The sequence below is a fragment of the Oceanobacillus sp. M60 genome, assembly GCF_053839645.1.
In genome coordinates this window covers 346,029-392,193 of sequence record NZ_JBSSNH010000007.1, presented here as the reverse complement: position 1 = coordinate 392,193, position 46,165 = coordinate 346,029, and the positions used below count along the sequence as shown (strand labels likewise).

Genomic DNA, 46,165 nt, shown 5'->3' with positions numbered 1-46,165 from the left:
GCCATAGCCAAGCGGTAAGGCATCGGGTTTTGATCCCGTGTACCCCAGGTTCGAATCCTGGTGGCCCAGCCATTTTTGCGGAAGTAGTTCAGTGGTAGAACACCACCTTGCCAAGGTGGGGGTCGCGGGTTCGAATCCCGTCTTCCGCTCTAGAATAAATGGCGGTATAGCCAAGTGGTAAGGCAGAGGTCTGCAAAACCTTTATCACCGGTTCAAATCCGGTTACCGCCTCCAAACACATGCCGGTGTGGCGGAATTGGCAGACGCGCACGACTCAAAATCGTGTTCCGTAAGGAGTGTCGGTTCGACCCCGACCACCGGTATTCATTAATCCCCGTTAAAGCTGTTGAGATGCAGCTTTAACGGGGATTTTTTCGTAGAGAACCAACTGACATACTCAATATTGAGCGACTAGATTAGCTTAATTAAACGCACGGGGAGAGTAGTGGGCGATGTATAAAATGTACATTTATCTGAACGACTTGAGTTACTCTGGTTATAGTGGCACTTTCCATCGAAGATACTACTTATAGAGAACTTAAGTATGAGCATTTATCAATGTAAATATGCTGGGAATTTATGCTGAATAAAAACGTCAATCCGTTAATATTAGCGCTCTGGTAGGTTCTATGTAGATTTAATTGACTGACCATCCTTTGTCGAAATGGCCAGTTTCCGCAAGGTGATTACCGTGGCTGTCAACGAAGTATACGTATAGGAAATCGCTCGCTGGCGTTGCAAACAGTGTTGCTCTTGTAAAGTTTTCTATTTTATTACCTAACTCGTCTACAATAATTTGTTGATCAGTTTCCTCTAGATACTTGAATTCGTCAGTCAGCATAACGTAAATTTGGTCGTAATTATCTTCTTGAGAAATCTCTAATATAAGCCCGTCTGTTTCCACAATAAGTTCGTTGTAATAGTCAATAACTCGTTGTTCAGTTTCTTCTGAATACTTTCTTCTTTCATTAGATGATACATTTTCTTCTTCGTTTTCATCTTCCGCAGTATCTGTAGGATCGACGGATTCCTCTGCGCTCGCTGCTTGTTCCTCGGAAGCTGCTTCGCCCGAACTCACGGAATCATTAGCTACGTCCTCGTCATTGTCGTTCGGGTTAGTTACGTTAATTATGATAAATGCAATTGCGATAACCCATATTGCTGTTCCGATAATGGCACGGGAAGGGGTTATCTTCTTTTTCTCTTTCGCCATGTAAACGAACTCCTTTTCCATTAATGGTAAATTTCACGTTGGAGTTAGCGTAACATATCGGTGGATAATTTTACAGGGGATTTACATTGACGTTTCAAAGAACGCGAGAATGTGTCGTGGAGGTGGAAATCTTGCGAAGTGGTTAGGAGTTTGGCGAAGTTTAATCGACTTCTATCCGCATAAAATATAGGTTTAAGCATTTCGAGATACCTTGGCACGACTCAAAACCGTGTTCCATAAGGAGTGTCAGTTCGATCTCGGCCATCAGTAGTCATTAATCCCCGTTAAATCTGTTATGGCGCAATTTTAACGTATTTGTGGAAGCATTCATTAAGTGTAATATTCTAGATTTCGAATCACACGACTAAAATCGTGCGTGTAGATATGTAAAGCACATAAAAGAATTAGTGCGATAAAATATTTTAAATAGACTTTAATAAACATCTTTTCATTCTATTGGAAATAATGTAGTATGTTAGGGGTGAGCATATTGAGCTTAGAAAAATAGGGGGGAATTAGTAAATGAAGAAGATTTTATTAACGGTATTATTCTTATTACTATCATTGGTTCTTTTTGCGTGTGGAAGTGAAGCAGAAGGCGAAGAGGACGCGCAAAATTCTGAAGAAAGCACGGAAGAAGAAAACAAAGGTAACACAGAGGAGCAAACGGAAGATTCGGAATCGCCACAACCGGGCGAAACAGAAGAAACAGAGGACGGTACTCGCACACTACATAGAATGTGGGAAGAAGGCGAAACTTTCGAAACTGGTCCAATTGTTCTAACGATTGATAAGATTGCTACTGCTGAGGCTAGCTTTGAAGGAGAAACAGCGGATATGCTGGAGACGGATCATATCGAGTATATTCAAGTAGATGTTTCCGTAGAGAACACGTCGGATAATGATGTTACTTTCTACGCTGGACAAGGTAGAATGGCTACAAGTACGGGAGAGCAGATTGAGCCTGATTTGTGGTTAAGCGGACATATTGACGGAGAAATGATGGCTGGAACGAAAGCGAACGATACTTTCTATTACATGCTTGAAAATTCTGAAGCAGAAGACGTAGAGTCTGTTCGATTAGTATTTTCTGCTCCATATGATTCGGAAAGTTACGATGATTTAGGCGAAGAACTCGATTTCGAAATTGAGCTTCCAAAAGAATAAAAGAGATTAGTAACGACAAAGACTATGCAGTGGGACGCTCTTTGTTGGATTTATATAAAATATGAATTTGATGTAGATTTTTTCGAGAGATAATTTAAATATTTAACACGCTCTAACGTAGAATAATGTTACTTTAGAGCGTGTTTTTGTTTGTAAAAGTTTCCGTCGCTAACAATAGCAATATAACCAATGAAATGGCTTCTACAACAGAATTAGAAAAACTGCCTTCCGCCAAATTCAGCGGCTATCCACAATACTTGAATGGTTATCTTAACCTTTAAAATGGTAAACTTAAAATAACTACCCTAATTAAGAAAGAGGCAAAACAATGGAACTAAAACACATGATTTATTTTATAGAAATCGTCAAAACTGGCAGCATGACTAAGGCATCAGAAAAGCTGTATATTTCACAGCCTACGATTAGTAAGCTTTTACGGGATCTAGAAGCAGAATTAGGAATGGAATTATTTGACCGTCATAAACGGCAAATGGTGCTTACTGATGCGGGAAAAGCGTTTTTGCAGCAGGCAAAAGAAATTGTCCGGTTATATGAAAATCTTCCGACAGAAATGAATAATTTGTTAGGAATGAAGCAGGGGCATATTAAAATAGGGCTGCCTCCGATTATGAATGTAAAGCTGTTTATTCACACGCTTGGAGAGTTTCATGAGAGCTATCCGGATATCAGCTTTGAATTATTAGAAAGTGGCAGTAAGCGGATTGAAGAGAGCATCATTAATGATGAGGTCGATGTCGGTATTACGGTGCTGCCGACAGATACGGATACCTTTCATCAATTTTTTCTGCTTGAGGAACAGTTGAAATTGGTGGTTCCGCGCTCTCATAAATTTGCCGAGAGAGAGAAAGTAAGTCTTATTGAATTAAAGGATGATGACTTTATTTTATTTAGTGAAGATTTCATCTTAAATGATCGTATAACCGAGGCGTGTAAGACTGCTGGTTTTATTCCTAAGGTGATTGCGGAGAGCTCACAGTGGTACTTTATCGAACAGATGATTACGGCAAGCCTTGGGGTAAGTATTCTCCCGGCAAGTATTATTGACACGCTAAAGGAAGACGTTGTCAGTATTGAAATTGCGGATCCTTCGATTTTATGGCAATTAGCAATTATTTGGAAGAAGAATAGCTATACCTCCTTTGTTACCAAAGAGTGGCTGAAGTTTATGCAGGAACAATTGATGTTTAAAGATGGCAAAAATAATTAAATATGGCGCTTCCATAGATTTCATCTATAGTTCAAATAAAGAATAACTATTTTTATTATAGAACGATAGGATTTAAGATAAGTATAGAGTAAAAATAAAGCAATTTTATTAAGGAAGGGAACACTTGAAATATGAACAGTTATAAGCATCCAAACGAAAGCAGAGTAGTTAGTACGGATCAAGTGCTAATCAATGATTTAAATAATTACAATACCCTCTTTGGAGGTGTATTGATGAAGAAGTTAGATAATAATGCCACGCTTTCTGCAAGAAGGCATGCCAGAGTGAAGGAATGTGTCACAGCCTCTACGGACTCAATTGATTTTCTTCATCCGATTCGTCAGTCTGATTCGGTATGTATTGAATCCTTTGTTTCCTATACAGGCAATACATCGATGGAGATTTTTTGTAAGGTGATTGCCGAGGATATGATTACAGGGGAGAGAAAAATTGCTGCCACTGCTTTTCTTACCTTTGTTGCCCTGGACAGCAACAAAAAGGCTGTGAAAGTAGCACCCATTGTACCGGAATCAACAGAAGAAAAATTCTTATATGAATCTGGCGAAAAACGGGCAGCGATGCGCCGGAAGCGAAGAGAACACAGTAAAGAGCTGACACAAATTATTGGTTTGGAAAAACCATGGGAAAGAGGAGATATCTATGTTTGTTAATATAAATAGTTTATATCATATAGAGGAAGAGCTTGACCAGCTTCAAAGGGATTACAGAGAATTGTATGAGCATTTACAGCATATCGTGAGTCTGACTAGACAGTTGCAGATTCCTTACAAATATTTAGGGGAACTATTAGTAAGAAATGAAGAAGCAACCAAACCTCCTTTTATTCGGGAGTCTGTTATACACCTTTATCAGAAAGAAGTGAATTTATTAAAAGAGCAAAAGGATTTTGAAAAATTGCTGTCTATCCTGCAGCGTTTAGAACAAGTTTCCTATTCACAAGTATTTCTGTTAGTGCTGGGGGCAAAGCCGGAGCTTATTCAGGTCAATACAATCATTAAATAGCAGCCAGGGCTTATCACCATGTTGTTTGGAGTGATAAGCCCTGTTTTTGCGATTGTGGGCACGTAAATAAAATAGTCATGATTATATCAGCAGCTTTGTGTTAAAATAATTTGAATAATATTACTTTAATTAAATTAGCTGTTCTGTGAAATATCTATCAGGCTTTACGAAGAATGGAGGCTTTCTTGATGAAAAAGTATTCTTGGATCAGTTATCTATCACTCGGGCTGCCTATACTATTATTTCTATTATTGTTTGCCATGGCTGATATAGAACCATTAGTATTAGCTCAAACTATACTTATTGCTCAATTAATTGGCGCTCCGTTATCAATCATCTTAAGTGTAGCTGCTCTTTTTAAAAAGAATGAAAAAAAGGTTGTTGCCGTATTTGGATTGATAATTTCTCTCAACTTAACGGGAGCACTTGTTTATTTGCTTTTACTAGGTTTTGGTATGGGGGAGGCGTGAGAAGGAGTATAAGCAGGGGGGAATAAGATGAATAGAAAACCTTAAGTAGCTTTGTTAGTTTAATCTGGCGGATGGGATTAACGTCAGGGCAGGCATTCAGACGAAATGAAATCACGCTGACTACCCAGCACGCTTTTCTACACAATCCAATTATTTAACATCTCATTCTGAAACCTTTACAATAAACAGGGAGAAGTCAAAAAGAAAGGGTGAGTGTGTTGAATATCTTAGTAGTTGGAGCAAATGGACAAATAGGGAAGCATCTGGTCAAGCTGATTCAAGACAATGGGGATCAGGCACGTGCGATGATTCGCAAGGAAGCGAATTATTTTAAAGATTTAGGTGCGGAAACGGCCGTTGTTAACTTAGAGGATGAAGTCGATACAATTTCTGATGCAGCAGAGGGTGTGGACGCGGTCGTATTCACAGCTGGTTCCGGTCCGAAAACTGGAAAGGATAAAACCCTGATGATTGATTTGGATGGAGCGGTGAAAACCATTCAAGCGGCAGAACAGGCGAATGTTAAACGTTTTGTCATGATCAGTTCGTTTGATACCAGCCGTGAAGCTATTCAATCAGCCCCTGAATCGTTTGCACCTTATGTCGTAGCGAAACACTATGCAGATGAGTGGCTGTTAAACTCCGATTTAGACTATACCATTATTCATCCAGGACTATTAACGAATGAACCTGGCACCAATCAAGTAAATCTTGGAGCCAATGTGGAACGTGGAGAAGTCCCTCGGGAAGATATTGCGAAAGTAATTTATACCAGCTTGAAAAATGATACAACCATCGGCAAGAGATTCCGCGCAGTAGCTGGACAGACAGCTGTTGAAGAAGCGATACAGTCGGTGTAATAAATAAAAACGTCAGATTTTCTAATCTGTCTAGAAAGACCTGTGCTATGTAAAAGATGGGCACAGGTCTTTCTTTGTTAAATAGCCTTTTAATATGGGAGCAATTAATATCAGCTTGAGGTAATAAAAAAATAAAGAGGGCATAATGGTATCATTTCATTTCAATTTAAATAATTAGAATTATAAAAATCAATATTGTATAAGAAGAGAGGAATTTATAATGAATGCTTTAATCAAAAAAGTCTTTGAACAAGTAAAAACAGAAAATCTAATTCTTCGAAAGCCATCAGAAGCAGATGCTTATGCTGTCCTTGAGATTGAAGGAGATCCTAAAACAAATACATACCGGCCTTCCGGACCAATGAAAAACATGGATGAAGCTCTGGAAAAGATAGAGCTTTGGAATAAGGACTGGATAACACATGGCTGTGGTTATTGGATGATTTCTGAGCATAAGGGCTCGGATGTAGTAGGAATTGGAGGCGTAAGAAATATAAATTGGCAAGGGCGCGAAGTGTTAAACTTGTACTATAGATTTTCACCAAAGGTTTGGGGAAGAGGATATGCTGCGGAGGTAGCCAGATATTCTGTGTATTTAGCTCGTGAACACCTTTCTGAATTACCAATCATATCGAGAGTTCGTCCATCTAATATACCTTCGTTAAGGGCTGCGGAAAAAAGTGGGCTGCTGCGTCACCCAAGTTTAGATAGTGCGGAGCATATTGTATTTACTTCAGGATGGGATTGAATGTTGAAAAATATATTCAAATAAACTGGGAGGTTTTAAGGATATTGAGATTTCTTAGAATGTATTTTCCCAGCTAATTACAACAACATCTAGGAATATGTTAACATGAAAGAACAGAATATATAAAATTCTCACAATTAAATCGTATTGAAATAGAGAAGGGGATTAATAAATGATGGGAAATATCGGAATACCAGGGATGATTATTACGGTGATAGCTGTTGTCCTTGTTATTTATCTGATTAGAAGACTGTTAAAAAGATAGAGGGGAACGCTTTATTAAATAAGCTTTCCTCTTGATGTTATCAGATAAATGCGCGAAATAATAATTAATCTGCAAATCGATATATTGAATAATTATTCTTGTTAATTAAGCTAATAAAAAAATAATAGAATAGCAGGAGGAATGAAAGTGATAGAATCCAGAAATCCAAAGGATATACATAAACCGTTAGCTCCGTATAGTCATCAAATCGAAGTCTCCGGAGACATACGGTGGTTAAATTTGTCGGGCCAGTTAGGGATGGATGTGGAAGGCAATGTATCAGAGGATTCCGTGGAGCAATTAAAAATGGCCTTTGAAAACATTCGCATCAATTTACAGGAAGCGGATATGGACGTAGAAAACCTGACGAAGCTTGTTTTTTATATTGTCGGGGAAATGGATGCGGATAGAAGAAGAGAAGCAATTGGCGAATTTTTAGGGGATCACCTTCCTTGTACAACGATGGTCTTTGTTGCCGGGCTGGCCGGTCCGCAATTTAAAGTAGAGATAGATGCATGGGCATGTAAAGAAAATAAATAAGGAGCTATATAAAATGGATTGTCCAATTTAACAATCTCTCTTCATACATGCAACGGAATGATGAAACAGGGAGATACCTACAAAACAGAACAAGCACTATGGCGGGTAGGAATATCAGTTATACGCAGATAGGAATTTTTTCAGGCATTTCCTGGAAGCAGTGTATCTCCCTTAAAGAGGAGAGAATTAAATTGAAATCGATACTCATTAACCAAGATTTTAGACGGATGTGGGGTTCAGAGTTTCTTTCTATTTTAAATGGAAGGTTTAGAGAGCTGTTGATTCCTTTAGTTGTATTAGGTCTAACCAGTTCGCCGCTAGTTACAGCCCTTGTCGCTTTGTCCCAGCAATTGGGTACGGTTCTATTTGCCATCCCAATCGGAACATGGGTAGAAACGAAGAATAAGGTCAGAATTGCATCTTCTTGTCATTTTTTATATGGAATAGGCATTTTTATGCTCGCCTTTCTTCTGGCAACACAGAATGTCAATGCAGTAATTATTGCTTCCTTGCTGTTCGTAATGGGGTTACTTGCCTTAATCAGCAGAACGGCGTTTACTTCAATGATTCCTGCCATTGCCGGCAGAGAAAATCTGTTAAAAGCACATACCAATATTGAAGCTGCTGATGCTATTGCTACTGTTATCGGCCCTGCGTTGGGTGGAATATTATTAGCAAAAACAGACTCGGTATTAACGCTGCTTATTTGCGGGATTTTATCTCTTCTTTCTGCTCTGTTGATTGGTTTTATTCGTAATAAAGAAGGCTTTATCAAAAAAAGGAGAGAAAACTCCCTCTTCAAGCGCGTAGAGGTAAGGGGGGAGATGAATCTCCAATACACAAAAGATTGCTTTGGAGTGTCTCGACTGTCCAACACTAAATCGAACAAACGTTCCAAAATCATCCTTCTTCTGATATAATGGACAGGAGGAGGTAAGAAGCTATGAAAGTAAAAAAAGCATTTCGTTTTCGTATCTATCCGAACAAAAAACAAATCATCTTCATCCATAAGACAATCGGCTGCTCCCGCTTTGTCTACAACTATTTTACAGGAAAACAAAAAGAAAAAGACCACTATTGGCATACGGTGAATGAAATGGTACAAAACGGACAGCTTCTTCAAAATAATTGGAAGGGAGAATTTTTCAATAAAAATAAGGCGATTAAAGCAGTTCGGGAATTAAAGAAAAACTATCCCTTCCTCAAAGAAGTCGATAGCATTGCCCTTCAAAAAGCGGTGGAAAATGTGAATGATTCCTATACGCGCTATTATAAGAAGCAGAATAAGGCACCTCGTTTTAAATCAAAAAAGAATCCTGTTCAATCGTATACCACGAAACATGTCAATGGAAATATTGCTGTATTGGATAAACATATCAAACTGCCTAAGCTCGGATTGGTTCGTTTTGCCAAAAGTCGGGAAGTGGAAGGACGTATTATCAATGCAACGATTCGGCGCAATCCTTCAGGCAAGTACTTTGTTTCGATTGTAGCGGAAACGGAAGTTGCATACGATGAAAAGACAGGTTCCTCTGTAGGCATCGATGTCGGATTAACTGATTTTGCAACCCTTTCTGATGGAACTGTGTATGAAAATCCAAGGTTCTTCCGGATATTAGAAGAAAAATTGGCAAAAGCGCAGGTGATTCTGTCTAGGAGGCAGGTAGGCTCAGCAAATTGGCAGAAACAAAAACGAAAAGTAGCCCGGATTCACGAAAAAATTGCGAATAAAAGAAAAGACATGTTGGATAAAATCTCCACCGAGATAGTCAAAAACCACGATATCATCGGGATAGAAGATTTGTCTGTAAAAAACATGTTAAAGAATCGAAATCTTGCGAAAGCGATTAGCGATGTATCCTGGTCAGCTTTCCAAACGATGCTGGAATATAAAGCGGCCTGGTATGGAAAGCAGGTTGTTACAGTCGCTAAAAATTATCCATCCAGCCAGCTGTGTTCCCATTGTGGACACCAAAACCCAGACGTTAAAAATCTTGCTTTGCGTGCATGGACGTGTGGTATCTGTCAATGCCATCACCAAAGAGATAGGAACGCAAGCAGGAATCTTCGTAAGGAAGCATTACGAATAACCGCAGGGACTGCGGGGCTAGCCTAATCCATAACTGACCAATGGGTTGGTGTTCTTAGGAATCTCCCACTTCAAGCAACCTTGAAGGTTGGTAAGAGGGGGTAGTTCAAAGAAACAGAGACGGAAGAGCTGCAAAAAAGTAAATGGAATGTGTTTTTAAGAAGGTCCATCGCTGGATTGAAGATTTTAATCGCTAACCCACAACAGCTGATTAGCACAATAGCCATGGCAATATTAGCTTTCACAACGGTGTTTATTACATTAACTATAATCTTTTACGCTCGGATTACATTAGAGTTGTCTGAAGGGTTTATTGGTATTTTGCTATCGAGTGCTGGCGTAGGTAATATTGTTGGCATCTTTTTGATCAATAAATTCAAAAATCTAAATTGGGTGTTGCTGATGAGTTTCTTGCTGATTATCTCTGGGATAGGAATATTAATGATTACAGCAACAAACGTTTTTATTATGATGTGTTTTGGGATGGCCGTTTTTGATTGTGCGCTATCTATGGCTTTTATCGTACAAGGCGCTGTTCATCAAGGGATCACGCCAGATGAATTCTTAACAAGAGTCAGGAGCTCCACCTATGTTATTGGCGGACTATTCTCCATACTGGGAACTTTTTTAGCGGGAGCTATTCCGGAATTATTTACGGAAAAAATTGCTTTAATGATCGGGGCTTTTATTCTTTTGATGCCAGCTTGCATCTTCCTTCGTTTTGGAAAGGCTGGCGTTGCATTGAGCAAAGTAGAGCCAGTTTATAACAAATAGGAAAGTATAAACGAAGCAGCATATTAAAATTCTCGATAAGTATTTCGTTTTTCCGTCGAGAATTTTAATATGATTACGGGAGGGACATAGCATGAAATCGGTCAAAGTATATCATTATGATGCATTTAGTAAGGTGCCGAATAAAGGAAACCCTGCTGGAGTTGTTTTAAATGGGGATGAGCTGACAGATGAGCAAATGCAGGAAGTCGCATTTAAAGTAGGATTCAATGAAACGGCATTTCCAGTTAAATCAGAAACAGCAGACTTAGGGATACGTTTTTTTACACCTGGACATGAAATGAATTTATGCGGTCATGCGACCATGGCAACGGTGTATGCGTTAAAAACAAAAGGACTGTTCGGAGATAAAACAGAATTAACGATTGAAACTAAAGCAGGGATTTTACCAGTAAGGCTTGATTCTGCTCCTGAAAAGGAAATAACGATAACAATGAACCAGGCTGCACCGGAATTTGTAGCGTTCCATGGCTCTAAAATGGATTTAGCTCATTCGATTGGGATAGAAGAATCGGATATACATGATAACTTACCAATTCTTTATGGAAGCACAGGTGCTTGGACACTGCTGATTCCAATAAATAATTTAGAAGCTTTTCGTAAAATGAAACCAGAGAATAAAGATTTTCCTGCAATTTTAAAGGAGATGCCTAAATCGTCTGTACATCCAATTTGTATCGAAACGTATGATACAGATGCGGATATGCATGCAAGGCACTTCTCTTCTCCATTTTCAGGTACTGTAGAGGATGCAGTAACAGGAACAGCGTCGGGAGTAATGGGTGCTTATTATACTGACTATATAAGAGAAGATAGGAAAGATGTGATGAAGCTTGTGGTGGAGCAGGGACATGAAATTGGTAAAGATGGCAGGGTAGGTGTTCAGGTATCTAAGAATGGGGAGTCATATGATATTCAAATTACCGGGAATGCTGTTTTTGTGAAAGACTTTGAGATTATGTTGGAAAATTAGAAGAATACAAGTAATGTATATTGATGAAAATATCTTACTGTGAAAGTCAAAATCAAGGAGTGATTATTCTAATGAAGGTTATAGATAACAGAGGAGAAACGCATGAGTGGACGCTAATCGCTGTTGCATTGTTATCTCTGATTACTTTCAAGAAAATAAAGAAGGTAGAAAGATATAAAAATAAATTAAAAGGGACTTTTATTCCGTATTAAAGAGGTGAGGAAGTATGAAATCGGTAATTTTTGATATGGACGGAACATTATTTCAAACAGATAAAATTTTAGAATTGTCATTAGAAGATACGTTTACCTATTTAGCTTCTTTAGGGAAATGGGGAGACTCCATCCCAATTGATAAGTTCCGGGAAATTATGGGAGTTCCATTGCCGGTAGTATGGGAAACTTTACTGCCGAATCATTCTGTGAAGGAAAGAGAGCAAGTCAATGATTATTTTCAAGATAGATTAATTGAAAATATAAAAAACGGAAAAGGTGCATTATATCCGAATGTACAGGATATTTTTGAGTTTTTATTAAAGGATGGTTATACCATATTCATCGCCAGTAATGGAGTACCAGCCTATTTAAAAGCGATTGTGGATTATTATCATTTAGATGACTGGGTTTCAGAGACTTATAGTATTGAACAAATCGAATCATTTAGTAAATCTGATTTAGTCAAAACTATTTTAACGAAATATGGAATAGAGGAAGCGGCGGTGGTTGGAGACCGGATATCAGACATTAAAGCAGCAAAAGATAATGGATTGACAGCTGTAGGATGCAGCTTTGATTTTGCGAAAGAAGAAGAGCTTTCGCAAGCAGATGTTGTGATTAATGATTTAATTGAATTAAGAAGAATGCAATTCACCTAAAAAATAACGGATATTCAACAGACAGGGGGATATAATGTTTCTTAGCTCAAAAAAGAATAAAGATTTTGTTCCTATAACAGAACATGTCCTAAATACAGCGGAAAAGGTAACCTGCTCCGGAGCTGCTGCTTTTGTAATTCACAACGATAAAGTAGTATTAGAAGACTATTTTGGAAGCCAATCAAACAAATCAGGTTCAAGAAAAGTTCAGGAAGATACCCAATTTCATGTAGCCTCTGTCAGGAAAAGCTATATCGGATTTGCTGTGGCATGCGCAGTCTATTATGGGAAAATTAAAACCATAGATGATTTGATACTGCATTATTTGCCTGGACTTAATGAAGATATATGGAAGGATACAACAATAAGGCATGTATTAACCCATACACATGGTTTACATAAAAAAGAAGATACGGTATTTCGAGAATTTCCTGCAGGAGAAAATTGGTCATATAGACAGGTTGGAATAGATGTATTAACGGAGCTCATAAAACAAACAACTGGTAAAACGGTATCTGAAATTGTTCATGAACAGGTTTTTAATCCTTTCGAATTTAATGAATCAGATTGGTACGCACAAAAACATGAGAAGCTTGTGGATGTTATCCTTGGAGATGAATCTGATAAAAATTGGAATGTTAGTGAAAGCACGGAAGGCAACAAAATGAATATGTATGTATCTGCACGTGAATTGGCATATTGGGGCTATGTCCATCTTAAGGAAGGCTATCTAAACGGAAAACAAATGATACCGAAAGAAATAATACAGATGGCTGCAACGGTACAAAGCCCATCAACGGTAGATAAAAACCTTCCGCAAAATGGCTTTTTATGGTTTGTGAAAGACTTACCGGCTGAAAAAACAGAAATTGGACAAAGCGTTCCTAAAGAATCGTATCAGATACTGGGATATACAGGAGTAACGTTATTAGTGATTCCACAGGAAAATATAGTAGCTGTACGGATGTTTAACAGCTTCGGGTCACCTGAAGGGTATGATTATTTATCGGATGTCCGATCATTTGGAGATACGGTGATGCGTTGTTTATCATGAAGAAGAACAAAAACTCCCGCTGCGTGAAGTTTCGTTATATTGGTTCCACTCCTTTTTACAACTAGACTAGAGGTTTTGACCCCCCTATATAAAATAATAGTTCTTAGTCAGGAGGAAATCGTGTTGAGAAATGCTATTGAACTGCCAAAACAATTCAATTTTAAAGCTGCTGTTACCGATCACGGATGGTATTTACTGCCGCCTTTTCAAGCTAACGATGACAGAAGTGTTTTAAAAAGGGTAGAAGCGCTTTCAACTGGTAAAATCGTTCTGCTGCATATAACACAGAATCAAAATACATTGATGATAGAAACAGGGGGTAAGCAAACGTTAACGAGAGAAGAAAGTGAAGAGGTTGTTCGCAAGGTTAACTGGATGCTTCGTTTAGATGAGGATTTTCGTGCTTTTTATCAAATGTGCAGCGCTGACCAGAATATGCAGGAAATCGTAGCGGAAAATAAAGGAAGACTTTTACGCTCCCCAAGCATCTTTGAAGATATTGTAAAGACGATTTTCACAACCAATACGACCTGGAGCCGGACCATTGCCATGACAACGAATTTTGTGAGTCATTTAGGAGAAAGATACTCGAATGAGTCGGAATTATTTACTTTTCCTGCACCAGAAGCAGTTTTAAAAAAAGATAAAACCTTTTTAAATAAAAGCATCAAATTAGGCTATCGAAGTGATTATATTTATGATCTTGCATTAAACATATGTAATGGTGTATATGACTTAGAGGAACTTACCAATCCAGAAATGCCGACTGAAGATGTCGTTCACAAGCTGAAAGAAATTAGAGGCGTCGGACCTTATGCACTCAGCATTATTTTAATGTTATTAGGAAGATACGACTTTTTGCCAGTAGACAGCGAATTTAAAAAGCATGTAAAAAATAAATATTTCGCTGGTGAACTTCCACCTAAATCACAATTGCAGCAGCTATATAAAGAATGGGGAGAGTTTAAGTTTTTGGCTTATTGGTTTGATAAGTGATATGAAAATGCCGGGAATAATGGAATGGGGAGTATAATCGATTATGTTCACTTCACGCCCGGTCTTATTTCAAAGTATAATTTTATCTTAGAAAACTGTCTGTAAAACTCCCGTCAAAATCAAACGTAAAAATAAATTTATTCAGGCGTGGAATCAGATGAGCTAACTTCCTGAATCACTTAGGCTAACGCAGTGAGAGAAAAACAGCAGACTAAGTTCGCAATCTCCTGGGGCTGCGATTACTCACCCCATCGAAAACATTTGTGCGTTGAAAACTCCCACTGAATGAAGTTGCGTTTTATATGCTTCATCATAAATTTTTTCATAACGATTTAATAAATAAACCAGATTCTATTGCGAAATAAGCAATATAGAATCTGGTTTATTTTTGTAGATATATCAGTGTGTTTGTACCTTCCGTAGAAATTATTCAAAACCAATTTAGTTAAAAGACTTGCATTTTTATAAAATAACTCTTATGATAATTAACATAACTTTATATGTTAGGTAATATAACATATAAAGTTGTTCGAAAAATTAATATAAATTGTTGAAGCTGGCTATGTAATCTATTCTTCAATGCTGGATTAGAAATACCAGTTTGCATCCCAATAATTATCGAACTATTGGGAATAACGAGATGATTTTTTAAATGATGTATCATCATGTAAATCAAGGAGGGAAGCTGATGAATCTGTTGCCAAGAGAAACGGATAAGCTGATGGTTGTTGTTGCTGCTGACCTTGCAAGGAGAAGAAAGGACAGAGGTTTAAAATTAAACCATCCGGAAAGTGTTGCACTGATTACTTATGAATTAATGGAAGGCGCAAGAGATGGCAAAAGTGTTGCTGAATTAATGCGCTTTGGCACAACCATACTTACGGAGGAAGACGTCATGGAAGGGGTACCTGAAATGATTAAGGATGTTCAGGTAGAAGCAACGTTTCCAGATGGAACAAAGTTGATAACTGTGCATCAGCCAATTAAATAGGAGGGATTTTGATGGTACCTGGAGAAGTGCTGCCGAAAGAAGGAACGATAGAAATTAACCAAGGAAGAGATACAACGAAAGTAACCGTCATTAATTTAGGAGACCGTCCAGTACAGGTTGGATCACATTTTCACTTCTATGAAATCAACACACAGATACAGTTTGACAGGGATATCGCTTTTGGAAAAAGGTTGAACATTCCAGCAGGAACTGCCGTCCGTCTGGAGCCAGGGGATGAAAAGACGGTGGAGCTGGTGGACTTTGCCGGAGAGAAAAAGATATATGGGTTTAATAATATGACAGATGGAAGTGTCGGGAAGGAGAAAGTAAATGGCTTATAATATTCCCAGAAAACAGTATGAGGAAATGTACGGACCTACAACGGGTGATCGAGTGAGGTTAGCTGACACGAATCTCATCATTGAAATTGAAAGGGATTATACCTCGTATGGGGATGAAGTTGTTTTTGGCGGAGGAAAAGTCATACGGGATGGCATGGGTCAAAATCCGCTTGCTTTAAATGATGAAGCTGCAGATACGGTATTGACAAATGCAATTATATTGGACTACACAGGGATTTATAAAGCGGATATCGGCATTAAAGACGGTAAAATATGCGGAATCGGCAAGAGTGGTAATGCGCTGGTGATGGATGACGTCGATATTACCATCGGTGCAGCGACTGATATTATCGGAGCGGAAGGTAAAATTGTGACTGCTGGCGGGATTGATGCCCATGTTCATTTTATTTCACCGCAGCAGATTGAAACGGCGCTTGCATCTGGTTTAACAACATTGATTGGCGGCGGTACAGGACCATCTTCCGGTTCAAAAGCAACAACCGTTACGCCGGGGAAATGGAATATTCATAAGATGCTGGAGGCTGCAGAAGACTATCCGGTGAACATTGGATATACAGGGAAAGGACAGGCTGCTTCGATGGATCCGTTGGCAGAGCAAATCGAAGCCGGAGCAATCGGTTTAAAAGTACATGAGGATTGGGGAGCGACTGCTTCTGCGATTGACCATGCGTTGACAGTTGCGGATAAATACGATGTACAGGTGGCGCTGCATGCAGATACCTTAAACGAAGGCGGATTTGTTGAAAATACAATGGCAGCACTGAAAGACCGCGTCATTCATATGTATCATACAGAGGGTGCAGGCGGCGGACATGCTCCGGATATCATTAAGTCAGCACAATATCCAAACGTGATTCCTTCTTCTACCAATCCGACCATGCCTTATACGGTCAACACGATTGAAGAGCATGTCGATATGCTGATGGTTTGCCATCACTTAAGTCCGTCGATACCGGAGGATGTAGCGTTTGCTGACTCTCGTATCCGCAAAGAAACAATTGCTGCTGAGGATGTTCTGCATGATATGGGTGTACTCAGCATTATCAGTTCCGACTCACAGGCAATGGGGCGGATTGGCGAGGTTATTTTAAGAACTTGGCAGACAGCGGATAAAATGAAAAAACAGCTCGGTATACTTGAGGGAGATACAGAAACTGCAGATAATAATAGAGTAAAACGTTATGTTGCAAAATATACGATTAACCCGGCGATTACCCATGGTATTTCCGAGTATGTCGGGTCGGTAGAGGCTGGGAAATATGCTGATTTAGTTGTTTGGCCAACGGAATTTTTCGGTGTGAAACCAGAATTGATTGTAAAAGGCGGCTCGATTATTGAAAGTGTGATGGGAGATGCCAATGCATCGATTCCAACACCACAGCCGGTTATTTATCGCCCGATGTTTGCAGCGCATGGGAAAGCAGTGCAACGAACATCCTTAACATTTGTATCCACTGCAGCCTATGAAAAGGGGATAAAGGAAGAGCTGGGTTTAGAGAAAACGGTATTGCCTGTAAAGAACATTCGTAATCTGACGAAGAAAGATATGAAGCTGAATGATAAGACACCAACCATTGACGTGGATCCGGAAACATATGAAGTAAAAGTGGACGGTGAAGCCATAACCTGTGAACCGCTGAAAGAGGTGGCGATGGGGCAACGATACTTTTTATTTTGAGGTGATGACCAATGCTGGTTGAAAAAATTGAGATGAATATAAATGATATAGAAGAAGCAGAGCTTGCAAAGCTGCATAAAGAAAAGGTTTACCTGGATAGTGCCGATTTGCTGAAGCGTATTTTACGGGTGAAAACAGACCATGGAAAAGATATTGGTATTTCCTTAAAAGAAAGACAGGCCCTGACAAAGGGTGACGTTTTATATAAAGATACATCCAATATTATTTTTATTGATGTCTATCAGGACGACGTGATTGTTATCCGCCCTAAAGATATTCATGAAATGGGCGTCATTGCGCACCAATTAGGAAACCGTCATCTTCCTGCACAATTTGAAGCGGATAATATGATTGTCCAATATGATTATCTTGTAGAAGAATTGCTGAAACAGCTAGACATTTCTTATCAGCGGGAAGAGCGCAAATTAAAAGAAGCGTTTAAACATATAGGGCATAGCCATGACTAATTCATTGCTCACCTTTGTTCAGTTATGCGATTCAAACTTTCCGGTTGGCGGTTTCAGCCATTCATTTGGACTGGAAACCTATATTCAAGAAGATGTTGTGAAGGACAGGATCTCATTTCAAGAATGGCTGGATACGTATTTCAGGGAACAGGTGAAATATACAGAAGGGCTTGCTTTTCAACTTGTGTGCGAGGCGCTTTGTGAAAATGATTTGGAGCGGATTTGGCATATGGACCGGCTGCTTTATGTGCAGAACCTTCCAAAGGAAACAAGGGAAGGAAATACCCAAATGGGAGTCCGGATGCTGAAGCTGGCAGAAAGTCTGTTTGAATACGGAATACTTGCAAATTATCTAAAACGAATAAAGCAAGGGAAATCATTCGGGCACAACGCCATTGTCTTTGCAGTTATTGCGCATTATCACAGGATACAACCTCAGGAGGGACTTGAGTTTTATTTATATTCTCTTGTGTCCAACCTGGTACAGAATGCAGTAAGAGCTATTCCGCTGGGGCAGACAGACGGGCAGAAGATATTGCTGGAGAGTCAGCAATTAATAAACAGTGTCGCGGAAGAAATAGCTGCTTTAACGATAGCGGATTTTGGGATTGTTTCGCCCGGTCTGGAAATTTCACAAATGAAGCATGAGCATGTAAAAGTAAGGATATTTATGTCTTAGAAGGGAGATTTGGAGATGGAACCGATTCGAGTAGGTATTGGCGGTCCAGTAGGGGCTGGAAAAACAGAGTTAGTAGAGAAAATAACAAGACAGTTAAATAATGAAATGGACATGGCGGTTATTACGAATGATATTTATACCAAAGAAGACGCCAAAATTTTAATGAAAAATGGTGTGCTGGAGGATGACCGGATTATTGGCGTGGAAACGGGCGGGTGCCCGCATACCGCTATCAGAGAAGATGCCTCCATGAATTTTGCTGCTATCGAGAAATTAACCGAACGTTTTCCTGACGTGGAATTAATATTCATTGAAAGCGGCGGGGATAATCTGGCGGCGACATTCAGTCCGGAGCTTGTTGACTTTTCTATTTATATCATTGATGTAGCCCAGGGAGAGAAAATCCCCCGTAAAGGCGGGCAGGGCATGATTAAATCGGATTTATTTATTATTAATAAAACGGATTTGGCGCCGTATGTTGGAGCGGATTTAGATATCATGGCAAGAGATACGAAAGAATTTCGAGGAGATAAACCCTTTATTTTTACGAATTTGAAAAATAATGAAGGTTTGAACGAAGTAATTGATTGGCTGAAAGATAATGTGCTGCTTCGAGGGATTGTCTAAGATGCAGAAAGAATGGACCGGAGAGCTTCAGCTTGAATTAACGGAGAAGAAAAATAAAACGGTCCCTGCGGATGTATATTTCCGAGGTGCCTTCAAAGTAATGCGTCCAATCTATTTAGACAATTCCGGGCAATTAACCTATTATCTATTAAATCCTGGAGGCGGCTATTTATCCGGAGATACATATGCCATGGATATTAGGGTGAATGAAAATGCCCGGGCAATTTTGACAACGCAATCTGCAACCAAAGTATATAAAACCCCGGGAGAGCCTGCGTATCAGTTTGGGAAGTTTACCTTGAAATCGAACAGTCTGCTGGAATATATCCCGGATCCGCTAATCGTTTATCGGGAAGGGGCGTATAAGCAGCTTAATCAATTTTATGTAGATAATACCTCGACATTGATTTGCTCCGATATTATTACACCTGGATGGTCACCAACCGGAAAGCAGTTCAGTTATGACAAGGTAGATTTGCAAAATGAAGTGTTTATCCATAATGAATTAGGCGTTTTTGACCGTATTGTAACGGAACCAGCTAAAAATAATCCTTCTGTGTTTGGAAGAATGGAAGGGTATAGTCATTTAGGCTCCATGATGGTTATTAGTCCTTTTGTGACAGATGAAGTAATTGAAAATATCTATGATATGATGGAGCAGAAGGACGTGAACTTCGGTATCTCGAGGTGCCCGGTCCCGGGGTTTTCTTTGAGAATATTGGCCAATCAGACGCAAATCATCGAAGAGATACTGCAAACGTGTCATGGGTATTTACGAGAAACATGGTTTGGCATGTTTCCTGTATTTTTACGGAAATATTAAAAGGGTTTAAAAACGGTGGGGAAGACAAGCAGGATATCTGAAAGAGCATTTAGAAATATTCGATAGCTAGCTTTCCCGGCCTTTGGAAAGGTAGATAAGATGGAACGACAAATTTCTGGAAAATATTATTTGATCAGTACACTGCACAGTTTTTCCCAAGTAATCCTGCTGGCGAATTGGAAAACAGGGCTTTTCATTTTTTTGGGCATTCTTGTTGTTTCCTGGCAATTTGCCGTAGTATCCTTATTAAGTGTAATAATAGCAAATATCATAGGCTATGTGCTGACGAAGAATAGAAGTTTTATAGAGGATGGATTAATGGGCTATAACGCCGTATTAACCTGTTTAGCTATTCTTATTTTTTTGGATGGGCCGTATCTGTGGCTGCTTGCCTTTGCAGGAACTGGATTATCCGCAATAGCAACCGTAGCTTTAAATAATTATTTTATGCGTATTCCGGTTCTCACTTTTCCATTCATTATTACATCATGGCTGATATTTTTATTTCCTTATAAATTAGATTTATTCACAATGAGTGATCAGCTTATACCGCAGAATCTAATGCATTGGGAGTATATTGAAGGAAGCGGAATGGACTGGATTACCGCATTTTTTAAAAGCATCAGTGAAATCTTTCTATTGGATTCTGTATGGGCGGGAGCGCTGATCCTGGCAGGAATTCTGATTGCCGGGATCAGAGTGAGCGTGAGCACCATTCTATCCGCTGTCGCTGCCTTAGCTTTTGCTTACATATTAGGGGCAGAAAATGATCAGATGCAGCTTGGGCTGTATGGATACAATGCGATTTTGACGGCCATAGCAGTGGGCCATACATTCAATGCCAAGGGGTCGAAAGGTATGTTTGTGTACGGTCTGATAGGAGCACTATTGACGGTTCCGATTTCTGCGAGCTTATCTATTCTGCTTATCCCATACGGCCTGCCTGTATTAACCATTCCATTTGTAATCATTACATGGCTGCTGTTGAGCGCATCAAATTCTATCTTAAAACCGGGAAATAGAGTATAATAGAAAATGAATTTTTATGATGAAGCGTTGTTGCATGGTGACATCAATAGAGAAACGAGTTGATGTTGCCTGCAGCTATGAAGAGAGAACAACATGAAGGAATCAATCAGAGCAAGGAGACGCTGATAGGAAATGTCTATACAAACACCTGTAAAATATCGTGTGAAACAGGTTGAACAAAAGGACGCTGCGCAGGTAGTGGATTTTATGACAACGATTCGAAAAGAAGTATTTCCGATGTTGGATCATCAGCAATTACCGCCGGATATGCTTCATTTTTATGCACATTATATAAATAGGAAAGAAGCGGCGTTATTTGCAGCTGTAAGTGAAGAGGGCAATGTGCTTGGTACAATTGGTTATCTGCCCTATGACAATCGTTTTGACGAGCTGCAGCAATTTTACGGGCAAATGAAGACCACGGAATTGGTAAGATGCTATATAGATTCGGCATATAGACGTTTAGGAATTGGCACTGCCCTCTATCAAACGGCTTTAAAGTCGATTCAAACAGCAGGATACGAGAAGGTTTATCTGCATTCTCATCCATTTCTGCCTGGCGGTATTCCCTTCTGGAAAGCGCTGGGCTTTGAAGAAAGACTGGCTGAGTCAGATCCAGTCTGGAAAACACTGCATATGGATAAGGTCTTATAGTATTCCTTTTGCGTGAGCTGCTTCATCAGGCATGACACCAAGAATAATAGGAGTAATAAAATGAGAAAAATAAATATAGGGCTGCTTTCCGTATTGTTTTTGTTTTTATTGGCAAGCTGCAGCAATTCGGAAAATGATAAAGCAGCTAAAGATGAAATCGTATATGCCAGCTCGAAGGATATCCGCGATATTAATCCGCATTTATACAGCGGGGAAATGGCAGCCCAGAATATGGTGTTTGAATCACTGGTCAAGAATACGGAAGACGGTGTAGAGCCTTGGCTGGCGGAGAGCTGGGATATCTCAGAGGATGGGCTGGAATATACCTTTCATTTAAGAGAGGATGTTACCTTTTCTGACGGAGAAAAGTTCAACGCAGAGGCGGTAAAACAGAATATGGATGCCATCATGGATAATGAAGAACGTCATGCTTGGCTGGATTTAGTCAATTTGATTGACGAAAATGTGGTAGTGGATGAATATACGTATAAGCTTGTGTTAAAGCATCCGTATTATCCGACGTTAACGGAATTGGGACTTACCCGCCCGTTTCGTTTTTTATCTCCCAATGACTTTGTGGATGGAACGACAAAGGATGGCATCAGCGGTTATTCGGGAACAGGGCCGTGGGTTTTATCAGAACATAAAGAGAATCAGGAGGCTGTGTTCACTGCCAACGAAGAATATTGGGGAGAACAGCCTAAAGTGAATGCAGTAAGATGGAAGGTGATGCCGGATCATCAGACCATTCTGCTTGCCCTTGAAAAAGGAGAGGTCGATCTGATTTTTGGATCCGATGGAGATATGATTGACCTGGACTCTTTCTCCGCGCTGGAAGAGCAGGGAGAGTACGTAACCGAAATGAGTGAGCCGGTCGCTTCCAGAGCGATTTTATTGAACTCCAATCGTCCCATCACTGGCGAAATCGAGGTAAGAGAAGCGCTGCAATATGCGGTTGATAAACAATCGATTGCGGATGGTATCTTAAATGGATCAGAATCTGTTGCGCCGACCTTGCTTGCATCGACAGTTCCTTACAGCGACCTTGGACTGGAGGAAAGGAAATATGATCCGGATAAAGCTAATAATCTGCTCGATGATGCCGGCTGGGAGTTGAATAGTGATGATGGATATCGTTATAAAGATGGCGAGAAATTAGAGCTTAACCTGTATTATAATTCGGATAATGCACAGGAAAAGACGATCAGTGAATATATTCAGTCTGATTTGCGGGAGATAGGTGTGGAGCTGCATATCACTGGAGAGCAGAAGCAGGCGTTTTTAGACAGACAAAAATCAGGAGAATTTGATTTGCAATATTCCTTGTCATGGGGAACGCCTTATGACCCGCAATCTTACCTGTCCTCCTGGAGAATCCCGGCGCATGGCGATTATCAGGCGCAGACAGGGCTGGACAAGAAAGCGTGGCTGGACGAAACAATTACCGATTTGATGATTGAGCATGATGAGGAGAATAGAGAAGCGATGTATGCGGAAGTGTTATCGTATATCCATGATGAAGCAGTATACATCCCGCTCACATACTCACGTACAAAAGCAGTCCATCGACCAGAACTGCAGGGTGTCACGTTTAATGTCTCTCAATATGAAGTTCCATTTGAAAACATGTATTTTGATACAGAGTAAATTAAAAAAGCGGATGAAGGTCCGCTTTTTTGGTTCTTTAATGTAAGAATGTAGGTGGAGTAAATGAAGCGTTATATTACGAAAAGAATCATAAGCATCATTCCCTTATTAATAGGAATATCCTTTTTGGCGTTTATTCTCATTAATCTGAGCGAAAGTGATCCGGCGGAAGTCGCGCTGCGGGTAAATGAAATCACACCGACAGAAACAGCTGTTGCAGAGATGCGCGAGGAGCTGGGCCTCGATAAACCATTTTTTGAAAGATATATTACATGGGTGACCAGCAGTATCAAAGGTGACTTCGGAAACAGCTTTGTTAATAATAAACCGGTGATCGAAGAAATCGGGCAGGCATTGCCAGCTACGCTGATGCTTGCGTTGGTTGCCTTCGTAATGATTGTTTTTATCAGCGTCTCTGCCTCCATTCTATGTACGATTTATGAAGGAAGCATCATTGATCGGACCATTAGAGGCTTTGTCTTTATTGCAGAGGCCATGCCCGGTTATTGGATCGGGCTTTTGCTGATATGGTTTTTCTCGATTAAATTAAATCTGCTGCCGACAAGCGGGATGAGCTCTTGGACATCTGTTATTCTGCCGGCAGTAACGTTAGCTTTTGCTTATATTTCCACCTATGTGAGATTGATTCGAAATAATATGGTGCAAAACAAAAACGAGAATTTTGTACTTTATGCAAAAGCCCGCGGGATGAAAGAGGGTATTATTTTAAAGCGTATTTTCAAAAACTCTCTTCAGTCTGCTATTACAGCACTGGGCATGTCGATTCCCAAATTAATTGCAGGCACTGTCATTGTCGAGAATATCTTTGCCTGGCCGGGGATAGGCAGGCTGAGTGTGACAGCGATATTCAATTATGATTATCCCGTTATCCAAGCGTATGTCTTTCTGATGGCGGTTTTATTTGTCATCTGTAACTTACTGGTAGATATTGTTACTGCCATATTCGATCCAAGAATGAGAAAAGAGGTATAATCATGGGGGGTTTAAATAAATTGATGAGAGATCGTTCCGCCATGATTTGTATCATTTTCTTAACCCTTGTGGTACTGGCAGGAATTTTCGCGCCATGGCTAGCGCCGCATAGTCCAATTGATGTCAATGTAAAAGAAAAACTGGCGGGAATAAGTACAACCTATCCGCTTGGTACGGATCAGCTGGGGAGATGTATTTTTTCAAGGCTGTTATACGGGATTCGCACGACGGTTTTCATTGCCTTTATAACCATGATTGTCACGATTGTGATTGGAACATTGATTGGAGGAATCGCCGGACTGTTTCGCGGGAAAATCGACGAGATCATTATGAGGATTTGCGATGTCTTTATGTCCTTTCCAAGTGAAGTGATGATTCTGGCCATTATCGGAATGATGGGACCAGGGCTTACCAATATCGTGATCGCCAGTATTATTGCAAAATGGGCATGGTACACACGTATGGTCCGTTCGATTATCATTAAATATGCCGATAAAAACTATATTCAGTTTGCCCGAGTCTCCGGCTTCAGCAGATGGCATATTTTCAAAAAGCATATCATGCCAAATACGGTAGGCGAGATTTCGGTCCTGGCCACACTTGATGCAGGTTCGGTGATTTTAATGATTTCCGCTTTATCCTTCCTCGGGCTGGGAGTGCAGGCACCGACGCCTGAATGGGGAATGATGTTAAACGAAGCGAAGAACGTGATGACCATCTATCCGGAATTAATGCTTGCTCCGGGAATAGCAATTCTTGTTGTGGTAGCGGCATTTAATTTTCTTGGGGACAGTCTGCAGGATGCCTTTAATGTTAAGCGTGGAAAGCGCGGTAAAAGAATGAGGTGATTGCTTGGTTATGCTGGAAGTGAAAAATTTATCGATACAAGATACACAATCAAACGAGGTTATCGTTGAAGATATATCTTTTAAATTGGAACGCGGCCGCAGTTTGGGCATTGTCGGGGAAAGCGGCAGCGGCAAGTCAATGACGGTGAAGGGGATGCTGGGGCTTATAGCGCCCTGGATAACCGTTTCCGGTGCAGCCTATTTTGAAGATGCGGATATGCTGAGGATGAAGACAAAATCAATTCGAGATATAAGAGCCCGGCATATCAGCATGATTCTGCAAGATGCCATGTCCGCCTTTGATTCGTTAGATACCATTGGAAAGCAGATGCAGGAAACGCTATGTGAGAATTTGATAATTTCCAGGACAGAGGCAAAACAAGTATCCTTGAGAGAATTAGAAAGAGTGGGGATAAAGGAAGCTGCACAGGTGCTGAAGAAATATCCGCATCAATTGTCCGGCGGGATGCTCCAGCGATGTATGATTGCCATTGCAGCAGCCGTACAGCCTGATATTATTATTGCGGATGAACCAACCACTGCGCTGGACGCTATTACCCAAAAAGAAGTCATTGCAACATTTCAGCATCTCCAGGCTCAATCGGGGACTACCTTTATTTTTATTTCTCACGATCTCGGCGTTATCCAACAGCTGACGGAAGATGTGCTTGTGATGAAAGACGCGAAACAAGTGGAATATGGCAGGACAGAAAATGTATTTCAGCATCCACAAAATGAATATACAAAATACTTGGTGGATACAAGAATCAAACTGACCCGTGCGTTTGAACAATCGATGAGAAAGGATTCCTATCATGCTTGAAGTAAAGAAGGTCTATAAAACATATCCGAAAGCAGGAAAAGGCTTCAGAAAAGAAAGGTTATCCGTCTTAGCGGACGTATCCTTTCAGATTCATGCGGGAGACTGGGCTGCCTTAGTCGGGGAAAGCGGCAGTGGGAAAAGTACATTAAGCAGATTGATATTAGGCTTGGAAAAAGCAGACAGCGGCAGTCTGTTGCTGGAGGGGGAAAATCCAGCAGCGTGGAGGAAGGAAAAGAGAGGGCAGATGAGTGTTGTTTTTCAGGACTATACGTCCTCAGCCAATCCTGCTTTCCAGATAAAAGATATTATCATGGAACCCTTGAAGGCTTTCAGCCGGAATCATCCGATACAGGAAACAGCGGAAAGTTTAATGGAGAAAGTCGGTCTGTCTAAGGAGTTAGCAGAACGTTATCCGCATGAGTTAAGCGGCGGCCAGTTACAGCGGGTGTGTATCGCCAGGGCAATTAGTACGAAGCCAAAATTTTTGGTTCTGGATGAAGCAGTCAGCTCGCTGGATGTTTCTGTTCAAGCACAAATCCTAGATTTACTCGATACGTTAAAAAAAGAAATGGATATGACGTGTCTATTTATCGCACATGACTTGCAAACCGTTGCTTATCTATGTAATCAAGTGATGTTTTTAAATGAAGGAAAAATCGTTGAACAGATAGAGACAAAAAATCTGGCAAATGTGCAGAGTGCTTATGCGAAGAGGCTGTTGGAAGCAGTGGTTCGGTTTAGAGTGGAATAGAATTCTACTATATAAAACATGCCACTTGCCTGCTAACCCGGCAAATGGCATGTTTTATCTTTTATAATAATTTTTTCGTGCTTACAAGAATAATGCATGTACATAACACGTCGATTGCTTTTTCCACTTCTTCTAACGATGGGAATGATGGCGCAATACGAATGTTTCTGTCACGAGGATCTTTCCCATATGGAAAGGCTGCTCCGGCTCCGGTTAAGGTGACTCCAGCCTCTTTGGCAAGATGGATTACTTCAGAAGCACAGCCGTCCATCGTATCTAAGCTGATAAAATAGCCTCCATCCGGTTCTGCCCATGTTGCAATGCCATAAGAATCCAGTTTGGAATGAAGTATTTCTATTACGGCATCAAATTTAGGCTTCATAATTTCCGCATGCTTTTTCATGTGTTCCAGGAGATTACTATAGTTTTCAAAAAAGCGGACATGGCGCAGCTGGTTTACTTTATCAGGACCAATTGTCTGCACGCTTAACTGCTCTTTAATAAAGCTGATATTTTCCCTGCTTGCTGCTACGACTGCAACACCAGAGCCCGGGAAAGTCATTTTGGAAGTAGATGCAAACATAAATACTCTGTTTGGGTTTCCGTGTTCCTTACATGCTTCCAATATATTTTTTAATTTTGGAGGATGATCCGTCAGGTCATGAATGGCATACGCATTATCCCAGAAAATTTTAAAATCCTTTGCTTTCGTTTCCATTTTAGCTAAACGTTCCACGACCTCATCACTATATGTAATACCCTCGGGATTACTATATTTCGGAACACTCCACATTCCTTTGATGGACGCATCGTTGCGTACAAGCTCTTCCACCTTGTCCATATCCGGACCGTCATTCAGCATCTCTACGGAAATCATTTCGATATCGTATTGTTCACAAATCGTAAAATGCCTGTCATAACCGGGGACAGGGCATATAAATTTAATTGCATCTTCTTTACCCCAAGGAGTTTCGCTATCAATAACGCCTTTAATCAATGCTTTTGAAATCAAATCATGCATGATATTCAGGCTGGCATTACCTCCGATTAAAATCTCCTCTGTATCTACTTCTAATAGATCTTTAAATAATGCTTTTGCTTCTGGCAGACCATCTACCATCCCATAATTTAAAACAAAAAAGTTATCCCCAATATTTTTAGAAGTAACGCTGTCTAACAATTCCAATGACAATTGCAGCTGCTCAGCGCTTGGCTTTCCTCTCGCCATATTTAAAGATAGATTTTCTTTCTTGATTGCATCCAATTCTTTCTTTGTTTTTTCATGAAGATGTTGCAGACTGGAATGATCCATCTGTTGTAGCGTACTCATTTTATCCCTCCGGCATGTGTAACTTAATTTTATCTCTTGTTAATTATTTTATTTCATTCAATAAGAATTGCAAGGGAAAACATGAGAAGTTTACAAATCTATTTAACAAGGAAGCATTTCCTCTATAAATTGTTGAATAATTGAAACATTTCCCGGCTGTAACCCGTAAAGAAAGATAATAAGAAAGGAGAGGAATAGCATAATGAGTGACTGGTGGGAAAAGAAGAAATCGAAAACAAGGAAAAGCAAAAAGGGGAAAGGAGATTATACAAAGACCGATTTGTTTTTTGATATTCTTTTTTGGATTCCGGAAGTTATCATTCTTCCGATTCGGATTCTCTTTTGGTCATTTAGAGGCGTGCTGAGATGGGTGACGGATGTAATGTGAAGCAGGGAAGGGGAAAGTTAATTTGGAGATCATTTCTGCATTAATAAACTGTTTAAATTCAACTATAAGAGCAGGAGTTATAGTAAATATGTAGAATTCTATAATAGGAGCAGCTGCAAATCAGCTAACAGAGCAGCCTTAATTATGCTGCGCTATTTTGTATCGAAAATAAAATAGGGGTATTTATATGGGAAATGTAATTGAAAGACCATTCAGGTTAAAGCTGGGTTTTCATCTGTTAATTGGGCTTACAGGTTTTATCAGTGTTATTTTACACGTCGCCTACTCTCCGGACCCTTTGGTATCAATAACGAAATTTACGTTTCAAGCGAATTTAATGGTCGCGATAACCTTTCTGTGCAGCAGCGTCGCCATTTTAAATCGTAAAAATCAGAGTCCATTCTTGGATTTTTTCAAAAATGCTTCCGTTATATATATGTTTGTCTGCATTTCTACCTATCATTTTCTTCTTGCCAGCGGGGGTGAATATACTGGCATCCGCACCATCACGAATGTGACGCTGCATTATTTTATTCCGATAGCCGTCTTTATCAATTGGCTTCTTTTGGAGACGAAGAAAAGATACAGCTATCAATATATTTTTTATTGGATGATTTATCCGGTTATTTATTGTGTTATTTCAAGCTTGAGAGGATTAATGGACGGGTTTTACCCCTATTTCTTTTTAAACCCCAATGGTGAGATTCCGGCAGGCGTGGGAAGTTATTCAAATGTTGCAGGCTTTATTGCCGCTTTTTTATTTGTTTATATTATTCTTGGGTTTCTGCTGATTGTATCTAATCGAATATTTTTGTATATCGGTCATAAGAATAGAGCTATTTCGTCGCGATAGATTTGCATGAAAGAGTTTGAGGAAATGGATATATAATAAAAGGAAATAAAGGAGATTTTAATGGTGCTTCAAAATAGAGAAATTATCGTCACTGGTGCAGCTGCTGGAATAGGGAAGGAAGTGGTCCGGCAGTGTATAGAGGTAGGCGCGGCTGTTATAGCGTGTGATAAGAATCAAGAAGGACTGGATGATTTAAAGCAGAGGATAGATCATCGCGACAAATTATTTACATATGCATTAGATATCAGCAGCTATAAAGCAGTTTCTGCATTCTTTCATTATCTGGAAACAGAACATCCCAAGTTAGATGGATTAGTGAATAATGCGGGTGTCTACTTAGCAAAAAATATTTCAGATTATCAAGAGGATGAAATAAACAAGGTATTAGATGTGAATGTAAAGGGAGGCATTTATTTCTCGCAGCTGTTTGGTGAAAAGCTGCTTCAAGCAAAGCAACCTGGCGTGATTGTCAATATGTCCTCCGTTGCAGGGATGGAAGGGAGCTCGGATGCAATCTATGGTGCTTCAAAAGCAGCAATTCTGGGGCTGACGAAAAGCTGTGCCATGAATTTTTCTCCATACATCCGGGTAAACGCTGTTGCGCCGACGATGGTGGACACCTCGATGATGGAAGTCATCCCTTCGTGGAGAAAAGAAGAATATTTACATAGCGAATTAGTTGATACACCAGTAACTGCTAAGGATGTTGCTGAAACAGTAGTGTTCTTGTTATCGGATAAGTCGAAACATTATACAGGAGCTACTTTTGATATCAATAACGGCGGTTATCTGAGATGAAGCTGCACGTCAGGGGGGAGCGAAAAAATGAACAGACAGAACAAAGAGACTCGTCCTTATTTGGATGAGAACATTTCGGTAGAAGATTTTTTAGATTTCTATTGGTTGAAGGTGGAATTGCAGGATTTTTGCAGAAAGAAAGGAATGCAAACTTCAGGAGCTAAAACAGAAATTGCAGAACGTATCATCCATTATTTAAAAACAGGGGAGCTATCACAAGCTGCCAAGTCTAAAAAAGCACCTGCATATCCAGAAAAACGGAAAAAGGCAGATTCGATGAGCTTGGAAACGGTGATTGAATCCAATTTTAAATGCACGCAGGAGCATAGAGAATTTTTTAAACGTGTGATTGGCCCGAAGTTTCATTTCTCTGTAGCCTTGCAGAATTATCTCAAAGCCAATGCTGGAAAAACATATCAAGACGTAGTAGATCATTATTATCAATTAGAAGAAGATAAAAAGAAAGGAAAGCGTACAACGATTTCCGGACAATTTGAATATAATACGTTTATTCGTGCTTATTTTGATGATTCGGCGAATAAGGGAAAATCACTGCAAGACGCAATCAGTGCCTGGAAGGAAGTTCGGAGCAGACGCGGCGATAATGTATATCGATCTGCATCTGAAGCGGAATGAAGTAAGTTAAAACGAATCTGGATTGGGAGATTACATGCTATTTTTATCAAAAAAAGGAGAGAAAACTCCCTCTTCAAGCGCGTAGAGGTAATGGAGAGATGAATCTCCTATGCACAAAAGATTGCTTTTGAGTGTTTCGATTGTTCAATATTAAATCGAACAAATGTTCCAAAATCATCGTTCTTCTGATATAATAGACAGGAGGAGGTAAGAAGCCATGAAAGTAAAAAAAGCATTTCGTTTTCGTATCTATCCGAACAAAAAACAAATCACCTTCATTCATAAGACAATCGGCTGCTCCCGCTTTGTCTACAACTATTTTACAGGAAAACAAATAGGTGATACATATGATGAAAATTTGGTGGACAACAAGTATCGTTTGGATACTATTTTTTATAGCAGCATCTGTTGCTATCGGCGTTCGAGATGTTGACGGAGCAGGGGTGGTACAGACTCCTGAATTAAGATTTCTTGCATTTATGGTTTTAGGCGGATTTTTTGTACTTGTTCTGATAGGTCAATTGATATTTTTATATTTTGCAAGGAAAAGAAAGCATCCGTCTCTGGCAAAGAATTAAAAATAAAACAATTTACATATCAGAAAGGATGGATGACATGCAGGGATACGAGAGTAAACAAGCTCTAATTGATGAAATCACTAAGAGAGCCAATTTATTTATTAGTGAATTTGATTCAGTGAATCATTCAGATAAAGATGTCTCTGTAGATGATGTAGACAGAACGCCGGCACAAATGATTGCTTATCAGCTGGGATGGATGAATTTAATCTTATTTTGGGAGCAGGCCAATCAAAATGGGGAAGATGCTATCACGCCAACGCCGGATTATAAATGGAATAATCTCGGCGGCCTTTATCAAAGCTTCTATGATACGTATGCAGATGATTCATTGGGAAATCTGATTGAGAAGTTTCATCAAGATGTTGACCGGGTCATTCAGTTGGTAGAAAGCTATCAGGATAAAGAGTTATTTGAGCAGGGTGGCAGACAATGGGCGACGACGACTCCTTCCAGCTGGGCGATTTGGAAATGGATCCATATTAATACAGTGGCGCCGTTTAAGACATTCCGGACGAAGATTAGAAAGTGGAAAAAGGTTCGGGGAGTATAAGTTTGCATTGTTTCAATCTGCAAAATAAGCAGATACTAAAAAAGAATAGGAAGTTAATCGGGAAATTACTAACGTATCATGTTATTAATGGAATCCTATTAATCAAGAGAGGAGTTTATAATATGAATGGAAAAGAAATTTATCAAGCATGGATGAATGCCTGGAATGAAGACATATCTATTCTGCATGACATTACTGATGAGAATTGCACAGTACATCAAGCAAGAACAGATGGCAAAGATTCGGGCAGCGCAAAAGGGATAAAAGCATTAAAGGATGTTGTTGAATCTGCTAAATACTATTTTGAAAATGTAAACATGTCCCTAGTGGTTCAGCCCATTGAAGAAGGAAACTATGTTTCCGCCCGCTGGAATTTTGAAGGCATTTATAATGGTAATATGGAGGGAGCAAAAGCAGAGAAAGGAAAGCTTGTTTCCTTTGATGGAACGGACATATTCCGTATTGAAAAGGGTAAAATCAAAGATTATTGGGTTTCTTCTGATGTAATGGATTTTATGAATCAGCTGGAAGTATTTTAGTGGTATGTTCAGTTGGACTTACTTGAAAATTCATTAATTTTTGCTAGCTCTATATGAAGGATGGAGCTGTTGATGTATAGTATGATAACCTTTTGAAAATTAGTTCGGAAAGCGAGTAAGTTTAAGAAACATAACGTTCTAATCAAAATCTAGTTAAGAAAACACTGAAATGCAGCTGCTTCAGTGTTTTTTGATTTTTTTGGCGGGAACAGATGATTCATTTCGTGAAGACAATTCAATCATTAAGGGCTTCAAAAACTTAATGATTGAATGAATTTAAATGGCATTTTTGAAGTAACAGTCCGCAAAGTACTTCTTGACATTCAAGTTACTTAAAGGGTTATGCTTATAGTTAAGAAAGGGAATTGGAGGAAAACATATTGATGACGATACAGGTCTTTTCAATACAGACTGGAATACCAAAAAGCACCCTTCGTTTTTATGAAGAAAAGCATCTTCTGAAATCAGTAAGGGAGGAGAGCAGTAACTACCGCATGTATTCCGAAGATCAAATTCCTCTCGCCAAGCTGATTGCAAGCTTGCGGGCAGCTAAGGTTCCTATCCGTGATATTCAGCTTTATTTAGAAGCGAACGAAAACAGCCGGAAGCAGATGAAGAAGAAATGGATTCAAACCATAAAAGAAAATCAGAGACAGCTGGAAGTCAGTCTTCGCTATTTAGAAAGTGATAATGAGAAAGAAGAGATTTATATGTTTGAAAAAACGGGAGAGAAAGTCATTTGGTTTGAGGCAGAATCCGCTGCGGGACAGTTTAGCCGGGAGTTTGTTTTCAGAAGAGAACAGATGAAACAGCACTATATTCCGATTAACAACATGTATTTACGGTATATATCCGGAAACAGAAATCAAGTCAAAGCAGAGATTGGCTTCGGTGTATCCCGAGAAATAAATACAGCACTCTTTCCAGATGCTTTTTCAGAAAAAATGCGGGGCAGCTTCTGTGTCGGTCTTCCTTTTAATGAAGACTTTTCAAAAATTGAAAGAGCTTATCGCAGCTTAATGGATTATTGCGTGACAAACAGCTGGACTCCTGCTGGTTCTATTCTGGAATGGTATCGCGGTGACCAGATGGAAACAGCCGACATCATTATGCCTGTCAGTTATATAGGGGCGAAGCAATGAAGCATAGAAAAAAACTGCAGGTGGAAGTCATGGAACTAAAAGGGAAGATGTATGAAATCGGCAGGAAACAGGGCATTGCGCTGAAATCGAATGCAAAATGGAAACAGCAAACGGAATTACAGACGAATGGAAACATGCTGGAAGCAAGAAAACAAATAGAGAAAGTTTCGCCAAGTCTTTTGAACGAGATAGAGGGGCTGGCTGCAGGGATGAACATTCATGTAGATACAGCAATGCAGCTGTTTGGAGGGTACAATATACAAATGCCTTCCATGGGCTGTACCACACTGGCCAATGACTCTTTGTATGTGAGAAATTATGATTTTAGTGATGCATTATATGATGCTCGACTGGTTCTGCTCAATCCGGATAACAGCTATGCAAGCATCGGGTTCAGTCAGCAGATTACTGGCAGACTGGATGGCATGAATGAAAAGGGGCTTGTGATTGGGCTGCATTTAGTAAATGAAAAGGTCAGTCAAAAAGGCTTTTTGGCAACGACGATATGCCGAATGGTCTTGGAGCAATGTGCTGACATTTATGAAGCAATTTCACTTATCAAACAAGTTCCCCACCAGTATTGCGTGAACTTTTCCATCATGGATAGAGAAGGAAATAATGCTGTTGTGGAAGTATCACCTGAGCAACAGATTGTTTATAAAAGGACACCGCTGATATGTACGAATCATTTTGAATCTAAGCAGCTAAGTGAAAAAAATAGAGCATTCATTCAAGGTTCGCTGCACCGTAAAAATTATTTGGAAGCCTTGGAAAAGAAAAATGTTACTCCAATTTCTGCGTATCATATATTTAACGATGAAGAATCGCCATTATTTTTCAAGGATTATAAAGAATACTTTGGAACACTTCATACGGTGGTCTATTGCCCTAAAGACCGGGGTGTAATGGCGGGGATTGGAGGAAATGGTGATCCCTATTTCCTTTCGTTCAACGATTGGCTGAAAGGAAAAGAAAAACTGCCTTGTTTACTTGAAGGGGAGATAGCAAGCGGGAGCTTCCTTTATTAATATGGCGGGTTTAGATTGAAATCATGCCATCCTTTAAATACATCTTTTCTTAACCAAAGCGCATTAAATTTGTTGTTCTCTGCTTTAATTTCTTACCTTGCTATGGCGGGGAAATGTAAAGCACAATCGTCGACAAAACGAAATCATTCCTGTAACATGGTCACTATTGTAATTTGTTATATGAAGGAGGGTGTCATAGAAAAGTGCAATCATTTAATAAAACACCTATCATTATCGTACTTCTTACAGGTGGGTTCATATCAATTTTAAACCAGACGACGATGATTACTGCCATCCCGCCAATCATGGACGAAATGGATGTAAGTGCCAATACCGGACAATGGCTGACGACGGTTTTTATGCTCGTCAATGGCGTTATGATACCAGTCACGGCATTTTTAATGGCACGTTTCACGGCTAGGCAGCTGTTTATTACTGCGATGACCGTGTTTGCTGTCGGAACCGCTTTTTCTGCCATGGCTCCGAACTTTGGTATGCTGCTTTTAGGAAGGATCATTCAATCCAGCGGTGCAGGCGTAATCATGCCGCTGATGCAGACTGTGTTTTTACTACTTTTTCCTGTCAGGAACCGCGGCGTAGCGATGGGATTGGTAGGGCTGGTAATCTCTTTTGCTCCAGCGATTGGTCCTGCATTGTCCGGATGGATTATCACGAATTACTCCTGGCGCGCCGTATTTCTTCTTATTCTGCCTATAGCAATTATCGTTATTGTATTTGCAGCTAAAGTGATGAAAAATGTTACGGAATTAACGTATCCGAAATTGGATATGTTATCGATTATCTTGTCATCTTTCGGTTTTGGCGGATTTCTATATGGATTTACAAGTGCAGGAAACAATGGCTGGGCAAGTCCCATTACGATTACTACCCTGATTGTCGGAACGGTAGCGCTAGTATGTTTCATTATCAGGCAATTACGTATGGAGACGCCTATGCTGGAGTTTAGGGTATTTAAAAATCCTATTTTTACTTTATCAACGATTATTCCCATGATTGCATTTATGGGATTGATTGGCACGGAAACGTTAGTTCCGCTTTATATGCAGAATGCACGCGGTTTTACTGCGATGGAAGCAGGAATTGCGCTTCTTCCCGGCGCTTTAGTGAATGGAATGATGTCTCCCATCACGGGTAAAATATTTGACCGTTTCGGTGCGAGGTGGCTCGCAGTAACCGGCCTTATCATTATTACCATCTCTACATTTGCATTTACCAATCTGGGACCGTCCACATCAATGTTAATGATTACGATTCTGTATGCGATCCGGATGTTCGGTCTGTCTATGGTCATGATGCCTGTAACAACTGCCGGTTTAAATCAGCTGCCTAGAGACTTGATTCCACATGGTACGGCGATGACGAATACGATGCGTCAGGTTTCAGCCTCTGTTGGAACAGCAATTGTCATTACCATAATGACAACAACGGAAATGTCTGCAGAGCATAATCCGGATATATCTTATCCAATGATCCATGGTGTTAATACAGCCTTTATGGTCATTACAATACTCTCTCTGATTGGGGTTGTAATCAGCTTCTTTATGAAGAATGGCAATTCCCCTGCTGAAGAGCAAAGTCATATGCAGCGGGATGAAAGAGAAGAGCGGACAGTCCGTGAATCGAGGTAAAACAGGCCAGAGGGAAAATGAAATGAATTATCCAGCAGGTATTTGATTGAGCTTGCGTAAGGGTATTTTGAACTGTGTGTTATTTTATCTCTTTAAGGTTTTTTTTAGCAGTTTGTTAAAGTGTTATGAAAAATAGAGTTTGAAACAGCGTCAAGGGGACCCCTTGACGTTTGTTTTTCAATAAAGAGACAAAAGCAAATGGAAATGATGAATAGAATTTATTCAAAAGTGATGTTTCAAATTTGGATTTGTGCAGGACTCTTTCCATTTGTCTATTATAAAATTTGTTTGCCTTTTATAATTATAATTTACATTATTCATAATATTTAAATAAATATTTTTTTAGACTTTTAGTTAAAAATTTTATAAAAAACTAATGTCGATTGATATGCTGAAGAAAGTTGTTTAAAGCTTTGTGAAAAGGATTATATCAATCATTAGATATTAAAGTGAAATCCTACGAATACCGAAACAATGATAAAACATAACGGACTTCTAGAATATCGGCAGTCTGGAGACATTAAAATAATGCGTGAAATGAATTTATTTAGGCGGGAAATCTGGTGAGCTAACTTCCTGAATTACTCAAGATAACTCAGTGGGAGAAAGGAAACAGACTAAGTTCGCCACGCCTTGAGACTGGGCCTGCGATTACTCGCCCACTGAAACCATTGCGATTACCTACCCCGAAGAAGAACTTTTGTGTGTCTAAAACTCCTGCTGCGTGAAGTTTTTCGTTTTATAATTAATGAAGGTATTGGCTTCATATTCTGCATTGCTAAAAATATTATCGTTAATGACATGGAATATTTCCCGGGAAAGCGCATAATCTGACATTTTTGTTGAAAATGAGGGAAGAATAGCGAATATTGCTATAATGATTGGAAAGAATGTGTTTAGGCAGTTTATCTAAGTAAAATAAAAAAGTCGTTGGAAGAAGTGCCTTCAATTATGCGATGTTACTTTTATTGGATTTACGCCATCTGGCAGCATAGATGAGAGAAGTAGAGGCTCACCATGTTACACTGAGAAATATGGATTGGAATGATTTGATATAGAATGATAAATACCATGCATTATATTTTACAGAACCTATCATATATTTTTTATTACGTAGAACCGTCCGAAAAACTCCCACTGACTGATGTTTCGTTTTATGTTATAATTAGTACCAGATAATAATACTAACTTCTAATTATTTTGGAGGGATTCGATGATTGGAACAAGAATGACTGCGATCGGAAGCTATGTACCTGAGAAGAAATTAACGAATTTCGATCTGGAAGAAATGGTGGAGACAACAAATGATTGGATTGTACAGAGAACTGGAATTCACGAACGAAGAATAGCGCGTTCAGATGAATTTACGAGTGATTTATGTGTAGCTGCTGTGGAAGATTTAATGCGAAGATATAATAAAACAGTGGAAGATGTCGATATGATTATTGTAGCAACCAGCACGCCGGATTTTCCTTACCCGTCTGTTGCAAGCATTATACAGAATCGGCTGAAAATCAAGCAGGCAGGGGCCATTGACTTAGGTGCAGCGTGTGCGGGGTTTGTCTATGGTCTGCATACGGCGAATAGTTTAATTCGTTCCGGCCTTCATAAGAAGGTGCTTGTGATTGGAGCAGAAACGCTCTCAAAAGTAACGGATTATACCGACAGAAGCACCTGTATTTTATTCGGTGATGCTGCCAGTGCAGTGTTAGTGGAAAAAGATGAGGACGCAGAAGATTTTATCGGCTTCCATTTGGGCAGCGATGGTAGCGGCGCACAGCATGTATATCAAACCAGCTTAGCTAACAAGGTGAATGATGTAGAGCTAATTGACACAAAATATCTTGTCCAAAACGGGAGAGAAGTTTTTAAATGGGTAGTAAGGAAGGTGCCGAAAAGCATTGAACAGCTTTTAGAGAAAACGGAAGCCGGCTTAGATGAGGTAGATTGGTTTATTCCGCATAGTGCCAACCTGAGATTGATTGAACCGATTTGTGAAAAAATAGGACACCCGATCGAAAAAACACTTTATAGTCTTGAGAAATTTGGGAACACTTCAGCAGCAACCATTCCTTTGGCACTGGACCTTGGTGTTCGGAATGGAAAAGTGCAGAATGGAGATAAAGCGCTTCTGTACGGCTTCGGTTCCGGCTTGGTGCATGCAGGGCAGCTGTTAAAAATAAATTTTGATGAGGAAGTTAATACGCCGAGACCATTATAATTAAATATGTATAGGAGAGGATTTTCGTAATGCATTTATGTACGAAAGTCCTCTTATTTTTAATAAAATCATGGCGATACAATCCGTCAAATTCTAAAAATAGTTAGAGTAGCATTTATTATATATAACTGGCTGTATGATACGCCATTATAAGAATAAAAAAGATAGCCCTTTTGATTGTTTATTTTTTACAAAGAATTTTTAGTTGAAGAAAAATCCATACTGTTTATGATAAAATCAAAATGAAATATAAATTATAAAATACTTAAAAAGTGAGGATACACAATGATTGCAAAGACAGAAGAAGACTTTCAAGGTCTAAAAGAAATCGGTAAAATTTGTGGAGCCATTCGAAATGAATTAGTCCGATATACAAAACCTGGAATCACAACGAAAGAGCTGGATGAAATAGCAGGCGAGATGTTTGAAAAAGAAGGAGCACAATCTGCACCAAAAGGAGAATATGATTTCCCTGGATATACATGCATCAGCGTAAATGAAGAAGTAGCCCACGGTATTCCGGGGAAACGGATTATTCAGGAAGGCGACCTTGTTAATATTGATGTGTCAGGCTCGAAAAACGGTTATTTTGCCGATACTGGAATTTCCTTTGTAGTCGGAAATGGAGAGGAAATCCTGCAGAAAATATGTGACGTTGCTAAAGAAGCATTTGATGCTGGTCTGAAAAAGGCAAAGCCGGGTGCGAAAAAAAGCGGTCTTGGAAAAGCGGTGCACAATGCAGCCAAGCAAAATGATTTAACTGTTATAACAAACCTTACGGGGCATGGCGTTGGCCGATCTATTCATGAAGCACCGGACCATATTTTCAATTACTACTCCCGCTGGGATGATGAAATTTTAAAAGACGGTATGGTCATTGCTTTTGAACCGTTTATCTCTACACTGGAAGAGGAAGTTTACCAATCGGATGACGGGTGGACTTTCCTGACGGATGAAAGCTTTGTAGCGCAATATGAGCATACGATTATTCTGACGAAGGAAGGACCGATTATTACTACATTGTAAGTATGTTTTTAATGTTTTAAACCAGATTGTTTAAGTAGCCATTTTGTTTTTGAGCTTAGTTATCTCCATCGTTATTTAAAGACTATAGATTTTCATTCCATTAAAGGGCGGTATGGCATAATAAAGGCCATTACCGCCCTTTAATAAATTCGATTTAGAAACAGAATTAAATTACTGCCCATCCATAGGAAAATCGCAATTTGAGTCAGGACATAAACGGTTCGCTCCATGGCTGTTAATTTTCTTTCCTTTTTGATTTTTTTAAAATGAAAATAATAATAAACGGCGCATATCAAGAGGATTGCTCCAGATAATTGGGATATGTTTTCTAATAAGCCTGCCAATAAGATCCCCCTTTTTCCTTTGTTAGGTCATTCGATTATGGAATTGTCAAAACCTGCTTTCTGGGGTTATTGTATCAAAATTTCCAAACTACAAAAAGCGTGCGAAATACAGCGGCTGTTAGTTATGATTTTATAAATAATTTACATGTCCGTTAGACTGCATCATTCGGACGGACACGTTAAATAAGTAAAGTAAAGGACACTTGACGTCAAGTGTCCTTTACTTTAGCATTAATCATGAAGGGGCTGAAATCGATTGAAAAATAATATGGTGGAATTCAGACGAAAATTTGATTATTCTCAGGAAAAACTTGCTGAGCTGCTTGGCGTTTCAAGACAAACCGTTATTTCAATTGAAAAGGGAAAATACAACCCATCACTTCCTTTAGCCATGATTATTGCCGAACTTTTTCAAACTAATGTAGAGAATGTTTTTATTTTAGAGGAAGAAGATTATAAAAAATAAATGAGCAGGAGGGATATCGTGAATAAAGATGCAAGCCGGGGGCTATTTTTTAATTTTAGGTTTTTTTCAGGCAGGTATGTTTGGTTTTATTGTATTTGCAGCGGTGATGGCAAATGCATTTCCGCCAACTTCCACCTATATCATGCCATCATTAGGTATTATGGCTTTTTGCATGAGTTATCTTTATCCGCAATTCAAACAAAAAGATGAACGAATGAAGTTAATTAGGCAAAAGGGGCTGGAGTATGCTTATTTCGCCTTATTAGTTTATTTTATGATCCTAATGATTATTCTGCAGTTTAATCTCTTAACACTATCTGCATTAGACGTGCTCTATATTCTGACAGCATTAACCATTTGTACGGTCTTTATTTGCATGGTCATCGCTGCGAAAAAGTATTAATATTTTCTAGTTTGATGAAATAATCGATAATACATATGGACAGAAAAATATCAGAAAGAATGGAATCATATGAAATCATGTCCGTCTATTACTGTGATTTCTCTCATATACAAAGGAGTTTTTCATTATGAGTCAGGAAGAATTAATCCAACAATCCAATGCACCGCAAACGCGCAGCTCGCTTGCGAATGACTTCAGAAAGCTGGGCTTATATGAAGGTATGACGGTAATCGTCCATTCCTCCATGAGATCATTAGGATGGGTCTGTGGTGGCCCAGTAGCTATTATTCATGCTTTACAGGACGTGATAACTTCAAAAGGGACGATTATCATGCCAGCTCATAGTGGTGACATATCGGATCCAAGAGAGTGGAGTAATCCGGCAATTCCAGAAGAATGGATTCCTGAAGTAATGAAGGAATTACCGCCGTTTGATCCCGATGTAACACCGACCTTTGGAATGGGGACTATACCAGAGGCATTCCGAACATACCCCAATGTTAGGCGCAGTTATCATCCTGCACTCTCTTTTTCTGTATGGGGAAAGAACAGGGGTGAAATCGCAAGTAATCACTCATTAGATAATGGATTGGGAGATAAATCTCCGCTTGCTTATATATATCGTAACAAAGGCTATGTGTTGATGCTTGGAACGGATTATGGAACCAACACCTCCATGCATTATGGAGAACATAAAGCTGCAGGAATAAAAGAAGTTCATAAAATGAGTCCGATTTTAGAAAACGGTCAGAGGGTATGGAAAGAGTATAAAGAGCTCGATTATGATGAGGAAAAGTTCCCCGCAATCGGAGAAAAGTTTGAAAAGGAATTTGCCATTTGGGAAGGCTATGTTGGAGAAGCGCGCTCAAAGCTGATTTATCAGCCTGATTTAGTTGATTTTACAGGAAAAAATATAAAATAAAGAAACAGGATAACATGTAAGAATGATAAAAATGTTATCCTGTTTTTGTTTTTAGAAAAGCTTTCACTTATTTTAAATGGATTACGAGTGACCCAATTCCACTTAACACCAAATACAACATAACTGCTGCCCACAGATAAGTGATTGAAATCACTTCCATTCCCTTTATGGAAAGAATAATGAGACCTATAATGATGATTCCTAAATAAATATGCGGGGAAATAGCATAGAATTTTTTAATGTTATTCAGGGTTCTTTCGTCTATCGAAGGCGTTTTATCTTTTTTCGTTTTAACAATGATTATATTGATGATGATTATAATAAATAATCCGGCAAGCAATCCGAGAAGCCCGGAGAAATCAAATTGACCAGTAAATAAATAGATAATGGTCTTCACGAGCAGCGAAGTAATAAAACCAATGCTCCCAACGACCGTCCAAACCCAAGGTTGTAAATGCTTATTCATGATTTGTCGTCCTCCTTTAAAATGAAAATTTCTTCAATCGGAAGTTCAAAGTACTTAACAATTTTTAGAGCGAGTTCTAAGCTTGGATTGTATTTATTTTTTTCAATTGCCGTCATCGTTTGCCGCGATACTTGTAAATCCTCTGCTAATTTCAATTGCTTAATGCCTCTTTGTTTTCTTATTTCTTTGATGTTGTTTTGTACAGGCATTCGCTCGCCACCTTTATAAAATGTAAATATACCTTTACATAATTTATAACATGAACTTGTAATTATGTAAATATATCTTTACATAAATATAAATGAATTACTTAAAAATTCGTATTAAAGGCCAGGGATATAAATTTTAAACAATATTATTCTCTTAGCGACTGGGTGAGAATTTTTGCATCTATGGTTTCACCAATAACCTGCCTTTTTTTAATGAATAAAAAAACATAATATATTCTATTAACCCTTCTTATAAAAACTATAAAAAATTCAATAAATGTTCAAACAATTTTGATTTATACAAACGATTATAAGTTATAATAAAGGTATAGGAAGAGAGGAGGATATAAATTGAGACCAAAAACATTAAATTTTGAACAGCTTGTCGATTTAAACAGACAAGAATTATTAAACGATGAAAAAAGAATTTCCCAAATTGAAGAGAAGTTAGAGAAGAAACAAGAAGCTTTTTCAGGTTATAAAAAAAGCTGACCACTATAGTAAGGGCCCCTTACTATAGTGGTTTTTTAGTGCCTAAAAAAGGATTACATAGAAATATATTTGCAGTAACTAGGCAGCGATATCCGATAAGCCTCAAGGCCTATCCATAAATATTCCTCAGGTTCATTCTTAAACGTTCGTTGGCACGGTAAGATAGAATTAAAAAGAAAGAAGGCCAAAGGAAATAATGATGAAAACGAAAAGGAAAGTTAGACTTTGGAGGATTTTAAGGAATATATTATTGATTACCGTTGCTGCGTTTGTCATGTGGTTTCTTTTTAATAATATCATGACTGCATTTGGGCAAAAAACGTATCCGCCAATCGGAGAATTTGTTGAAGTGGATGGGAAGGATATGCATATTTATATAAAAGGGGAAGGAGATAATACGATTGTTTTAATGAGTGGACTAGGAACCGCCGCTCCAGCCTTAGATTTTGAACCGTTGTTAAATGAATTAGCAAAGGAAAATAAAGTAGTCGTGGTCGAGGGATTTGGTTATGGCTGGAGTGAATTAACCGAAAAAGAACGAACAGTGGAAAATATTGTTGAAGAATTAAGAACCGCTCTAAAGCAATCGGATATCCATGGTCCATATATATTGATGCCCCATTCCGTTTCAGGAATATACGGCATGTATTTTGCTAATGTGTATCCAGAAGAGGTCAAAGCTGTCATAGGCATCGACCCGACTTTACCAGAGGCGTTAGCGTACTTTGATGAAGCTGCCCCAGCAATGCCTGGATATATGAGCTATTTAGCACCTTCCGGATTGGCAAGGTTAGCAACATATATTAGCTCTGAAGACTTCCTGCCGCTTGCTGCCGACGGTACATATTCTGAAGATAATTTAAAAATGACCAAGGCTATTTCGGCTTGGAAAATAAATAACAAAAATGTTGTTGCCGAAGCCAATGAAATAGCCAATAATATTGAGAAAACGGCAGAGATGACATTTCCGGCGAATATGCCTGTTTTACTCTTTACTCCAAAAGAAGATCAGGAAACCGCGGATGGTAAAAATATGCTGACATTTTATCAAACACAGGTAACGGATACCTCTGCCAGTAAAATTGTTACCTTGGAGGGGCATCATTATCTGCATTGGACGCGTTATAAGGAAATAAGTGAAGAAGTTCGTGCATTTATTGGTTTAATTTCTGATGAAAAATAGAACATGGAGTTATAGCACCTATAAATATAGATATTTTTATCAAAGTGAAACATATCCAGTTGTAATCAGATTAATAGACGGTACATAGCTTCCATAAATTAAATTAGTTATTTCATTCTATAATAAAAAATGATATATTTTCCTGGAAAGGAAGATTTGATGAAAAAAAGAAGTATTTTCATATTTTTAGGTCTTATCATTGCCTATTATGTTCTTACAAATTACATTTTATATACTACTTCTTCTTTTGGCAGCTTTGAAGTAGTTGATAAACAAAAATCAGATGATAAATTTGAGTTGAAAGTTGAATTAATAGATGAAGGAAAGGAACAACTAATTGAAATTAATGACAAAACACAACTTATTTATAATAAAGAGAATCATAATTTCACGGAAGATGTTTGGGAAAATATTAATACCAACACAAAATATCATATGGGCATAGAGAAATTTCGATTTCCTACATCCTTTTTTATTGGAGAATACCGTTTAAATCTGATGTACTTAGATTAGAGAAATGGAACTTCTTATAACGAAAAGTTTGAAGGGCGGGAAATAAAACTAGATGTTATACCACAATATGGTGTTGCAGATTAACATAGAGATAACTACTAATTGGGGATGGTAATAATTCTGCAAATACAGAAGAAGATGGATCGGAAAATGAGGATAGTGAACCTTCTGCAAATACGGAAGGAGAAGCATCTGATAATGAAGCAGACAGCATATTGGATGGTTATTCCGCGGAAGAAATAGAATATGCTCGTATATGGCTGCAGCTTAGTGAATTGGAAGAACCTTCAAATGAAAATGTATATGTGCGGCATATTTCTGCAGGTGAACCATTGAATGAAGTTGATGAGGAAAGTGCTGGATATCCTGAGGATGTTACTGTATTAGATGGTGGCAGGCAGCCTGGTGTTATAACTTACAGCAGTAATGAGAATGGAACAATTAATGTATATAATATTCCTCCACGATGGGGAAATAATGCGGGGGAGGAAGCATTGCAGAACACATATAAAAAAATTTTGGAAGAAGTAGAACTAGTAGAGGTGGATACAGGCAATCCGGAAGATGTCAAAAAAGTAATTGATGCGTATCTGATTACGGAATAGGCGATTGTAATTATAAGAAGTAATGGTATTGTGGCGTTGCGTTAACATTCCAAATTTTTCATAGATATATGAGGTAAGGTGAAGGCGTAATTAGAGTACGCACGTATACCCAATGGATGAGCAGCTATCCATTGGGTTGTTGCTATTATATTTAATATAATTATTCGGATGAATTATCGTGATAGAGTAATAGAGTTGAGTGTTAAAATACTAGTTTATAATAATGAAAACGTTCACATATCGGGCAACAAGAAAAAGATAAACTGTTACGGGAAACTGCCTATAACGATTTATCTTTTAATCACAAATTTAATATCACTTTTAAAAAAGCTCACAGATTTTTTGATGCTATTTTAATTGTTATATGAAAGGCCACAGATAATTGACGGAAACAAAAAATAAAGAGATTGTTTCATTTCTCACTTTAGAAAATAAAATAGTCTATCCCTTTGCTGTTCCAGATACGCTTTCTTTTTCAGACCAGGAAGAACTATTAACAATTATAGATAAAGCAGCAAATGATACAAATATTATTAGAGAAGCAGGGAACGAACAGGAAAATAGAGATTGGGTAGGAATTATTCCCTTTTGGTAGTATAATGAACGTGATAGATTAGTATTTATACAGGAAGTGTATATGATGAATAAAACAGGATTTAGAACTGAAAAAGATTCTTTAGGACAAAAAACGATTTCTCAGGATGCTTATTATGGCGTTCAAACGGTACGTGCTCTTGAGAACTTTCCCATCACGGAAATCCCAGTTCATAAAGAGCTGATTCTCGCGCTCGCCGAGGTGAAAAAGGCAGCGGCACTGGCCAATATGCATACTGGAATGCTGCCAGAATCTATTGGGGGAGCAATTGTAAGCGCTGCCGAAGAAGTGATGGAAGGAAAACTATTGGATCAGTTTGTCGTGGATTCCATTCAGGGAGGAGCAGGCACCTCCATTAATATGAACATGAATGAGGTGCTGGCCAACCGTGCTTTGGAAATATTGGGAAAAGAAAAAGGCGACTATAATTTCTGTTCGCCTAATACCCATGTCAACATGTCCCAGTCCACCAATGATACGATACCAACGGCATTAAAAATAGCTTCCTATCGCATGGCTCAGGAATTGATAGCGACCTTGAAGCGATTGGAAAAAGAACTGG

57 protein-coding genes and 3 tRNA genes (1 of these 60 running past the window's edge) are annotated in these 46,165 nt (G+C 39.0%); 55 read left to right on the top strand and 5 right to left on the bottom strand.

Going from position 1 to position 46,165, the window contains the following annotated elements; all coding sequences use genetic code 11:
• The first annotated feature begins 77 nt into the window (after positions 1–77).
• From ACW0TQ_RS18750 to ACW0TQ_RS18740, 3 genes are all read left to right on the top strand, one after another.
• Positions 78–149: transfer RNA gene (locus ACW0TQ_RS18750), tRNA-Gly, on the top strand.
• A gap of 11 nt (positions 150–160) precedes the next feature.
• Positions 161–234: transfer RNA gene (locus ACW0TQ_RS18745), tRNA-Cys, on the top strand.
• A 7-nt stretch (positions 235–241) separates the two neighbouring features.
• Positions 242–323, top strand: a tRNA-Leu gene (locus ACW0TQ_RS18740).
• A 314-nt stretch (positions 324–637) separates the two neighbouring features.
• On the opposite strand, the gene ACW0TQ_RS18735 is transcribed toward ACW0TQ_RS18740, so the two are convergent.
• Positions 638–1,213 (bottom strand): hypothetical protein, encoded by a 576-nt coding sequence (locus ACW0TQ_RS18735; RefSeq protein ID WP_042533457.1) that lies wholly within the window; start codon positions 1,211–1,213, stop codon positions 638–640.
• A gap of 522 nt (positions 1,214–1,735) precedes the next feature.
• On the opposite strand from ACW0TQ_RS18735, the gene ACW0TQ_RS18730 reads away from it, so the two are divergent.
• The 30 genes from ACW0TQ_RS18730 (at position 1,736) to ACW0TQ_RS18585 (ending at position 26,664) form a co-directional block, all read left to right on the top strand.
• Positions 1,736–2,380 carry a hypothetical protein gene (locus tag ACW0TQ_RS18730; protein WP_042533459.1) on the top strand — a complete coding sequence of 215 codons (645 nt, stop codon included), beginning with the start codon at positions 1,736–1,738 and terminating at the stop codon, positions 2,378–2,380.
• 328 nt (positions 2,381–2,708) lie between these two features.
• A complete protein-coding gene (gene cidR, locus ACW0TQ_RS18725) occupies positions 2,709–3,608 on the top strand; it encodes a cidABC operon transcriptional activator CidR (protein WP_193064529.1) in 900 nt (299 codons plus the stop codon).
• A 131-nt stretch (positions 3,609–3,739) separates the two neighbouring features.
• Positions 3,740–4,279 carry an acyl-CoA thioesterase gene (locus ACW0TQ_RS18720; RefSeq protein WP_193064530.1) on the top strand — a complete coding sequence of 180 codons (540 nt, stop codon included), beginning with the start codon at positions 3,740–3,742 and terminating at the stop codon, positions 4,277–4,279.
• Entirely contained in the window at positions 4,269–4,631 is a 363-nt protein-coding gene (locus tag ACW0TQ_RS18715; protein WP_193064531.1) for a hypothetical protein, read from the top strand. The genes ACW0TQ_RS18720 and ACW0TQ_RS18715 overlap by 11 nt, the downstream gene beginning before the upstream one ends.
• 188 nt (positions 4,632–4,819) lie before the next feature.
• Positions 4,820–5,101, top strand: a complete 282-nt coding sequence (locus ACW0TQ_RS18710; protein WP_212929602.1) for a hypothetical protein — start codon at positions 4,820–4,822, stop codon at positions 5,099–5,101.
• Positions 5,102–5,319: 218 nt separating this feature from the next.
• Complete coding sequence (locus ACW0TQ_RS18705; protein ID WP_455725902.1) at positions 5,320–5,961, top strand: SDR family oxidoreductase; 642 nt, start codon at positions 5,320–5,322, stop codon at positions 5,959–5,961.
• Between the two features lie 220 nt (positions 5,962–6,181).
• Positions 6,182–6,709, top strand: coding sequence for a GNAT family N-acetyltransferase (locus tag ACW0TQ_RS18700; protein WP_212929600.1), 528 nt, complete (start codon positions 6,182–6,184; stop codon positions 6,707–6,709).
• Positions 6,710–7,115: 406 nt separating this feature from the next.
• Positions 7,116–7,514, top strand: a complete 399-nt coding sequence (locus tag ACW0TQ_RS18695; RefSeq protein WP_042533474.1) for a RidA family protein — start codon at positions 7,116–7,118, stop codon at positions 7,512–7,514.
• 191 nt (positions 7,515–7,705) lie between these two features.
• The gene (locus tag ACW0TQ_RS18690) at positions 7,706–8,434 is read left to right on the top strand and encodes an MFS transporter (RefSeq protein ID WP_042533476.1); all 729 of its coding nucleotides are present in this window, start codon (positions 7,706–7,708) and stop codon (positions 8,432–8,434) included.
• Between the two features lie 23 nt (positions 8,435–8,457).
• Positions 8,458–9,630 carry an IS200/IS605 family element RNA-guided endonuclease TnpB gene (gene tnpB, locus ACW0TQ_RS18685; RefSeq protein ID WP_455725901.1) on the top strand — a complete coding sequence of 391 codons (1,173 nt, stop codon included), beginning with the start codon at positions 8,458–8,460 and terminating at the stop codon, positions 9,628–9,630.
• Positions 9,631–9,780: 150 nt separating this feature from the next.
• Positions 9,781–10,377 (top strand): MFS transporter, encoded by a 597-nt coding sequence (locus tag ACW0TQ_RS18680; RefSeq protein ID WP_042533477.1) that lies wholly within the window; start codon positions 9,781–9,783, stop codon positions 10,375–10,377.
• 91 nt (positions 10,378–10,468) lie between these two features.
• Positions 10,469–11,368: a PhzF family phenazine biosynthesis protein gene (locus tag ACW0TQ_RS18675; RefSeq protein WP_455725900.1), complete on the top strand. Its 900-nt coding sequence runs from the start codon at positions 10,469–10,471 to the stop codon at positions 11,366–11,368.
• 71 nt (positions 11,369–11,439) lie between these two features.
• Positions 11,440–11,580: a hypothetical protein gene (locus ACW0TQ_RS18670; RefSeq protein WP_175297046.1), complete on the top strand. Its 141-nt coding sequence runs from the start codon at positions 11,440–11,442 to the stop codon at positions 11,578–11,580.
• Positions 11,581–11,594: 14 nt separating this feature from the next.
• Positions 11,595–12,242, top strand: a complete 648-nt coding sequence (locus ACW0TQ_RS18665) for an HAD-IA family hydrolase (RefSeq protein WP_042533480.1) — start codon at positions 11,595–11,597, stop codon at positions 12,240–12,242.
• A gap of 34 nt (positions 12,243–12,276) precedes the next feature.
• A complete protein-coding gene (locus tag ACW0TQ_RS18660) occupies positions 12,277–13,296 on the top strand; it encodes a serine hydrolase domain-containing protein (protein WP_042533481.1) in 1,020 nt (339 codons plus the stop codon).
• A gap of 123 nt (positions 13,297–13,419) precedes the next feature.
• Positions 13,420–14,292 (top strand): DNA-3-methyladenine glycosylase family protein, encoded by an 873-nt coding sequence (locus ACW0TQ_RS18655; RefSeq protein ID WP_193064539.1) that lies wholly within the window; start codon positions 13,420–13,422, stop codon positions 14,290–14,292.
• A 688-nt stretch (positions 14,293–14,980) separates the two neighbouring features.
• Positions 14,981–15,283, top strand: coding sequence for an urease subunit gamma (locus ACW0TQ_RS18650; protein ID WP_042533484.1), 303 nt, complete (start codon positions 14,981–14,983; stop codon positions 15,281–15,283).
• An 11-nt stretch (positions 15,284–15,294) separates the two neighbouring features.
• Complete coding sequence (ureB, locus tag ACW0TQ_RS18645) at positions 15,295–15,624, top strand: urease subunit beta (protein WP_042533486.1); 330 nt, start codon at positions 15,295–15,297, stop codon at positions 15,622–15,624.
• On the top strand, positions 15,614–17,323 hold the full coding sequence (gene ureC, locus ACW0TQ_RS18640; RefSeq protein ID WP_455725899.1) for an urease subunit alpha: 1,710 nt from the start codon (positions 15,614–15,616) through the stop codon (positions 17,321–17,323). Before ureB ends, ureC begins: the two co-directional genes overlap by 11 nt.
• Before the next feature lie 11 nt (positions 17,324–17,334).
• Positions 17,335–17,790, top strand: a complete 456-nt coding sequence (locus ACW0TQ_RS18635; protein ID WP_042533490.1) for an urease accessory protein UreE — start codon at positions 17,335–17,337, stop codon at positions 17,788–17,790.
• Positions 17,783–18,469, top strand: coding sequence for an urease accessory UreF family protein (locus tag ACW0TQ_RS18630; protein WP_368901942.1), 687 nt, complete (start codon positions 17,783–17,785; stop codon positions 18,467–18,469). Before ACW0TQ_RS18635 ends, ACW0TQ_RS18630 begins: the two co-directional genes overlap by 8 nt.
• A gap of 15 nt (positions 18,470–18,484) precedes the next feature.
• Positions 18,485–19,096 carry an urease accessory protein UreG gene (gene ureG, locus ACW0TQ_RS18625; RefSeq protein WP_368901943.1) on the top strand — a complete coding sequence of 204 codons (612 nt, stop codon included), beginning with the start codon at positions 18,485–18,487 and terminating at the stop codon, positions 19,094–19,096.
• 1 nt (position 19,097) lies between these two features.
• Entirely contained in the window at positions 19,098–19,919 is an 822-nt protein-coding gene (locus tag ACW0TQ_RS18620) for an urease accessory protein UreD (protein WP_368901944.1), read from the top strand.
• Between the two features lie 99 nt (positions 19,920–20,018).
• The gene (locus ACW0TQ_RS18615) at positions 20,019–20,948 is read left to right on the top strand and encodes an urea transporter (RefSeq protein WP_455725898.1); all 930 of its coding nucleotides are present in this window, start codon (positions 20,019–20,021) and stop codon (positions 20,946–20,948) included.
• A gap of 132 nt (positions 20,949–21,080) precedes the next feature.
• Positions 21,081–21,602 (top strand): GNAT family N-acetyltransferase, encoded by a 522-nt coding sequence (locus ACW0TQ_RS18610; RefSeq protein ID WP_455725897.1) that lies wholly within the window; start codon positions 21,081–21,083, stop codon positions 21,600–21,602.
• Between the two features lie 60 nt (positions 21,603–21,662).
• Positions 21,663–23,249, top strand: a complete 1,587-nt coding sequence (gene nikA / locus ACW0TQ_RS18605; RefSeq protein ID WP_042533496.1) for a nickel ABC transporter substrate-binding protein — start codon at positions 21,663–21,665, stop codon at positions 23,247–23,249.
• Positions 23,250–23,312: 63 nt separating this feature from the next.
• Positions 23,313–24,242, top strand: a complete 930-nt coding sequence (gene opp1B, locus ACW0TQ_RS18600) for a nickel/cobalt ABC transporter permease (RefSeq protein WP_042533498.1) — start codon at positions 23,313–23,315, stop codon at positions 24,240–24,242.
• A gap of 2 nt (positions 24,243–24,244) precedes the next feature.
• Positions 24,245–25,090, top strand: coding sequence for a nickel/cobalt ABC transporter permease (gene opp1C / locus ACW0TQ_RS18595; protein WP_042533501.1), 846 nt, complete (start codon positions 24,245–24,247; stop codon positions 25,088–25,090).
• Between the two features lie 10 nt (positions 25,091–25,100).
• Positions 25,101–25,913: an ABC transporter ATP-binding protein gene (locus ACW0TQ_RS18590; protein ID WP_244882387.1), complete on the top strand. Its 813-nt coding sequence runs from the start codon at positions 25,101–25,103 to the stop codon at positions 25,911–25,913.
• Positions 25,906–26,664, top strand: a complete 759-nt coding sequence (locus ACW0TQ_RS18585; RefSeq protein WP_042533505.1) for an ABC transporter ATP-binding protein — start codon at positions 25,906–25,908, stop codon at positions 26,662–26,664. The genes ACW0TQ_RS18590 and ACW0TQ_RS18585 overlap by 8 nt, the downstream gene beginning before the upstream one ends.
• 61 nt (positions 26,665–26,725) lie before the next feature.
• Here the strand turns inward: ACW0TQ_RS18585 and ACW0TQ_RS18580 are convergent, their stop codons facing one another.
• A complete protein-coding gene (locus ACW0TQ_RS18580; RefSeq protein ID WP_193064545.1) occupies positions 26,726–27,994 on the bottom strand; it encodes an aspartate aminotransferase type Ic in 1,269 nt (422 codons plus the stop codon).
• A gap of 202 nt (positions 27,995–28,196) precedes the next feature.
• Between ACW0TQ_RS18580 and ACW0TQ_RS18575 the strand changes: the two genes are divergently transcribed.
• From ACW0TQ_RS18575 to map, 13 genes are all read left to right on the top strand, one after another.
• The gene (locus tag ACW0TQ_RS18575; RefSeq protein WP_042533507.1) at positions 28,197–28,382 is read left to right on the top strand and encodes a hypothetical protein; all 186 of its coding nucleotides are present in this window, start codon (positions 28,197–28,199) and stop codon (positions 28,380–28,382) included.
• Between the two features lie 187 nt (positions 28,383–28,569).
• On the top strand, positions 28,570–29,235 hold the full coding sequence (locus ACW0TQ_RS18570; protein ID WP_341172867.1) for a Pr6Pr family membrane protein: 666 nt from the start codon (positions 28,570–28,572) through the stop codon (positions 29,233–29,235).
• A 63-nt stretch (positions 29,236–29,298) separates the two neighbouring features.
• Complete coding sequence (locus tag ACW0TQ_RS18565) at positions 29,299–30,033, top strand: SDR family NAD(P)-dependent oxidoreductase (protein WP_455725909.1); 735 nt, start codon at positions 29,299–29,301, stop codon at positions 30,031–30,033.
• A gap of 27 nt (positions 30,034–30,060) precedes the next feature.
• Positions 30,061–30,669 carry a DUF6434 domain-containing protein gene (locus tag ACW0TQ_RS18560; protein WP_256706054.1) on the top strand — a complete coding sequence of 203 codons (609 nt, stop codon included), beginning with the start codon at positions 30,061–30,063 and terminating at the stop codon, positions 30,667–30,669.
• A 217-nt stretch (positions 30,670–30,886) separates the two neighbouring features.
• Positions 30,887–31,102, top strand: coding sequence for a helix-turn-helix domain-containing protein (locus ACW0TQ_RS18555; protein ID WP_226895044.1), 216 nt, complete (start codon positions 30,887–30,889; stop codon positions 31,100–31,102).
• The gene (locus ACW0TQ_RS18550; protein ID WP_042533511.1) at positions 31,017–31,247 is read left to right on the top strand and encodes a DUF3923 family protein; all 231 of its coding nucleotides are present in this window, start codon (positions 31,017–31,019) and stop codon (positions 31,245–31,247) included. The genes ACW0TQ_RS18555 and ACW0TQ_RS18550 overlap by 86 nt, the downstream gene beginning before the upstream one ends.
• A 37-nt stretch (positions 31,248–31,284) precedes the next feature.
• Positions 31,285–31,800 (top strand): ClbS/DfsB family four-helix bundle protein, encoded by a 516-nt coding sequence (locus ACW0TQ_RS18545; protein ID WP_042533512.1) that lies wholly within the window; start codon positions 31,285–31,287, stop codon positions 31,798–31,800.
• A 122-nt stretch (positions 31,801–31,922) separates the two neighbouring features.
• Positions 31,923–32,339 (top strand): ester cyclase, encoded by a 417-nt coding sequence (locus ACW0TQ_RS18540; protein WP_193064549.1) that lies wholly within the window; start codon positions 31,923–31,925, stop codon positions 32,337–32,339.
• Between the two features lie 383 nt (positions 32,340–32,722).
• The gene (locus tag ACW0TQ_RS18535) at positions 32,723–33,481 is read left to right on the top strand and encodes a MerR family transcriptional regulator (RefSeq protein ID WP_455725908.1); all 759 of its coding nucleotides are present in this window, start codon (positions 32,723–32,725) and stop codon (positions 33,479–33,481) included.
• Positions 33,478–34,509 (top strand): C45 family autoproteolytic acyltransferase/hydrolase, encoded by a 1,032-nt coding sequence (locus tag ACW0TQ_RS18530; RefSeq protein ID WP_193064550.1) that lies wholly within the window; start codon positions 33,478–33,480, stop codon positions 34,507–34,509. The genes ACW0TQ_RS18535 and ACW0TQ_RS18530 overlap by 4 nt, the downstream gene beginning before the upstream one ends.
• Before the next feature lie 203 nt (positions 34,510–34,712).
• Positions 34,713–36,158 carry an MDR family MFS transporter gene (locus ACW0TQ_RS18525; RefSeq protein WP_193064551.1) on the top strand — a complete coding sequence of 482 codons (1,446 nt, stop codon included), beginning with the start codon at positions 34,713–34,715 and terminating at the stop codon, positions 36,156–36,158.
• Between the two features lie 1,213 nt (positions 36,159–37,371).
• Entirely contained in the window at positions 37,372–38,379 is a 1,008-nt protein-coding gene (locus ACW0TQ_RS18520) for a ketoacyl-ACP synthase III (protein WP_193064552.1), read from the top strand.
• A gap of 285 nt (positions 38,380–38,664) precedes the next feature.
• Entirely contained in the window at positions 38,665–39,405 is a 741-nt protein-coding gene (map, locus tag ACW0TQ_RS18515) for a type I methionyl aminopeptidase (RefSeq protein WP_193064553.1), read from the top strand.
• Positions 39,406–39,545: 140 nt separating this feature from the next.
• Here the strand turns inward: map and ACW0TQ_RS18510 are convergent, their stop codons facing one another.
• Positions 39,546–39,749, bottom strand: a complete 204-nt coding sequence (locus ACW0TQ_RS18510; RefSeq protein ID WP_455725896.1) for a hypothetical protein — start codon at positions 39,747–39,749, stop codon at positions 39,546–39,548.
• Positions 39,750–40,005: 256 nt separating this feature from the next.
• Between ACW0TQ_RS18510 and ACW0TQ_RS18505 the strand changes: the two genes are divergently transcribed.
• From ACW0TQ_RS18505 to ACW0TQ_RS18495, 3 genes are all read left to right on the top strand, one after another.
• A complete protein-coding gene (locus ACW0TQ_RS18505) occupies positions 40,006–40,215 on the top strand; it encodes a helix-turn-helix transcriptional regulator (protein ID WP_193064555.1) in 210 nt (69 codons plus the stop codon).
• 76 nt (positions 40,216–40,291) lie between these two features.
• Positions 40,292–40,618 (top strand): permease, encoded by a 327-nt coding sequence (locus ACW0TQ_RS18500; RefSeq protein ID WP_226895045.1) that lies wholly within the window; start codon positions 40,292–40,294, stop codon positions 40,616–40,618.
• Positions 40,619–40,745: 127 nt separating this feature from the next.
• Positions 40,746–41,540: an AAC(3) family N-acetyltransferase gene (locus tag ACW0TQ_RS18495; protein WP_289585227.1), complete on the top strand. Its 795-nt coding sequence runs from the start codon at positions 40,746–40,748 to the stop codon at positions 41,538–41,540.
• 67 nt (positions 41,541–41,607) lie between these two features.
• Here ACW0TQ_RS18495 and ACW0TQ_RS18490 read toward each other — a convergent pair whose 3' ends face one another.
• Both ACW0TQ_RS18490 and ACW0TQ_RS18485 read right to left on the bottom strand, forming a co-directional pair.
• Entirely contained in the window at positions 41,608–42,006 is a 399-nt protein-coding gene (locus ACW0TQ_RS18490; protein WP_193064558.1) for a hypothetical protein, read from the bottom strand.
• On the bottom strand, positions 42,003–42,215 hold the full coding sequence (locus ACW0TQ_RS18485; RefSeq protein ID WP_193064559.1) for a helix-turn-helix transcriptional regulator: 213 nt from the start codon (positions 42,213–42,215) through the stop codon (positions 42,003–42,005). Before ACW0TQ_RS18485 ends, ACW0TQ_RS18490 begins: the two co-directional genes overlap by 4 nt.
• Positions 42,216–42,566: 351 nt before the next feature.
• Here ACW0TQ_RS18485 and ACW0TQ_RS18480 point away from each other — a divergent pair, with 351 nt between their 5' ends.
• From ACW0TQ_RS18480 to ACW0TQ_RS18455, 6 genes are all read left to right on the top strand, one after another.
• Positions 42,567–42,707 carry an FbpB family small basic protein gene (locus ACW0TQ_RS18480; RefSeq protein ID WP_289585226.1) on the top strand — a complete coding sequence of 47 codons (141 nt, stop codon included), beginning with the start codon at positions 42,567–42,569 and terminating at the stop codon, positions 42,705–42,707.
• Between the two features lie 196 nt (positions 42,708–42,903).
• The gene (locus ACW0TQ_RS18475; RefSeq protein WP_455725895.1) at positions 42,904–43,890 is read left to right on the top strand and encodes an alpha/beta fold hydrolase; all 987 of its coding nucleotides are present in this window, start codon (positions 42,904–42,906) and stop codon (positions 43,888–43,890) included.
• A gap of 159 nt (positions 43,891–44,049) precedes the next feature.
• On the top strand, positions 44,050–44,403 hold the full coding sequence (locus ACW0TQ_RS18470; RefSeq protein WP_212929364.1) for a hypothetical protein: 354 nt from the start codon (positions 44,050–44,052) through the stop codon (positions 44,401–44,403).
• A 215-nt stretch (positions 44,404–44,618) separates the two neighbouring features.
• Positions 44,619–45,008, top strand: a complete 390-nt coding sequence (locus tag ACW0TQ_RS18465) for a hypothetical protein (RefSeq protein ID WP_212929365.1) — start codon at positions 44,619–44,621, stop codon at positions 45,006–45,008.
• A gap of 382 nt (positions 45,009–45,390) precedes the next feature.
• Positions 45,391–45,603 carry a hypothetical protein gene (locus ACW0TQ_RS18460; RefSeq protein WP_212929366.1) on the top strand — a complete coding sequence of 71 codons (213 nt, stop codon included), beginning with the start codon at positions 45,391–45,393 and terminating at the stop codon, positions 45,601–45,603.
• Between the two features lie 45 nt (positions 45,604–45,648).
• Positions 45,649–46,165 carry the beginning of an aspartate ammonia-lyase gene (locus tag ACW0TQ_RS18455; protein WP_374705755.1) on the top strand. 908 nt of this gene lie beyond the right edge of the window, so only the first 517 of its 1,425 coding nucleotides appear in the window; it begins with the start codon at positions 45,649–45,651; its stop codon lies beyond the right edge, outside the window.

Bases quoted from the DNA above. Each gene is read 5' to 3' on its own strand.
- ACW0TQ_RS18735 (WP_042533457.1), bottom strand. From the start codon at position 1,213: ATGGCGAAAGAGAAAAAGAAGATAACCCCTTCCCGTGCCATTATCGGA.
- ACW0TQ_RS18730 (WP_042533459.1), top strand. From the start codon at position 1,736: ATGAAGAAGATTTTATTAACGGTATTATTCTTATTACTATCATTGGTT.
- cidR (WP_193064529.1), top strand. From the start codon at position 2,709: ATGGAACTAAAACACATGATTTATTTTATAGAAATCGTCAAAACTGGC.
- ACW0TQ_RS18720 (WP_193064530.1), top strand. From the start codon at position 3,740: ATGAACAGTTATAAGCATCCAAACGAAAGCAGAGTAGTTAGTACGGAT.
- ACW0TQ_RS18715 (WP_193064531.1), top strand. From the start codon at position 4,269: ATGTTTGTTAATATAAATAGTTTATATCATATAGAGGAAGAGCTTGAC.
- ACW0TQ_RS18710 (WP_212929602.1), top strand. From the start codon at position 4,820: ATGAAAAAGTATTCTTGGATCAGTTATCTATCACTCGGGCTGCCTATA.
- ACW0TQ_RS18700 (WP_212929600.1), top strand. From the start codon at position 6,182: ATGAATGCTTTAATCAAAAAAGTCTTTGAACAAGTAAAAACAGAAAAT.
- ACW0TQ_RS18695 (WP_042533474.1), top strand. From the start codon at position 7,116: ATGAAAGTGATAGAATCCAGAAATCCAAAGGATATACATAAACCGTTA.
- tnpB (WP_455725901.1), top strand. From the start codon at position 8,458: ATGAAAGTAAAAAAAGCATTTCGTTTTCGTATCTATCCGAACAAAAAA.
- ACW0TQ_RS18675 (WP_455725900.1), top strand. From the start codon at position 10,469: ATGAAATCGGTCAAAGTATATCATTATGATGCATTTAGTAAGGTGCCG.
- ACW0TQ_RS18670 (WP_175297046.1), top strand. From the start codon at position 11,440: ATGAAGGTTATAGATAACAGAGGAGAAACGCATGAGTGGACGCTAATC.
- ACW0TQ_RS18665 (WP_042533480.1), top strand. From the start codon at position 11,595: ATGAAATCGGTAATTTTTGATATGGACGGAACATTATTTCAAACAGAT.
- ACW0TQ_RS18660 (WP_042533481.1), top strand. From the start codon at position 12,277: ATGTTTCTTAGCTCAAAAAAGAATAAAGATTTTGTTCCTATAACAGAA.
- ACW0TQ_RS18650 (WP_042533484.1), top strand. From the start codon at position 14,981: ATGAATCTGTTGCCAAGAGAAACGGATAAGCTGATGGTTGTTGTTGCT.
- ureB (WP_042533486.1), top strand. From the start codon at position 15,295: ATGGTACCTGGAGAAGTGCTGCCGAAAGAAGGAACGATAGAAATTAAC.
- ureC (WP_455725899.1), top strand. From the start codon at position 15,614: ATGGCTTATAATATTCCCAGAAAACAGTATGAGGAAATGTACGGACCT.
- ACW0TQ_RS18635 (WP_042533490.1), top strand. From the start codon at position 17,335: ATGCTGGTTGAAAAAATTGAGATGAATATAAATGATATAGAAGAAGCA.
- ACW0TQ_RS18630 (WP_368901942.1), top strand. From the start codon at position 17,783: ATGACTAATTCATTGCTCACCTTTGTTCAGTTATGCGATTCAAACTTT.
- ureG (WP_368901943.1), top strand. From the start codon at position 18,485: ATGGAACCGATTCGAGTAGGTATTGGCGGTCCAGTAGGGGCTGGAAAA.
- ACW0TQ_RS18620 (WP_368901944.1), top strand. From the start codon at position 19,098: ATGCAGAAAGAATGGACCGGAGAGCTTCAGCTTGAATTAACGGAGAAG.
- ACW0TQ_RS18615 (WP_455725898.1), top strand. From the start codon at position 20,019: ATGGAACGACAAATTTCTGGAAAATATTATTTGATCAGTACACTGCAC.
- ACW0TQ_RS18610 (WP_455725897.1), top strand. From the start codon at position 21,081: ATGTCTATACAAACACCTGTAAAATATCGTGTGAAACAGGTTGAACAA.
- nikA (WP_042533496.1), top strand. From the start codon at position 21,663: ATGAGAAAAATAAATATAGGGCTGCTTTCCGTATTGTTTTTGTTTTTA.
- opp1B (WP_042533498.1), top strand. From the start codon at position 23,313: ATGAAGCGTTATATTACGAAAAGAATCATAAGCATCATTCCCTTATTA.
- opp1C (WP_042533501.1), top strand. From the start codon at position 24,245: ATGGGGGGTTTAAATAAATTGATGAGAGATCGTTCCGCCATGATTTGT.
- ACW0TQ_RS18590 (WP_244882387.1), top strand. From the start codon at position 25,101: ATGCTGGAAGTGAAAAATTTATCGATACAAGATACACAATCAAACGAG.
- ACW0TQ_RS18585 (WP_042533505.1), top strand. From the start codon at position 25,906: ATGCTTGAAGTAAAGAAGGTCTATAAAACATATCCGAAAGCAGGAAAA.
- ACW0TQ_RS18580 (WP_193064545.1), bottom strand. From the start codon at position 27,994: ATGAGTACGCTACAACAGATGGATCATTCCAGTCTGCAACATCTTCAT.
- ACW0TQ_RS18575 (WP_042533507.1), top strand. From the start codon at position 28,197: ATGAGTGACTGGTGGGAAAAGAAGAAATCGAAAACAAGGAAAAGCAAA.
- ACW0TQ_RS18570 (WP_341172867.1), top strand. From the start codon at position 28,570: ATGGGAAATGTAATTGAAAGACCATTCAGGTTAAAGCTGGGTTTTCAT.
- ACW0TQ_RS18560 (WP_256706054.1), top strand. From the start codon at position 30,061: ATGAACAGACAGAACAAAGAGACTCGTCCTTATTTGGATGAGAACATT.
- ACW0TQ_RS18555 (WP_226895044.1), top strand. From the start codon at position 30,887: ATGAAAGTAAAAAAAGCATTTCGTTTTCGTATCTATCCGAACAAAAAA.
- ACW0TQ_RS18550 (WP_042533511.1), top strand. From the start codon at position 31,017: ATGATGAAAATTTGGTGGACAACAAGTATCGTTTGGATACTATTTTTT.
- ACW0TQ_RS18545 (WP_042533512.1), top strand. From the start codon at position 31,285: ATGCAGGGATACGAGAGTAAACAAGCTCTAATTGATGAAATCACTAAG.
- ACW0TQ_RS18540 (WP_193064549.1), top strand. From the start codon at position 31,923: ATGAATGGAAAAGAAATTTATCAAGCATGGATGAATGCCTGGAATGAA.
- ACW0TQ_RS18535 (WP_455725908.1), top strand. From the start codon at position 32,723: ATGACGATACAGGTCTTTTCAATACAGACTGGAATACCAAAAAGCACC.
- ACW0TQ_RS18530 (WP_193064550.1), top strand. From the start codon at position 33,478: ATGAAGCATAGAAAAAAACTGCAGGTGGAAGTCATGGAACTAAAAGGG.
- ACW0TQ_RS18520 (WP_193064552.1), top strand. From the start codon at position 37,372: ATGATTGGAACAAGAATGACTGCGATCGGAAGCTATGTACCTGAGAAG.
- map (WP_193064553.1), top strand. From the start codon at position 38,665: ATGATTGCAAAGACAGAAGAAGACTTTCAAGGTCTAAAAGAAATCGGT.
- ACW0TQ_RS18500 (WP_226895045.1), top strand. From the start codon at position 40,292: ATGTTTGGTTTTATTGTATTTGCAGCGGTGATGGCAAATGCATTTCCG.
- ACW0TQ_RS18495 (WP_289585227.1), top strand. From the start codon at position 40,746: ATGAGTCAGGAAGAATTAATCCAACAATCCAATGCACCGCAAACGCGC.
- ACW0TQ_RS18490 (WP_193064558.1), bottom strand. From the start codon at position 42,006: ATGAATAAGCATTTACAACCTTGGGTTTGGACGGTCGTTGGGAGCATT.
- ACW0TQ_RS18485 (WP_193064559.1), bottom strand. From the start codon at position 42,215: ATGCCTGTACAAAACAACATCAAAGAAATAAGAAAACAAAGAGGCATT.
- ACW0TQ_RS18475 (WP_455725895.1), top strand. From the start codon at position 42,904: ATGATGAAAACGAAAAGGAAAGTTAGACTTTGGAGGATTTTAAGGAAT.
- ACW0TQ_RS18470 (WP_212929364.1), top strand. From the start codon at position 44,050: ATGAAAAAAAGAAGTATTTTCATATTTTTAGGTCTTATCATTGCCTAT.